Below are 57671 nucleotides of genomic sequence, written 5' to 3'. Positions count from 1 at the left end.
GCCGACCTGCGCAACGCGCTCGCGTCGCGCCTGCAGTCGCTCTCGATCGGCTTCCACTCGCGTGCGAACTCCGCGATCGTGCAGACGAAGGTCGTGCGCGACGTCGAGAACGTCGAGGTCATGCTGCAGCAGACGGCGCATCCGCTGCTCTCGGCGACCATGGTGCTGATCGGCGCGATCGTCATGACCGCGATCAACGTGCCAGCGTTCCTGCCCGTCTACGCACTCGCGATCCCGCTGGCGGTGCTGCTGCGCGCGATCCTCAACCGGCGCAGCGCCGCCCGCAACGAGACGTTTCGTCGCGAGGTCGAGCAGTTCTCGGCCCGAGTCGGCGAGATGGCCACGCTCATGCCGATCACCCGCGCGCACGGCCTCGAGCAGACCGCGGTGCGCCGGGTGGCGCACGGCGCCGAGGGGGTGCGCACGGCCGGCTTCGCGCTCGACCTGCTGAACGGGCGCTTCGCCTCGCTGTCGTGGGTGAGCCTGCAGCTGCTGGGCGTCGGATGCCTCGTGCTCGCCGCCTGGATCTCGATCACCGGGTTCATCCCCATCACGGCCGGCCAGGTGGTGCTGCTGAGCTCCTACTTCGCGCTGCTCACCGGGGCGGCCACGAACCTGCTCATGCTGCTGCCCGTGATCGCGCGCGGCACCGAGTCGATCCGCTCGATCGCCGAGGTCGTGCAGGAGCCCGACCTCGAGTTCAACGAGGGCAAGCGCGCCGTCGAGGCGGTGCGCGGCGGCATCCGGCTCGAGCGCGTGGAGTACCGCTACGACCTCGGCATCCCGCCGGCGCTCGACGACGTGTCGCTCGACGTCCGGCCCGGCGAGACGGTCGCGTTCGTCGGGTCGTCGGGTTCGGGCAAGTCGACGCTGCTCAACCTCGTGCTCGGGTTCCTCCGGCCGACCCGCGGGCAGGTGCGCCTCGACGGCGTCGACATGGAGGAGCTCGACCTGCGCACGTTCCGCCGGTTCGTGTCGGTCGTGCCGCAGGAGTCGGTGCTCTTCGAAGGTACGATCCGCGAGAACATCGTCTACGGGCTCGGCGAGGTGAGCGACGAGCGCGTGCTCGCCGCGCTCCGCGACGCCAACGCGCTCGAGATCGTCGAGGCGCAGCCCGAGGGCTGGGACACGGTCGTCGGCGAGCGGGGCGCCCGGCTGTCGGGCGGGCAGCGCCAGCGGCTCTCGATCGCGCGGGCGCTCGTGCGCGACCCGCGCGTGCTGCTGCTCGACGAGGCGACGAGTGCGCTCGACCCCGAGTCCGAGGCGAAGATCAGGGGCGCGCTCGAGCACCTCATGCGGGGGCGCACCACGCTCGTCGTCGCGCACCGGCTCTCGACGATCCGCAGCGCGGATCGCATCGTCGTGCTCGAGCGCGGACGCATCGTCGAGGTCGGCTCGCACGACGAGCTGCTCGCGGCGGGCGGGCGCTATGCGGAGCTCGACCGGGTGCAGTCGGCGTAGCCGCCGGAGCGTCGATCGCACGGAATCCCGTTCGTGCGCTGGAATCCCGAACGTGCGGGACTCGAGCGCACGAACGGGATTCCGGCGCTGGCGCCAGAGCAAGCCGGGTGCTCAACCGCCGACGTGCGGCCCGAGGTGCTGGTGCACCGTGGAGATCACGACCGAGCCCTCGCCGACCGCCGAGGCGACGCGCTTGATCGAGCCGCGCCGCACGTCGCCCACCGCGAAGAAGCCGGGCACCGACGACTCGAGCGGGAACGGGTCGCGTCCGCTGCCGAGCCACGCGCGGCGGCCGCCCTCCTCGAGCACCTCGGCGCCCGTGATCACGGAGCCCCACTGGTCGCGCAGCACCTCGGGCGGCAGCCACTCGGTGTGCGGCCGGGCGCCGATGGTGATGAACACCGCGTCGGCCGGCACCGAGACCTGCTCGCCGCTGTCCGAGCGCTGGAGCACGACGTGGTCGAGGCGGTCGGGGTCGCGGGTGGCGCCGGCATCCACGACGTGGGAACCGGTGATGAGCCCGACGCCCGCGGCATCGAGCTGGTCGATGAGGTACTGCGACATGCTCGCGGCGAGGGACGGACCCCGCACGACGAGCGACACCGACCGGGCGTACCGCGCGAGGTGCAGCGCCGCCTGCCCGGCGGAGTTGCCGCCGCCGACGACGAGCACGTCGCGGCCCGTCTGGGCCCGCGCCTCGACCGAGGACGCGCCGTAGAACACCGACGAGCCCACGAACCGCGCCAGGCCCGGGGCCGCGAGCCGGCGGTACGTCACGCCCGACGCGAGCACCACGGCCCGTGCCCGCACCACGTCGCCCGCGGCGCCGTTCGCGCCGGCGGCGGACACGACGACCTCGAACCCGTCGTCGACCATTCGCACGCCCGTGACCCGGCGCGTGTGGGCGAACTGCGCGCCGAACACCCATGCCTGCTGGTAGGCGCGCTGCGCGAGCTCGGCGCCCGAGACGCCGCGCGAGAATCCGAGGTAGTTGCGGATGAGCGAGCTCGACCCCGCCTGCCCGCCGATCGACTCGCCCTCGAGCACGAGGGTGTCGAGGCCCTCCGACGAGGCGTAGACCGCCGCGGCGAGCCCCGAGGGCCCGGCGCCGATCACGACCACGTCGACGACGTGATCGGGCAGGGAGGTCGAGAGCCCGTAGGCGCGGGCGAGCTCCGCGTCGTCGGGATCGACGAGCACGCGACCGTCGGCCGTGCGCACGAGCGGCACGCCGGTGTACGCGACGCCCGCGGCATCCAGCATCGACTGCGCGTCGGCGGCGGTGGGATCGAGGTGATCGGCCGGCACGCCCGCACGGGCGAGGCGGTTGCGCAGCTCGTGCGTACGGGGCTGCGAGACGTCGCCGATGACCGTGTAGGCCCGATGGCGCTTGCCCGCCGCGGCCTCGTGCTCGCGGAGGAAGTCGGTGATCGCCCGGTGGAACGACTCGTCGGGCGAGTGCGTCGGCCGCACCACGTAGTAGTCGATCTGCACGTGCGTCATGAGCTGCAGCACCGCATCCGACGTGACCCGGTCGGCCCAGGAGCCCCACTCGATGACGAGCCCGCGGCGCACGTCGGGGAACCGGCGACGGGCCGCCGCGAAGACGCTCTCGTGGTCGTCGACGGGCGACGCGTCATCCGACAGCACGAGCGCCATGCTGCCGCCCTCGATCGCGGCGAGCTCCTCGACGGCCGCGACGGCCCTCGCCGGACCGTCGGCCTCGACCACGCGATAGTCGTCGGCGTAGCGCCGTCGCAGCGGCTCGAGCAGGGACGCGCGCACGTCCTCGTCGGCCGAGACCACGAGGATCACCGGCTGGCCGGCGGAGTGCTGCTGGGCAACCATTCGACTCCCCCCGGAGCGGCGCGGCGAGCGGCGGAAGGCCGCCACGGCGCCACTGTACCGCCGGGCTGCGGCGGGCCGCCAGCACGCGCGCCCGGCGAGCCCCGTGATGGGTATTTACAGCCGGATGCCGCGGGGAACAGACTCGAAGGCATGATCCCCGCCGATCCGGCGATCCGCACGCCAGACCAGCGCCTGCGCGTGTTCGTGAGCTCCACGCTCCGGGAGCTCGCGCCCGAGCGCCGCGCGGTGCGCGCCGCGATCGAGCAGCTCAACCTGGCACCCGTGATGTTCGAGCTCGGGGCGCGACCGCATCCGCCGCGCGACCTCTACCGCGCCTACCTCGCGCAGAGCGACATCTTCATCGGGCTCTACGGCGAGCAGTACGGCTGGGTGGCGCCGGGGGAGGACGTCTCTGGCCTCGAGGACGAGTACCGGCTGGCGCCGCCGGCCATGCCGAAGCTCGTGTACGTGAAGGACGACGGCGACCGCGAACCGCGCCTCGTCGACCTCCTCGCCCGCATCAAGGCCGACGACCGCGCCTCCTACGTGCACTTCACCGACCCGCAGCAGCTCGCGGAGCTCGTACGCGGCGACCTCGCGACGCTCCTCGCCGAGCGGTTCACGCGCGCGGCCGAGCCCGACGAGGCGCCCTTCACGTCGATGGGCGGCACGGTCGAGCTCCCGACCTCGCTCACCTCGCTCATCGGCCGCGAACAGGAGGTCGCCGCCGTCGCCGAGCTGCTCGCCGACGAGGCGGTGCGGCTCGTCACGCTCACGGGTCCCGGCGGCATCGGCAAGAGCCGGCTCTCGATCGAGGCCGCGAACCGCGTGCGCGACCGGTTCCCCGGCGGCATCGCGTTCGTCGACCTCGCGCCCGTCACGGATCCGGCGCTCGTGCCCGCCGCCATCGCGAGCGCGCTCGGCATCATCGACAACGGCGACGGCACGCTGCACGAGAAGCTGCGCATGGCCGTGCGCGACCGCCGCCTGCTGCTCCTCCTGGACAACGTGGAGCAGGTCGTCGACGCGGCGCCCGCCATCCGCGCCCTGCTGACGGATGCCCCGCACCTCACGGTGCTCGCGACGAGCCGCATCCTCCTGCGGGTGACCGGCGAGCACGGCGTCGAGCTGGGCCCGCTCGCCCTTCCCGACATGCGACGCGGCGCGACCGTCGCACGGGCGCTCGGCACGCCGTCGGTCGCGCTCTTCGTCGAGCGGGTGCGCGCGACCAAGCCCGACTTCGAGCTCACGGCCGAGAACGTCGAGGACGTCGAGCGCATCGTGGTCGCGCTCGACGGCGTGCCGCTCGCACTCGAGCTCGCCGCCGCGCGGGGGCGCGTGCTCACGCCGGCGGAGCTCCTCGACCGGCTCGACCAGCGCCTGCTCGTGCTCCGCGGCGGCGCCCGCGACCTCCCCGAGCGGCAGCGCACGATCCGCTCCACGATCGAGTGGAGCACGCAGCTGCTCACGCCGACCCAGCGGGAGCTGCTCGCCCGGCTCGGCCTGTTCTCCGGCGTGTTCACGTTCGACGCCGCCGACTGGATCGCCGAGGGCATCGCGGGCGCCGACACCCTCGACGACCTCGCCGCCCTCGTCGACGGCAGCCTCGTGCGCCAGCAGGACCGCGGGGACCGCGCGGTGTTCACCATGCTCTCGACCGTGCGCGAGTACGCACGCGACCGCCTCGACGGCCGGGACGACCTGCGCGCGCTGCGCGACCGGCACGCGCAGTACTACGTGCGGCTCGGCGAGCAGGCCGAGCACGAGCTCGAGGGCGCCACGCAGCTCGCATGGATCGCCCGGCTCCACGAGGAGGGCGACAACCTGCGGTCCGCCGTGCGTCACCTGCTCGACACCCGGCAGTGGACCGTCGCCGCGCAGTTCGCGTGGACGCTCTACGTGTACTGGTGGGTCGACGGCCACCTCGGCGAGGTGCACGCCTGGATGCAGGAGGTGCTCGACTCGGGCGACGAGCTCGACGCCGCCACGCGAGCGCGTGCCCTCTACTTCACCCGTGCGATCGGGTTCTGGCAGGATCCCGACGAGCTCCTCGTGCCCGGGCTCGGCGAGAGCGCCGCCTTGTTCCGCACCGAGGGCGAGCGGTCGGGGGAGGCGCTCGCCCTCATCTCGCTCGCGCTCGCGCTGCTCGCCTCACGCGAGCCCGACGTCGCGCGTGCGGGCGAGGCGCTCGAGGGCAGCCTCGGCCTGTTCCGCGAGGCCGACGACACGTGGGGCGAGGCGATGGCGCTCGTCACGACCGGGCGCGTGGCGCTCCTCAGCCGGGACGTGCGCGCGGCCGTCGAGCGGTTCGAGGCGAGCCTCGCGGTGGCGCGGCGGCAGCACGACTCGCTCGGCGAGGCGATCGCGCTGCACCACCTGGGCTGGGCCGAGGTGCTGGTCGGCGACTTCTCCGTCGCTCGCGACTGCTTCGAGGAGAGCCTCAGCGAGTCGATCCGGCTGCACCACGACGACGGCGTCGCGTACGGGCTCGAGGGGCTCACGGCCGTGGCCGCGGCCGCCGGTGACCTCCCCCGCGCGGGCACGCTGCTCGGGGCCGCGCAGATCGTGCGGGAGCGGACGGGGCTGTACAACGCGCCCTCGTTCTCGTTCCACCAGCAGTTCGTCGATCCGATCCTCGCCGGACCGGGCCGCGACGTGTTCGAGGCGGCCCGCGCGCGCGGGCGCCGGATGCACGTCGACGACGCGGTCGCGTTCGCGCTGCAGCGCGAGACGGCGGATGCCGCGGCATCCGCCACCTGACCACCGAGCCCCGCGGCATCCGCCCCATCGAGGAGGCACCCATGAGCGAGACCGCACCCGGAACCGACGCCGCCGAGCGCCACCGCGCCGGCCCCGAGGACCGCGTGCTCCCGTACACGCGCGTGCTCGCGTTCGTCATCATCCCGTTCCTCGTCGCGGCCGCGTTCCTGCTGCTCGTGCTTCCGGGCGGCACCGAGCAGCACTTCGCCTGGACCATCCAGCCGCCGGTGACCGCGATGCTGCTCGGCTCGGCGTACGCCGGCGGGATCTGGTTCTTCGTGCAGGTCGCCGTGCAGCGGCGCTGGCACCGGGTGCGGCACGGGTTCCCCGCCGTGCTCGTGTTCGCGACGCTGCTCGGCATCGCCACCTTCCTGCACTGGGACCGGTTCCACTTCGGGCACGTCTCGTTCATCACGTGGGTGGCGCTCTACGTCTCGACCCCGGTGCTCGTGCTCGTGGCGCTCATCCTCAACGTCCGCGAGGACGACGGGATGCCCGAGGGAGACGACGTCGAGATCCCCGCGCCGTGGCGCTACGTGCTCGCGCTCGTCGGCGCGGCATCCACCGTGACCGGCCTCGTGCTCTTCACCGTGCCGTCGCTGCTGATCGGCGCATGGGCGTGGGAGGTCACGCCGCTCACCGCCCGGGTCGTCGGTGCGGTGCTCACCCTGCCCGGCCTGGTGAACATCTGGATGCTCTGGGACGACCGCTGGTCGGCGTTCCGCCGCGTGTTCCAGGCGCAGCTCGTGAGCCTCGCGTGCATCCTGCTCGCGATCGTCGTGCGGCTCGCCGACTTCGAGTGGGAGCGGCCGAGCGCCTGGCTCTTCGCGATCGGGATCGTCGTGTCCGCAGCCGTGTACACGCTGTTCTACTTCTCGCTCGAACGGCGCGCCACGCGTAGCGTGTGAGGCGGGAGTCGCGCCGCGTGGCGCGCAGGAGGGGGATCGATGGGCTGGACCGAGGAGTTCCTCGTCGACGCGTACGTCTTCGGGTACCCGATGGTGTACAACGTGTCGTCGATGCAGGCGATCGCGACGCACGGGCTCGGCTCGCTGCCACCGTCTGGGATCAATCGGTTCGCGCATGCGACGAAGCTCGGGTCGCCGTCGGACACGTTCGTGAGCATCAACAACGACACCGTGTACGCCCTCGCGGTGCTCGACCTCTCGGGCGGCCCGCTGCTCCTGCACGTGCCCGACACCGACGGCCGGTACTACGTGCTGCAGTTCGTCGACGCGTGGACGAACAACTTCGCCTACGTCGGCCGGCGCGCCACCGGAACCGCCGAGGGGACCTCCCTCATCGCACCGCCCGGCTGGTCGGGGGAGGCGCCCGACGGCGTGCCGGTCATCCCGTCGCCCACCGACCTGGCGGCGATCGTCGGGCGCATCGCGGTGGACGGCCCCGAGGACATGCCCGCGGTCGCCGCGCTGCAGCCGCAGTTCACGCTCTCGCCGCTCGAGGGCAACGGCCCCCTTCGGGGCATCCCGCAGCCGCACGGGGAGATCCCCGAGCACCTGCGCTTCTGGGAGCTGCTGCGCGCGTGGAGCCTCGCCTTCCCGCCGGCGAAGCCCGACGTCGACTACCTGCACCGCTTCGCGGACTACGGGGTCACGACCCGCGGCAATCCGTACGGGGTGGTCGCGCGCGACCAGGAGGAGCACCTCGCCAACGCGTTCGTCGAGGGCCGCAACCGCGTCGAGGACCTCTCGAAGCCCGACCCGGCCGCCGCGGTGAACGGGTGGCAGGCGTGGCCGCACGGCTTCGACTACAACGTCGACTTCCTGGGGCCGGGCACGGTCGACGCACCCGAGTGGCGGATCGCCGACCGGGCGACGTCGTATGCGACCCGGGCGCGGGCCGCCCGCAACGGGCTCTGGGGCAACCACGGCTACGAGGCCGTCTACGCCGAGGTCTTCGTCGACTCCGAAGGACGCCGCCTCGACGGGTCGCACGCGTACGAGCTGCACCTCACGGAGCTGCCGCCCGCCGACGCGTTCTGGTCGATCACGATGTACTCGGTGCCCGACTTCTACCTCGTCGACAACCCGATCGACCGGTACTCGATCGGCGATCGCACGCCCGGGCTCGTGACGGGCGAGGACGGGTCGCTCGTCATCCGCATGCAGCGCGAGCGCCCCGACGACGAGACCGCCGCGGCGAACTGGCTGCCGACGCCCGAGGGCAGGTTCCGCCCGATGCTGCGGGTCTACCAGCCGCGCGCCGAGATGATCGACGGAACCTTCACGATGCCGCCGATCACGCGACTCGACTGAGCCCGGTCCGTCCCGGTCGTCGAGTAGCGCCGCCGCAGGCGACGCGTATCGAGACGCAGCGTGGGTCTCGATACGCGTCCGGCTGCGCCGGGCGCTACTCGACCACCGGAGCGGGGGCTACTCGACCACCGAGAGCGGCACGGATGCCGCGAGGTGCGGCACGACCGCGGCCTCGAACGCCGCGGCGGTGCGGGCGACGACGTCGGCGAACGGCGCGTCCCAGAGCTCCTGATTGAAGATCTCGACCTCGATGTCGCCCGTGTAGCCGGTGGCCCCGACTGCGCCGGTGAGCGAGGCGAAGTCGATCACGCCGTCGCCCGGCTCGTGGCGGCTGAGCAGCACGTCGGCGGGCAGCGGGGTATTCCAGTCGCACACCTGGTAGGTCGCGATGCGACCCTCGGCGCCGGCGCGCGCGATCTGGGGGAGCACCTCGGGGTCCCACCAGATGTGGAACGTGTCGACCGTCGCGCCGACCACGGCGGGGTCGAACGGCGCGGCCAGGTCGAGCGCCTGCTTGAGCGTCGACACGACTGCGCGGTCGGAGGCGTACATCGGGTGCAGCGGCTCGATGGCGAGCGTGACACCGGCGGCCTGCGCCTCGGGGGCGAGCTCGGCGAGCGCGTCGGCCACCTGTGCACGGGCGCCGACGAGGTCGGTCGACCCCGCGGGGATGCCGCCCGCGACGAGCACGAACACGGCGCGCGAGCCGGGTGCTCCGGCGGCCGCGAGCGTCGCGGTCTCCTCGATGCCGCGGCGGTTGTCGTCGATCGCGGCCCGGCGCGCGGGGCCCTCGGGCACCGTGAAGAACCCGCCGCGGCAGTACGTCGAGAGTCGCAGGCCCGAGTCCGCGAGCCGGCGGGCCGACTCCTCGATGCCGACCGCCTGCACGGGCTCGCGCCAGAGGCCGATCGCCTCGTACCCGCCGTCGGCCACTGCGCGCAGCGCCTGGTCGAGGTCGGCGTACTTGATCGTGGCCTGGTTGAGCGACAGCCGCGGGTGCGCGGCCGAGCTCGTCGACGGAGCGCTCACGCGAGCACCTCCACGTCGTCGGCCGCCGGCGCGGCTGCAGCATCCTGTGCGTCAGCGTCAGCGTCAGCGTCAGTGTCAGTGTCAGCGTCGACGGATGCCGCGGGCGTGGCCGCCGTGACGTCGACGCCGTTCAGCGTGAGCAGCGAGTGCCAGCGAGCGGCGGCGAGCTCGGGGCGCTCGAGCGCGCCCGACGCGTTCGCCAGCTCGACGATGCTGGAGAGGTGCGGGATGCTGCGCGCGGCGTGCAGGCCGCCGACCATCTGGAACGCGGCCTGGTGGCCGTTGAGCCACGACAGGAACGCGACGCCCGTCTTGTAGTAGTACGTCGGCGCGGCGAAGACCTGCTGCGACAGCGGCTCGGTGGGCGCGAGGATCTCTCGGTACGCCGCGACGTCGCCGCGGTCCAGTGCCTGGATCGCCGCCGAGGCGTTCGGCGCGAGGGCGGCGAACGCGCCGAGCAGCGCGTCGGAGTGCCCGCGCTCGTCACCCTCGATGAGGCCGACGTAGTGGTAGTCGTCGCCCGTGAACATGCGGGCGGTCTCGGGGAGCCGCTCGCGCACCGAGACCTCCGCGTCGGCGTCGAGCAAGCTCATCTTCACGCCCTGCACCTTGTCGCGGTTGTACTCGATGACCTGCAGCAGGGTCGCCGCCGCGGCATCCGTGTCGTCGGAGCCGAAGTAGCCCGCGAGCGCGGGATCGAACGCCGTGCCGAGCCAGTGCAGCACGACCGGGGCGCCCGCCGCGGCGAGCACCTCGCGGTACACGCGGCGGTAGTCGTCGGGCGTGCGCGCCGCCCGGGCCAGGTGGCGGCTCGCCATGAGCACGACGCCCGCACCCGCGTCCTCGGCGTGGTGGAGCTGCTCCTTGTAGGCGTCGATGACCTGCTCGAGCGAGATGGACTCGTCGCCGACATGGTCGGTGTTCACGCCGACGACGAGGTTCGCGCCCACGGTCGCCGCCTCGGCGGCGCTGCGGGAGATCAGTTCGCGCGTGGCGAGGGCGTCGAGGCCCATGTTGCGCTGCGCGGTGTCCATGGCGTCCGCGACGCCGAGCCCCCACGACCAGACATGGTGGCGGAAGGCGAGCGTGGCGTCCCAATCGATCTCGGCCGGCTCGCCGGGCGTGTTGTCGGCGAACGGCTTCGGCACGACGTGCGCCGCCGCGTACGCGACCCGGCTCGCGAGCGGATGCCGCGGCTTCTGGAACGCGGGCGCCTCCGCCAGCGGCACCGAGCGCAGCGCGCCCTCGCCGTCGATGAGGGTGATCGCGGTCATGGTCAGCGGGCTCCGGTCAGCTCGGGGGCGGCGTCGGCCGCCTGCGCCTCGACGGGGGTCGCGGCATCCGTCGCCGTCGCGGCATCCGTCGTCTCGATCGTGACCTCGGGGATGGCGATGCGGCGGCCCTCGGCGGAGGAGCGCAGGCCCTCCTCGGCGAGGAGCACGCCGCGGGCGCCGGCGAGGAAGTCGTAGTGGTTCGGTGCGTCCTCGACGACGTGGCGGATGAACTCCTCCCACTGCGTCTTGAAGCCGTTCTCGAACTCCCGGTTGCCGGGGGACTCGATCCAGTCGGCGGCGTAGTCGTGCGCGTCGGCGAGGTCGGGGTTCCACACGGGCTTCGGGGTGGCGTTGCGCGGCTGGATCTTGCAGCCGAACAGGCCCACGACGGCCGAGCCGAGCGTGCCGTCGACCTGGAACTCGACGAGCTCGTCGCGGTTGACGCGCGTGGTCCAGCTGGAGTTGAGCTGGGCGATCACGCCGCCCTCGAGCTCGAAGATCGCGTACGCGGCGTCGTCGGCGGTGGCCGGGTAGGTGTCACCCTTCTCGTCGACGCGCTCGGGGATCTCGGTGACGGCCTTCGCGTAGACCGACTCGACACGGCCGAAGAGGTTCTCGAGCACGTAGTTCCAGTGCGGGAACATGTCGACGATGATGCCGCCGCCGTCCTCGGCGCGGTAGTTCCAGCTCGGGCGCTGCGCGGGCTGCCAGTCGCCCTCGAAGACCCAGTAGCCGAACTCGCCGCGGACGCTGAGGATGCGGCCGAAGAAGCCCGAGTCGATGAGGCGCTTCAGCTTCTGGAGGCCGGGGAGGTAGAGCTTGTCGTGCACGACGCCGTTCTTGATGCCGGCGGCCGTGGCGAGCTTCGCGAGCTCGAGCGCCTCCTCGAAGCTCTCGGCGGTCGGCTTCTCGGTGTAGATCGCCTTGCCGGCGGCGATGGCCTTGCGGAGCGCGGCGGCGCGGGCCTTCGTCACGAGGAAGTCGGCGTAGATCTGCCAGCGGTCGTCGGCGAGCGCCTCGTCGAGGTTCGTCGTCCAGTGCTCGATGCCGTGCTTCTCGGCGAGCTCGGCGAGCTTCTGCTCGGAGCGGCCGACGAGGATGGGCTCCACCTGCACGCGCGTGCCGTCGGAGAGCTCGACCCCGCCCTGCTCGCGGATCGCCAGGATCGACCGCACGAGGTGCTGCCGGTATCCCATGCGCCCGGAGACGCCGTTCATGATGATGCCGATGGACTGGGCCTGCGGGCTGGCCTGCTGGGTGGTCTGCTCTGCCACGGTGATTCCTGTTCGGTCCGGGAGCGGGTGGCGGAGGCCGCCGCACCGCTGCGGGAAAGCGTTTACCCGAGTGTAGGACACGATCGCGCGATCGCGCAACACCCAGGTCGCGGGGGTGTCGTCACGCGGTGTCGCGAGGCGGGCGTCGTGGGCACGACGGCGGCGGAGGGCGACGCGATGCCGACCGGATGCGGTCGTCTGCCGTGGCGGGAATGTGCACACTCCCGAATCGAAGGACGAATCGCGTGGCTCGCCGGCCCGCCGCCGGCGCGTCGGTCGAATCGTCCTGCGACTCGGGCTTCGCCATCGAGCGGATGACGCGGGCGCGCGGCATCCGTGGACAGACGCGCTCGCTCGGCGCGTCTGCAGGAAGAACCGGGCGACACCCCGAGCGGATGACGCGGGCGCGCGGCGTGTCCGTGGGAAGTTCCTGCATCCGGTCGGAGCGGGTGCCGCGGGCCGGGCGGCCCGCCACCCGGTCGCGGGGCGAGAGGGGTCCGGCGGATGCCGCGGTGAACATCCGGGTGTGCAGGAACTTCCGAAGACGCGCCGCGTCCGGATGCCACGCGCCCGCGGCGTGTCGTCTGTAAGTTCCTGCATTCGATCGGAGCCGATGCGGCGGGCGTCGTCGGCTTGCGTCGGGCGTGCCGGGCGCAGGGCGAGCGGATGCCGCGGGCGCGCGGCATCCGTGCACCGCCGTGCCGTGGCGGGCGCGGCGGGCTACTTGCGCGGCGGCGTGGACTCGCGGATGACGACCTCGGTGCGAACGGCGCCCTCGGCCCGGGCGGCCGCGTCGCCGAGCGCGAGGCGGAGGGCGCGGCGTCCGATCTCCTCGAGGGGGACCCGCACGGTGGTCAGGGCGGGCGTCACATCGCGCACCGTGGGGATGTCGTCGAAGCCGGCGACCGCGACATCCGCGCCGGGAACGAGGCCCGCGTCGCGGATGGCCGACAGGGCGCCGACGGCCATGACGTCGTTGGCGGCGAACACGCACTCGACGTCGCCGAGGCCGCGTTCGAGCAGGCGGCGCATGCCGTCGTAACCGCCATCACGGGTGAACGCGTCGCGGATGACGTCGTCGTCCTCGAGCGTGCCGCCGGTGGCGGCGAGCCCGGCGCGGAAGCCCTCGACGCGGTCGGCCGCGGTGCGCAGTCCCTCGCCGCCGGTGATGACGGCGAAGCGGCGGTAGCCGATGCCGACGAGGGCGCGGGCGAGCGCCTCGGCGCCGGCGAGGTTGTCGACGAGCACCGTGCGGAGGTCGAGCTCGTTGCGGCTGATCAGCACGACGAGGCCGCCCGAGCGCTCGTAGGCGCGGAGCTCCTCGCCCAGGGCGCCCTCGGTCGGGTCGGTCGTCGGTCGCGAACCCGCGAGGATCATGACCCGGGGACGCTGTCCGCGCAGGGTGCGCACGAGCTCCAGCTCGCGCTCGGGGTCGCGCTCGGTCGCCGCCATCGTGACGATGAGCCGCTCGCGGTCGGCCTCGGCGACCACGCCGGCGGCGATCGACGAGAAGTACGGGTCGGCGATGTCGGCCACGAGCAGCGCGACCGTCGTGGTCGTGCCGCGGGCGACGGCCTGCGCCGAGAGGTTGGGGGAGTAGTCGAGCCGGGCGGCGGCCTCGAGCACGCGCTTGCGGTACTCCTCGTTGACCTTGCGCGTGCTGCCGTTCAGCGAGCGCGACGCGGTCGCGCGCGAGACGCCCGCCTCGCGCGCGACGTCGTGCAGCGTCGCCGGTGCGCTCCGCCCGGTTCCGGTGCCGCCCTCGGTCATCCGTCCTCCCGCATGTGCCCGCCCCCTCGGGGCGCCTCGATGCTACCGCGCGAGCGGCTCCGTGACGCCGAGGTTTGGACACGCGCCGTCGTGCTGGTAGAAATGTCCTGGATCCGAGATAGCGCTTTCCCGCCTGATTCCCTCCTGATCCGCCAGTGCGCGGGCGTGACCGAGGAAGCGCTTTCTCGTACGATGACCCCGAGTGGAGCACGCGATGGCGCAGGAACGGTACGGACTCATCGGCACGGGAAGCCGCGCGGGCATGTACGTGCGCGCGCTGAGCGGCACCCAGCTCGGCGCCGAACGCGTGCCCGAGGTCGCCGAGCTGGTCGCCTGGAGCGACGTGAATCCCGGGCGTCTCGACGTGCACGAGCGCGACGTCGTGGCGGCGGGGCATCCGGCACCGGCTCGCTACGCGCCCGACGACCTCGAGCGGATGATCCGCGACGAGCGCATCGACCGCGTCATCGTCACGACCCCCGACTTCACACACGCCGACTTCGTGGTGCGTGCCCTGCACGCCGGCGCCGACGTCGTGGTCGAGAAGCCGCTCACGATCGACGCCGAGAGCGTGCGGCGCATCGGCGCGGCGATCGCCGAGACCGGCCGCGAGGTCATCACGACCTTCAACTACCGCTACAGCCCGCGCAACTCGACGCTGCGACGGGTCATCGCCGAGGGCGAGATCGGGGCGGTCACGTCGGTGCACTTCGAGTGGGCGCTCGACACCGTGCACGGTGCGGACTACTTCCGTCGCTGGCACCGGCAGAAGGCGAACTCGGGCGGCCTGTTCATCCACAAGGCGTCGCACCACTTCGACCTCGTGAACTGGTGGATCGCCGCGACGCCCGTGCGCGTGTTCGCGAGCGGCGGCCTGCGGTTCTACGGCGCCGAGAACGCCGCCGCCCGCGGTCTCGGCGCGCGCCCGGCACGCGGCACCGGCGCGACGGGCGACCCCTTCGCGCTGGACCTCGCGGGCGACCCGCACCTCAAGGAGCTCTACCTCGACCAGGAGCACCACGACGGCTACCTGCGCGACCGCGACGTGTTCGACGAGGGCATCACGATCGAGGACAACCTCGCCGCCCTCGTCGACTACGACTCGGGCGCGACCATGAGCTACTCGCTCAACGCCCACGCACCGTGGGAGGGCTACCGCGTCACGGTCAACGGCACCGAGGGGCGCGCCGAGCTCGAGGTCGTCGAGCGCGGCGCCGTGCTCGTCGGCGAGGACGGCCGCGTCGTCGTCGACCCGAGCATGCACCCCGGCTACTCGCCCGAGGACGAGGTGCGCCCCGACTCCGAGCGCCTCGTCGTGCAGCGGCACTGGGAGGGCGCGCGCGTCGTGCCGATCCCCGAGGGCATCGGCAGCCACGGCGGCGGCGACGCGTACCTGCTGCAGCACGTCTTCGGACGGGTGACCGACGACCAGCCGCTCGGCCGCGTCGCGGGCTACGCCGACGGCGTCAAGGCGGTGTCGGTCGGCATCGCGGGCAACCTGTCGCTCGCCACGGGCGAGCCCGTGCGCATCGCCGACCTCGAGCTCGGCATCTGACGGCGTCGGCGGGGTGCCGCGGCCGACCCGATCCGCGATTCGTCGTGAGGTGACGCGATCTGCCCTTCCGAGGCACGCTGAGCGGGCGGATCGCGTCACTTCGCGGTCCGTGCGCGCCGCGAGCGGGCGCATGTCACGGGGGGCGGGCGGATGCCGCGGGCGCGGCGTGCGGGGCGGGTGAGCGGATGCCGCGGGCGCGGCGTGCGGGGCGGGTGAGCGGATGCCGCGGCATCCGTCGCTCGCCGGCTTGCGAATTTCTACGCACGGTAGAAGACTGACTTCTACCAACCGTAGAAAACGGGTATCCACCCGCTCGAGACTGAGGAGCCCCATGCTCTCGGACACCGCCCGCCCCGTCATCGAAGCGACCCTGCCGATCGTCGGCGCGCGCATCGGCGAGATCACGCCGATCTTCTACCAGAAGATGTTCGCGGCCCACCCCGAGCTGCTGAACGGGACCTTCAGCCGGGCGAACCAGGCCAACGGCGAGCAGCGCAAGGCCCTGGCCGGCGCGATCGCGGCCTTCGCGACGCACCTGGTGCAGCACCCGGGCACGCTGCCCGAGGCGGTGCTCAGCCGGATCGCGCACAAGCACGCCTCGCTCGGCATCACCGAGGACCAGTACCCGATCGTCTACCGCTACCTGTTCGAGGCGATCGCCGAGGACCTCGGCGACGCCGTGACGCCCGAGGTCGCCTCGGCCTGGAGCGAGGTCTACTGGCTCATGGCCGACGCGCTCATCAAGCTCGAGAAGGGCCTCTACGCGAGGCAGGCGAACGACGTGATGTGGGCCTCGTGGCGGGTCGTCGAGAAGGCGCCCGCGAGCCCGACGACCATGACCTTCGTGTTCGAGCCGGCGGACGCGACGCCCGTGACGCCGGGCGCGCCCGGCCAGTACGTGAGCGTCCGCATCCCGGTCGCCGACGGTGTGCTCCAGGCCCGCCAGTACACGCTGTCGGCCGACGCGGAGTCCACCGAGCGCCGCACCATCACGACGAAGCTCAACGACGGCGGCGAGGTCTCGCCGATCATGCACGAGCGCATCGAGGTCGGCGACGTCGTCGAGCTCTCGAACCCGTACGGCGACGTCACGCTCGACGACGGCGACGGCCCGCTCGTCCTGGCATCGGCCGGCATCGGCTGCACGCCGAGCGCGTCGATCCTGCGTTCGCTCGCCGACGCGGGCTCCGACCGCGAGGTGCTCGTGCTGCACGCCGACCGCAGCGTCGACACGTGGGCGCTGAGCGGCCAGATGCTCGGCGACGTCGAGCGGATCGACGACGCCGAGCTGCACCTCTGGCTCGAGGATCCCGCCGGCGCACCCGTCGAGGGCGCCGCGGCCGCGAAGGCGGGCTTCATGCGGCTCTCCGACGTGGCCCTCCCCGAGGACGCCACGCTGCACCTCTGCGGCCCGCTCCCGTTCATGCAGAAGATCCGCTCGGAGGCGATCGCGATGGGCGTGCCGGCGCAGCGGATCCGCTACGAGGTCTTCGGCCCCGACCTCTGGCTCGCCTCGAGCAACTGACCGAGCGAGGGGCGCGGATGCCGCGGCATCCGTCGCCCGTCAGGCGCCGTCGATCGGCGGCGCGTGCTTCGGGTAGGCGACGAGCATCGCGCCCGAGAGGATCCACACGACGCCGATCGCGGCGAGGAGTGCCGGCCCGCCGACGCCCGCTGCGAGTCCCGCGACCGCCGCGCCCGCCGCCGCGGCCGCCGCACGGAGGCCCGCGCCGACCGTGAACACCTGGGAGCGGAGCGTCGGCGGGCTCTGCTGCTTGCGGATGAGCAGCATGGCCGAGGCGGCCGGCGCCGTGAACAGCCCAGACACGCCGATCGCGAGCACCGCCCAGAGCTGGCCGAGGTCGAGTGCGGCGACGACGGTGAACACGCCGGTCGCCGCGAAACCGAGTCCCATCTCGAGCTCGGGGCGGAGGCGGCTCGGGTGCGCGGAGTTCCAGAGGGCGCCGAGCAGCCCGCCGACGGCGAAGGCGGTGACGATGACCGCGCCGCCCGCGGCATCCCCGGTGCTGCCGATCGCGAGTGCGACGGCCGCGATCGCGAGGCCGCCGGCGCCGAACTGGCTCACCGTGCCGCTCGCGGTGATGAGCGCAAGCGGCCGGTGCGTCGCGATGTGGCGGAACCCGGCTGCGATGGTGCGGAGCATCGACGCGTGCGGCTCGCCCGCCAGCGGGCGGAGGCGGAGCGGGATCGTCCCGACCGCGCCGAGGAGTGCGGCGGCGGCCATGACGAGCGTCGCGATGCGGGCGTTCCCGAGCGCGGATGCCGCGGCGACGGCGGCCGGGCCCGCGACGGCGCCGAGGTTGTAGGCGAGCGCGTCCATCGCGTACGCGCGGCGCTCGTTCGGGATGCCCTCGGTGACGAAGCTCGACAGTCCGCCGAACACGAAGGGCGTGGCGAGTCCCGAGATCGCGAGGGCGACGGCGACCACCCAGGCCGGCACCGGCCCGAGGAAGGCCGAGATCGTGAAGGCCGCGGCCATGAGCAGGCCGGCGCCCGCGACGAACGCGCCCGGCCGCCGGGTCCGGTCGAGCACCGCTCCGACGACCGGGGCGGCCACGATGCTCGGCCCGAGGGCGGCGGCGGCGAGGAGTCCGCCGAGTGCGACGTCGCCGAGCTGCTCGACGGCGAGCACGGGGATCGCGACGGTGATGCCGCCCACGGCGAGGCGCGGCGGCGTCGCCGCGGTCAGGTAGGCGATCGCGCTCACGAGGGGTGGACATCCTCGAACTCGTCGAGCCGCCATTCGTCGCGCCAGTCGATGCGTGGGACGCCCGTGTCGAACCGGATCGGCAGCCAGGCGTAGTCGGCGACGGAGGTGTCGACGGTCGGAAGCACGAGGTCGCGCTCCGGATCGTCCGGGTCGAACATCCGCTCGAACTCGCGCTCGAAGTTCGACGCGTCGGCCGCCAGGCCGGGGACCCAGCGGTCGCCGAGCGCGATGTAGAGGTCGCGCTTCGCCGGGTGCCGGAAGACCGAGCTGACCTGCGTGCGGAAGGACGTGCGCGACGCGTCGTCGGGGTGCACGTCGCCGAGTGTGGTCCAGGGTCCGTGGTAGGTGTCGGCAACGGCAACCTCGGACGGATTGGGGAAGTACGACGTGGTGCCCGACGTGACGAGGTAGTGGCGTCCTCCGCGTGAGAAGTACGCCGGCGCTTCGCGAACGAACGGCGGCTGGCGCAGCGGGAAGTGCGTCGTGTAGTACCCGGTCACGTCGGTGTAGTCGTCGGTGAGGTCCGCCCAGACGAGCTCGCTGTGCACGCGCTCGAACACGTAGTAGCCCTTGCCGTCGGTCGGGTGCACGACCAGGTCGAAGTCGCCCGCGTTCATGCCGAGCGGCCGGAAGTCGCGGTGCACGATGCGGTACGGGCCGAGGAAGGAGTCGGCCACGAGCACCGTCGAGAGCTGCACGTCACCGCCCATCACCTTGATCCAGCACACGTACGTGCCGGTGGCGGCGTTGAAGGCGATGTGCGGACGATCGAGCTGCCGGGCGGGGTGCAGCGGGGAGGTCGGGTCGTCCTCGTCGGGCGGGATGATCAACCCGAGGTCCTCCCAGTTGTAGAGGTCCGTCGAGCGGTAGCAGCGCACGCCCCAGGTCCGGATGCCGTTCCCGGGGCGCGTGAACTCCTTGTTCTCGCCGTACCAGTAGTAGACGCCGGCCTCGTCGAAGATCGATCCGCCGTGCGCGTGGATGCGTTCCCCGTTCGTGTCCAGCCACACGCGACCCGGGTGGAACGCGTCGTGGGTGGTGACGGCGTCGTCCGTCATGACGGGTGACGGTCGGCCGTCGGCACGACGAGCACGCCGTCGACGCGGCGCGGGATGCCGAGCGCGTTCTCATCGCGGAGCTCGAGCGGCAGCGCCGACTCGGGTGCGTCCTGGTAGGCGACCGGTCGCAGGAAGCGGCGCAGCGCGGTGACCCCGACCGACGTGTGGATCGACGTGGTCGACGGCCACGGACCGCCGTGCTGCTGCGCCCAGCTGACCGCGACGCCCGTGGGCCATCCGGCGAAGAGCACGCGTCCGGCCACCTCGGTGAGCACCGCCAGGATGCCGGTGAGGTCCTCGCCGGGCTCGGCGTGCACGGTCGCCGTGAGGCTGCCGCCCACCGCTCGGATCGCCGCGAGCGCGTCGTCGACGTCGTCGTACTCGACCACGAGGGTCGACGGACCGAAGCACTCCGCCAGCAGGGCGCCGGGGTCGGCGCGCACGGCCGACGCCGTCGTCGAGAGCACGACCGCCGATGCGGTGCCGGGCTGCTGCGCGACGTCGCCCGCCACCACCGACACGTCGTCGCGGGCCGCGAGTGCCTCGAGTCCGCTCGCGAAGGCGGCGGCGATGCCGTCGGTGAGCATGGGCACGGATGCCGCGGCGCCCACCGCCGAAGCGACCCGAGCGGCGAAGTCCGACCCGGCGGGCGCGAACACGACGCCCGGGTTCGTGCAGAACTGGCCGGCGCCGAGCGTGAACGACGCGGCGAGGCCGGCGGCGAGCTCGTCGGCGCGCGCGTCGAGCGCCGACGCGGTGATGAGCACCGGGTTCACCGCGCTGAGCTCGCCGTAGAACGGGATCGGGTCGGGACGCGACGACGCGAGGTCGAAGAGCGCCCGTCCGCCGTGCAGCGAGCCGGTGAAGCCGACCGCGCGGATCTCGGGGTGTCGCACGAGCGCGACGCCCGTCTCGCGTCCCTCGACGTGTCCGAAGATCCCGTCGGGGGCGCCCGCCGCCGCGAGCGCGCCCGCCACGACCTCGGCGGTGCGCCGGGACAGCCGCGGGTGGGCGGAGTGGCCCTTCACGATGACGGGGCATCCGGCGGCGAGTGCCGACGCGGTGTCGCCGCCCGCGACCGAGAACGCGAACGGGAAGTTGGAGGCGCTGAACACGGCGACCGGGCCGAGCGGGCGCAGGATGCGGCGCAGGTCGGGCCGCGGCGGCGTGGTCGTCGGGTCGGGGTGGTCGATCGTCGCCTCGAGGTAGGACCCCTCGACGATCGCCGTCGCGAACAGGCGCAGCTGGGCGGTCGTGCGCGCGAGCTCGCCCGTCAGCCGCGCCGTGCCGAGGTGCGACTCCTCGTCGGCCAGAGGGACGAGCTCGTCGGCCGCGGCGTCGAGCGCGTCGGCGACGGCGGTGAGCCAGGTCGCGCGGTCGGCGGCGGTCGAGGCGACGGTGGTCGCGAAGGCGGCGCGTGCGCCCGCGGCGACGTCGTCGAGCCCGTCGACGCGGTCGGTCGAGGCGGATGCCGCGGTGGTGGTGGTGGTCGCGGTGCTGGTCATGGTTCCTCCAGAGTCAACGGATGCCGCGGCATCCGTGCATGTCAATTGAATCGGATGCCGAGCCCGGGCTGCCCCGTCGTGCGCACCTCGGCGCCCGTCACGGCGACGGGGGAGGGCGACGCGAGCGCGCCGAGCGCCTCGAAGGAGGCGTCCTCGACGGACTCGACGAGGTGGTCGCCGGGCAGCGTCAGGGCGAGCTGCGCCGAGAGCTCGAGCAGCAGGTGCGGCGCGAGCTCGACGCCGCGGTCGTCAACGAGTGTCGCGATCTCGCGGAAGGGCGTGATGCCGCCGACGCGCACGATGTTCGGCTGCACGATCGAGACGGCGCCCGCGTCGATGAACTCGGCGAACCGGTAGCGGGTGTGCAGGTTCTCGCCGAGGGCGATGGGCACCTCGATGCGCTCGCGCAGCGCGACGTGCGCGGCGAGGTCGTCGGCGCGCAGCGGCTCCTCGACCCAGGAGAGGTCGAACGCGGCGAGCTCGCCGATCGCGCGCTCGGCCTGTTCGAGGGTCCAGCGCTGGTTCGCGTCGACCATGAGCCGGCGCTCGGGGCCGATGACGTCGCGCACGGCCGCGATCCGCTCGAGGTCGCGCGCGAGGCCGGGGCTGCCGACCTTCACCTTGACGGCGTCGAAGCCGGAGGCGACCCAGCGCTCGGCCTGCGCAGCGAGCTCGTCGAGCGGGTAGTGCAGGTTGACGCCGCTGCCGTAGACCTCGGCGGTCTCGTGCCGGCGGCCGAGGTGGTCGGTGATGCCGACGCCGGCGCGACGTGCGGCGAGGTCCCAGAGCGCGAGGTCGAGTCCGGCCATCGCGATGGTCGTGATGCCTCCTCCGCCGCCCTCGTGCAGGTGCGCCCAGAGCGGATGCCACAGCGACTCGGCGTCGGCGTCGCGTCCGACCGCGTACGCCGCGATGTCGTGGTCGAGGTGCGCCTGCACCGCGGCGGCGCCGATCGACGGGGTCCACGAGAAGCCGGAACCGACATCTCCCGCGGAGTCCTCCACGACGACCTCGACGAGCGAGAGGTCGCGCACGTCGGGTCCCCACGGCCGCGTGAGCGGCACGCGGATCGCGCGCGTGCGCAGGCTCCGGATGACCTCGGTCACCGCGGCGCCGTCGCCGCGGTGCCGAGGCGCTCGGCGAGGGCGAGCCCGGCGTCGAGGACGGCGCCGAGGCGCGCCTCCTGGTCGGGCGTGGGGTCGACGAGCGGCGGGCGCACCGATCCGACATCGAGTCCGCGCAGCCGCAGGCCCGCCTTGATGAGCGAGACGCCGAAGCCCGGGGCCTCGTCGCGGAGCCGCACGAGGGGCGTGTAGAACTCGCGCAGCAGCGTCATCCGCGTGGCCTCGTCGCCCTCGGTGTAGGCGCGATGGTGCAGGGCGGCGACCTCGGGGATCATCGCGAACGCGGCCGACGAGTACAGCGGGATGCCGATGCCCCGGTACGCGCCCTGGCTGAGCTCGGCCGTGAGCAGGCCGTTGAAGAACTGCAGGTCGCGTCCGGTCGCCTCGGCGGCGAGCACGATCTCCTGCGCGAGGCCGATGTCGCCCGTGCCGTCCTTGAAGCCGACGACCTTCGGGTTCGCGGCCAAGCGCGTGATGGCGTCGGCGGTGTAGCGCGCGGTGCCGCGGTGGTACACGATGACGGGCAGGTCGGATGCCGCGGCGACCGCCTCGACCCAGGCCACGAGTCCGTCGGTGGTGCCCGCGACGAGGTACGGCGGCAGCAGGAGCAGCCCGTCGGCGCCGGCCTCGGCCGCACCGCGTGCGAGCTCGATCGCGTGGCCCAGCGGTCCGCCGGCTCCCGCGATCACCGGCACTCGACCGCCGACCACGTCGACCGTGGCGCGCACGACGTCGATCGCCTCGCGCCCCGCGAGGGCGTGGAACTCGCCGGTGCCGCACGCGGGGAAGACGCCGCCGGGTCCCCACCGGAGCCGCGAGTCGACGTGGTCGGCCAGCACGTCGAGGTCGACGGCGCCCGATGCGTCGAACGGCGTCACGGGGAAGAACAGCACCCCGTCGAAGGCGGGTGCGGGTGTGGTCATGATGCCCTCGATTCGGTGGGGGTGGTGGCGGCCGCGGCCGCCGTGAGCTCGCTGCGCCAGTCGCGTTCGGGGCGCCAGCCCAGCCGCTCGGCGGCCTTGTCGACGGAGAAGACGGGCCGCGTTCCCATGAGCGCGTCGGCGCCGACGCCGAGCGCAGGGGCGAACTCGCGCCACAGCTCGGCGACCGGCCGGGCGGCGAGCGCGTCGGCGGCGCCGACGAAGAACCCCTCGCCGTCGACGACGTCGGCGGGCGCGGCGAGCCACGCGTCGACGAACGCCGCGGCGTCGCGGGCGTCGAGGTAGTTGAAGAGGCTGACGGCCGCGAGCGACGGGTCGGCGAGGCGTTCGGCGATCGTGTGGCCCTGCTGGGTGGGCGCGCCGCGCCACTCCGCGGGCGAGATCACGTAGCACGGCCGGAAGAACCCGTAGGCGCCCGACGACGTGCGCGCGAACATGCGCACGGCCTCCTCGATCACGGCCTTCGACAGCGCGTAGGCGTTCGCGGGCTGCGTCGGATGGGTCTCGTCGATGGGCACGGCGGTGGCCCGCCACGTCGGCGCGCTGTAGCCGACGACCGTGGGGCTCGACGCGGCGAGCACGCGTCGCACGCCGGCCCGGGCGGCGGCGGCGAAGACCGTGTGCACGAGGGTCGTGTTCGTGACGAGGATCTCGCGCTCGGGCGCGCTGAACGGCACCGCGATGCCCGCGAGGTGCACGACCGCGTCGGGCCGGAGCGCGTCGACGAGCTCGCCCGTCGCGTGCTCGTCGCGCAGGTCGAGCACGCGCTCGTCCACGCCGTCGAGTCCGGCCGGCGCGCGATCGACGCCGACGACCGAGTGCCCGGATGCCGCGAGCCCGGCGCTCAGGCTCCGTCCGAGCCGGCCCGACGAGCCGGTGACGACGACGAGCATGCGCCCTCCAATGCGTGTTCGAGAAACCGCTTTCTCGAGGAGAGCCTAGGTGACTTCGGCGGTCCCGGGCAACTTCGCGGGTACACTGAGGAACCGGTTTCCCGGAAGGCGGCGTACGGTGCGCCCCGGCGTCCGACCGGCGTTGCCGCCGACGAGGGGGCGCGGCAGGAGAGGAGGGCCATGGGCGAGCGGAGTCGCGCCACGACGATCGCCGACGTCGCGGCGCACGCGGGCGTGTCGCAGGCCTCGGTGTCCCGCGTGCTGAACGGCAAGCAGACCGTCGACCCAGCCATCGTGCAGCGCGTGCAGGCGTCCATCGCGACGCTCGGCTACTCGCCCAGCGTCGCCGCGCGGAGCCTCGTCCACGGACGCAACGACACGATCGCGATGGTCGTGCCCGACCTCGAGAACCCGCTGTTCCAGGGCATCCTCAAGGGCCTGAGCCTCGCCGCGGCATCCGACGGCTACCGCGTGCTCGTCGCCGACACCGCCGAGCGGGTCGACGACGAGGAGGCGACCGCCATCGAGGCGCGGCACCGATGCGACGCGATCGTGCTCTGCGCGCCCCGCATGCCCGAGCAGCGGCTCCGCCGGCTCGTCGAGCAGGTCGCGCCCGTCGTGGTCGTGAACCGCCCGCTGCCCGACGCCGACGTGCCGATCATCGGCGTGGACTACGTGCGCGGCATCCGCGACCTCGTCGAGCACCTGCTCGGGCTCGGCCACCGCCACCTCGCGTACGTGAGCGGTCCGGCCACGAGCGCCTCGAACGCCGAGCGCCTGCGCGGCGTGGAGGAGGCGGAGCAGGTGCATCCCGACCTCCGCATCGACGTCGTGCCCGGTGGCTCCCGGCTCGAGGACGGCTACGCGCTCGCCGAGGCCGTGCTCGGCGCGCGCGACGACGGCGCGACGGCGGTCATCGCGTTCAACGACCTCGTCGCCCTCGGCCTCATGACGCGGCTCCGGCAACTCGGCGTCGACGTGCCGGGCGACCTCTCGATCGCCGGCTTCGACGACGTGCCGATGGCGGGGTTCGCCACCCCGAGCCTCACGAGCATGTCGGTGCCGCGCGGCGAGATCGGCGCCCAGGTGTGGGCGCGCCTGCGCACCCTCATCGCGGGCGGGCCGATCGAGCACTCGGTGCTGTACCGGCCGCGGCTCGAGGCGCGCGAGAGCACGGGTCCCGTCGGGTGACGGGCGTCGCGGCATCGGTCGCCGCCTCCGACGCGGTCTCCGACGCGGCATCCGCCGTGATGCCCCCATCGGTCGCCGATCGCGCGGCGAAGCACGCGCGCCTCGTCGAGCTGCTCGACCGACGCGGCGCCGACTCGCTCGTGCTGCGCTCGCACACGGCCCTCGCCTGGGTGCTCGACGGCGCGCGCACGCACGTCTCGCTCGCGGGCGATGCGGTCGTCGCGGGGGTCGTGACGCGCGACGGTGTCGAGCTGCGCGTGTTCGACAACGAGGCCGACCGGATGCTCGACGAGGAGCTCGGCGACGCCGGCGACCTCGACGTCACTCGGGTGCCCTGGCACGAGCCGCTCGTGCCCGCCGGCATCGCCGACCTCGAGGAGGCCGACGTCGCCGCCGAGCTGCGGGCCGCGCGGGCGTGCCTGCTGCCGGCCGAGCTCGCCCGGTACCGCGCGCTCGGCCGCGAGGTGGCCGAGGTGCTGACGGATGCCGCGCTCGCCGCGGTCCCGCCCGACCCCGAGCGCGCCGTGGCGTCACGGCTCGCGGGCGACCTCGTGGCACGCGGCATCGACCCCCTCGTGACGCTCGTCGCCGGACGGTCACGGCTCGCCCACCGGCATCCGCTGCCCACCGACGCGGCGCTCGGCGACCGGGCCATGCTCGTCGTCTGCGGACGCCGGCACGGGCTCATCGCGAACGCGACGCGCTGGGTGCGGTTCGGGCCGGTCGATCCGGGCGAGGCGGATGCCGCGCGCCGCATCCTCGAGGTCGAGTCGGCGTTCCTCGACGCCACCGTGCCGGGCGCCACGCTCGGCGACGTGTTCGCGTCCGGCACCGCCGCCTACGCGGCCAACGGCTTCGACCCCGAGGAGTGGCGGCGCCACCATCAGGGCGGCGCCGCCGGCTACTCCGGCCGCGACCCCCGTGCGGTGCCGGGCATCGCCGACGTGGTGCACGCGGGCCAGGCGTTCGCGTGGAACCCCACCGCGCCGGGCGCGAAGGTGGAGGACACCGTGCTGCACGGGGCGTCCGGCTTCGAGGTGCTCACGATCGATCCGCGCTGGCCGACCACGCGGGTCGCCGGACGCGAACGCCCGCTCGAGCTCGAACGCGGTTCGAGCGACGTCGCCTGACCCCCCGGACCGGGGCCATGAGGTTCCTTCAGCACCGCGATCGCGGCGCGGTAGCATCCACCATGAGCCAGCCGACGGCACCCGATGGCCACGGCGCCGGGCGCGACGTTCCGCCGCCCGACGGGGATTCCGAAGGAGGCCGGCCGCCCGGCGCGAGACCGAGGCGCCGGGCGCTGCTGTGGACCGGAATCGTCATCGCGGTCGTCGCGATCGTCGTCATCGCGGTGACGATCTGGTCGGGGTCGCAGGGCTCCGTGTCGGATGCCGCGCAGCCGTCCCCGTCCGCCACCGAATCGCCCGCCGCGGAGTCCGGCTCGCTCGACCCCGAGCTGGTCGCGGAACTCGAAGCGGCGGTCGACGAGGGGTTCGCGGCATCCGGGATGCCGGGCGTCATCGTCGGGGTGTGGATCCCCGGCGAGGGCGAGTGGGTGACGGACCGCGGGGAGGCCGAGGTCGGCACGGGGGAGCCGATCGGCCCCGACCACCAGCAGAAGATCGGCAGCATCACCAAGACCATTGTCAGTACCGTCATGATGCAGGTGATCGGCGAGGCCGGGTTCGACGTGGGCCTCGACGACACGCTCGACCGGTGGTACCCCGACTTCCCCGAGGCGTCGAGCATCACGGTGCGGATGCTGCTGAACCAGTCGAGCGGCATCGGCGAGTCCGGGCGGGCGCAGGTCGATCGCATCTGCGCCGACCCGCATGGGATTCCGACCCCCGACGAGCTCATCGCGATCGGCGCGGCGACGCCGCGAGCCGACTTCGCGCCAGGCGAGGGATTCGAGTACTCCAACACGAACTACTACCTGCTCGGCGGCATCCTCGAGCAGGTGACCGGCACCGACCTCGCCACGCTCATCCACGACCGCATCACCGAGCCGTTCGGCATGGACCGCAGCCGGTTCGCGCCCGACGGCCAGGTCACGGCGCCGCTCACCCACGGGTACTCCGTCTTCTGCCCGGCGCTCGGATCGCCCGTCGACACCGTCGACTGGTCGAACGGCCAGAGCTGGGCCGGTGGCGGCATGGTGTCGACGCTCGACGACCTGCACGCGTGGGGCGAGGCCCTCGGCGAGGGCGCGGGGGTGACGCCCGAGCTGCAGGCCCAGCGGTGGTCCGACCTCGCGCCGAACTTCGGCCGGAGCGGGGCGAGCTACGGCCTCGGCGCCGGCGTCGAGTTCGACGAGGCCACCGGCTGCGTCCTCAGCGTCTCCCATGCCGGCGCCGAGCCGGGGTACGGCACGAACCTCGCGTACTACCCGCAGACGGGGGCGGTCCTGGTGCTGCTGGGGAACGCCGACGGCCCGACGGGCGAGGCCGTGCTGGAGGTCGGGAAGGCGTTGGCGCCGATCCTCCGTCCGATCCTCAACGGGTCGCCGACCGGTCCGTGCGAGTCGCCTTGGGCGGTGACGCCCTAACTTCGGCACTTCGGTACCGTCGATCGAGGACGCATCGACGTCGCGCGCGCTCGCGCGGGTGACCGTGTACGCTTGGATAACGCTTTCCCAACGGAGCTCGGGAGCGCACGGATCGAGGACGAACCCGAAGGAGACCGATGACCGACATCCGCTTCGACGAGGCCGGCGATCGATTCCTCCTGCGCGCGGGCGACGCGGTGCTCGCCGAGTACGTGTTCCGCCCCGACCACCCGACCTCCGAGTCGCCGCGGCCGTACCTCAGCCCGATCCGCACGCTCGGCGGCGAGCTCGTCTCGCTCTACCGTCCGCACGACCACGTCTGGCACAAGGGCATCGCCTGGTCGCTGCCGGTCGTCGGCGACGAGAACTTCTGGGGCGGTCCCACCTTCGTACGCGGCGAGGGCTACGTGCAGCTGCCGAACAACGGCGAGCAGCGGCACGTCGCGTTCGCGTCCGACGAGGCGACGGATGCCGCGGGGCGCGTCGCCCCCGAGGCCGACACCGCGCGCGTCGTCGAGCGCCTCGAGTGGATGACGCAGGCGGGCGAGGCGATCTTCGACGAGCAACGGATGCTCGCGGCATCCGTGCTCGACGACGACGCGTGGCTGCTCGGCTTCGCGACGCGCCTCACGAACACGACCGAGCGCCCGATCCCGATCGGATCGCCCACGACCCGCGGACGCGAGAATGCGGGCTACGGCGGCCTGTTCTGGCGCGGCCCGCGCTCGTTCACCGGCGGGCAGCTCATCGCGCCGGGCGTCGTCGGCGGCGACGAGCTGCGCGGCACGCGCGCGCCCTGGATGGGCTTCAGCGGCCGCCATGACGAGACGGATGCCGCGTCCACGATCGTGATGGTCGACGACCCCGCCAACCTGCAGCACCCGCCGCAGTGGTTCGCGCGCAGCGAGGAGTTCGCGTGCCTGTGCCCCGCGCCGTTCTTCAGCGAGGAACACGTCGTCGAGCCCAGGGCGACGCTGGCGCTCCGCTACGGGGTCGTGATCGCCGATGGGGCGAGCGATCCCGATCGCGCCGCCCGGCTCGCCGACGCCGCCGCGGCACGACTGCCTGAGCTGCTGGGGGCGCCGTGAACCAGCCCGCGTTCCCCGGGGCCACGTCGGTCAGCGCGCTCGACGTGTACGACGCAGTGGCGCCCGACGGGCTCGCGGGCGGCACGCCGCACCTGCACACCGTCTCGACCGAGGCCTACCTCGTCGTCGGCGGCCGCGGACGGCTGCACACGGTCGACGGTTCGGGAGCCTTCGCGGAGCGGCGACTCGGGTCCGGCGACCTCGTCTGGTTCGCCCCGGGCGTCATCCATCGGGCGGTGAACGACGGCGGGCTCGCCGTGCGCGTCATCATGCAGAACGCCGGCCTGCCCGAGGCGGGCGACGCGGTGATGACGTTCCCCGACGAGGTGCTCGCCGACCCCCAGCGATACGCGGAGGCCGCGGCGCTGTCCGGCCCCGCGGCATCCGACGCCGATCGACTCGCCGCCGCCGTCGCGCGACGCGACCTGGCCGTCGCGGGCTACCGCGCGCTGTTCGACGGTGACGGTCGCGTCGACCCCGTCCGCCTGTCGCGCCTGCACGAGCGCGCCGTCGCGCTCGTGCGTCCGCGCGTGCCCGAGTGGCGCGAGCGCTGGGAGTCCGGCGCGCTCTCCGTCGCCCGCGAGACCGGCGATCGGCTCGATGCGCTCGAGACGGGCGCCGACCCTGGCCTCACCGCAGCACGCGTGGCCGTGGCATCCGACGCGCCCGCCTTCGGCATGTGCGGCCGGCTGCGCCGCTACGAGACCTGGCCGGCGGCAGCCGGCCCCACCCGAGGAGACCGATGACCGAGTCCACCCCCCTCCGCGCCGCGATCGTCGGCACCGGGGCGATCGCCAACGCCCACGCCGAGGTCCTGCTGGCGACGCCCGGCGCCGAGCTCGTCGCCGTCGTCGATCGCGACCGCTCCCACGCCGACGCGTTCGCCGAGCGCTGGGGCGTGCCGACCGTGTTCGACACCCTCGCCGAGCTGCTCGCGTCGGGCGTCGCCGACGTCCTGCACGTGTGCACCCCGCCCGGCGTGCACGCCGAGCAGTCCATCGCCGCGCTCGACGCCGGCCTCCACGTGGTCTGCGAGAAGCCCGCCGCGCTGTCGCTCGACGAGCTCGATGCGATGACGGATGCCGCGTCCCGCAACGACCGGCGCCTCGCCGTCGTGTTCCAGCAGCGCACCGGCTCGGCGGCGGCGCACGTGCGTTCCCTCCTCGACTCGGGTGCGATCGGTCGACCGCTCGTAGCGACGTGCGAGACCCTCTGGTACCGCGACCCGGCGTACTTCGCGGTGCCGTGGCGCGGCAAGTGGGCGACCGAGGGCGGCGGCCCGACCCTGGGGCTCGGCATCCACCAGATCGACCTGCTCGCCTGGCTCCTCGGCGACTGGGCCAGTGTGCAGGGGCAGCTCTGGCGCCTCGACCGCGAGACGCAGATGGAGGACGTCTCGACCGCGGTCATCGCGTTCGCCGGCGGCACGATCGCGTCCGTGATCACGAGCGCGCTCTCGCCGCGCGAGGTGAGCACCATCCGCATCGACACCGAGCTCGCGACCGTCACGGTCGACCACCTCTACGGGCACTGCCACGAGCACTGGCGCATCACGCCCGCGAAGCACGTCGATCCCGAGGTCGCGGCCGCGTGGGCGCTGCCCGACGTCGAGGAGGCGAGCGGCCACGCCCCGCTGCTGCGCGACATCTACTCGGCGCTCGCGTCGGGCGAGCCGCTTCCGTCGACGGCGTCGGATGCCGCGCGCTCGTTCGAGCTCGTCACGGCGATCTACTCGTCGGCGTCGAACGGCGGCTCCTTGGTGACGCCCGAGACCCTGCGGGCCGACGCGGATCGCCGCCGGAGCCTGGAGAGCCCCATCACCGACCTCCGTCGTGCCTGACGACGACGCGCTGTTCCACGACCCCGTGCACGACGGGGCGACGGATCCCGCGGTCATCCGCCACCGCGACACCGGCGAGTGGTGGATGTTCTACACCCAGCGGCGGGCGACGGTCGACGAGCCCGGGGTGTCGTGGGTGCACGGCACGCGCATCGGCGTCGCCCGATCGCAGGACGCGGTGGAGTGGCGGTTCGCGGGCACGGCGGCCGGGCTCGAGCTCGGCTCCGGCGGCGCGAGCGAGACGCACTGGGCGCCCGAGGTGATCGACGACGGCGAGCGGTACCGCATGTACCTCACGGTCATCGACGGGATCTTCGCCGACTGGGACCACCCGCGCCGCATCGTCGAGTACGCGAGCGACGACCTCGAGCAGTGGACGGTCGTCGGCGAGGTGCCGTTGAGCTCCGACCGCGTGATCGACGCGTGCGTCGCCCGCTGCCCCGACGGGCGGTGGCGGCTCTGGTACAAGGACGAGGCCGACGACTCGGCCACCTGGGCCGCGGTGAGCGACGACCTGTCGAGCTGGCGGGTCGAGGGCCGCGCGATCGGAGGCCGGCCGCACGAGGGCCCCAACGTGTTCGAGCTCGGCGGCTGGTGGTGGATGCTCGTCGACGAGTGGCGGGGGATGGGCGTGCACCGCTCGACGGACGCCGTCACGTGGACGCGGCAGGGCGGTCTCGACGACGTGATCCTCGGCGCGCCCGGACGGCGGCGGGGCGACGAGACGTTCGGGCGCCACGGCGACGTGGTCGTCGACGGCGATCGGGCCGTGCTCTACTACTTCACGCACCCGCACTGGGACGGCTCCGAGCTCGGCTCGAGCGACGCCGCAGCCGCCCGCCTGAGCGCGGTGTTCGCCGCTCCGGTGGAGGTTGTGGACGATCGGCTCGTCTGCGACCGCGACGCGGGCATCGACGGAAACCGCCCATGACCAGCCGGTTCGATCCTGCGATGAGCGGATGCCGCGGCATCCGGATAACGAATTGAAACGATTTTCCCTCCGCAGTTGACGCCATGGGGTCGAGGGGCTACATTTGGGGAAGCGCTTTCCCACAGCGTGAACCCGCACCAGGGCAGACAGAGACGTTTCCGGGAGGACAACGATGTTCAACATTCGCAAGCGCCGCATGGCGGCGGCCGCAGCAGCGCTCACCGCGAGCGCAGCGCTCGTGCTCACGGGCTGCTCGGGCGGCGGCGGCGGCGAGGCGGCAGCCACGTACGACCCCGACGAGGAGGTCACCCTCAACTTCGCGTTCTGGGGCAACGACGTGCGCGCCGCGATGTACGAGGAGGCCATCGCGGCCTTCAACGAGGAGTACCCGAACATCACGGTGAACACCTCGTTCCTCGGCTTCCCCGAGTTCTGGGAGAAGCGCCAGACCGAGGCGGCCGGCGGCGGCCTGCCCGACGTCATGCAGTTCGACTACTCCTACCTCCGCCAGTACTCCGAGAACGGGCTCCTGCTCGACCTGAGCCCCTACCTCGGCAACATCATCGACACCGAGCCGCTGTCGCAGCAGATCCTCGACATCGGCGTCGTCGGCGACGAGACCACCGGCATCCCGACCTCCACCAACGCGTGGGGCATGTACACGAACCCCGCGCTGCTCGAGTCGGTCGGCGTCGAGGACTACGAGGGCGGCGGCAGCTGGGAGGACTACGACGCCTGGATGGAGGAGGTCACCACCGCGGGTGCGGGCAGCGTCTTCGGCGGCACCGACTACACCGGCCGCATCCAGAACTTCGAGATCCAGCAGCGCGCGCAGGGCCAGGACCTCTTCACCGAGGACGGCGAGCCGAACTTCACCGAGGAGGACCTCACCGCGTTCTGGGAGCAGGCCGACGGCATCCGCAACGGCGTCGTGGTCCCGCAGCAGAAGCTCGAGGAGGTCTACCCGCTCTCCGGCTTCGACACGGCCCTCACCACGAGCGAGCTGACCTGGGACAACTTCGGCGCCGGCTACCTCGGCAACCTCGGCGAGAACTACACCGAGCTCGGCCTCGTCGCCCCGCCGGTGACGGAGGAGGGCGCGAAGGACCTGTACCTCAAGCCCTCGATGCTCCACTCGATCGCCTCGACGACCGAGCACCCCGAGGCCGCGGCCACGCTGCTCAACTACCTCGTGAACGCGCCCGAGGTCGGCGCCGCCTTCGGCACCAACCGCGGCATCCCCGCGTCGGAGACGCAGCTCGAGGGCGCTGAGCTCGACCCGCTGGGCCAGCAGATCGCCGACTACGAGGAGTCCATCGCGGACCGCCTCGGCGACGCCCCGCCCGTGCCGATCGTCGGCTACGGCAGCCTGGAGGAGAAGTTCCGCCAGCTCGGCCAGGAGCTCGGCTTCGGCACCATCACCCCCGCCGACGCTGCGAAGCAGTTCTTCGACGAGATGGACGTCGTCCTCAACCAGTAGCACCTGGAGCAGTCGACACCGGGCCCGGTGGGGCACCACCCCCGCCGGGCCCGGGTACTGTTTCTCGCAGGAACCGGAGAACCACAGTGAGCACGGAAACGGAATCGATCGTCACGGCTGAGGCCGGGTCGAGAAGCGTGCGGAAGGCCATGCGCCAGGTCCGCCGCGCCGAGGCGAAGGTCCCCACGACCGCCGGCCGCCGGGCGCACAACCGCAAGGAGACGGTCGCCGGATACGGGTTCCTCGTGCCGTGGCTGATCGGATTCCTCGGCCTCACGGTCGGGCCGATGATCTTCTCGCTGTACCTCGCCTTCACGAAGTACAACCTCTTCACCGAGCCCGAGTGGATCGGCCTCGACAACTTCGTGCGCATGTTTACGGAGGACCCGAACTACATCCAGTCGGTGCAGATCACCCTGGTGTACGTCCTCGTCGGCACCCCGATCAAGCTCGCCGCCGCCCTGGGCGTGGCGATGCTCCTCAACTACCGCGACAGGGGCTCGGGCTTCTTCCGCTCCTCGTTCTACGCTCCCTCGCTCATCGGCGCGTCGGTCTCGGTCGCCATCGTGTGGCGCGCGATGTTCTCCACCGATGGGCCCGTCGACGACACGCTCAGCTTCTTCGGCATCGACATCGGCGGCTGGGTGGGCAACGTCGCCCTCGTCATCCCGATGATGATCCTGCTCGCGGTGTGGCAGTTCGGTGCGCCGATGGTGATCTTCCTCGCCGGGCTCAAGCAGATCCCGCAGGAGCTCTACGAGGCCGCCGAGGTCGACGGCGCCGGGCCGTGGCACAAGTTCCGCAACGTGACCATCCCCATGCTCTCGAGCGTGATCTTCTTCAACCTGCTGCTCGAGCTGATCAACGCGTTCCAGGTGTTCGCGTCGGCGTACATCATCTCGAACGGCTCGGGCGGCCCCGCCGGCATGACCAACTTCTACACGCTGTACCTGTACAAGCGCGGCTTCGCCGACCTGCAGATGGGCTACGCGTCGGCCATGGCCTGGGTCCTGGTGATCGTCGTGGCGATCATCGCCTTCATCCTGTTCAAGACCCAGAAGTCCTGGGTGCACTACGCCGGAGAGAACCGATGACCACCTTCGAAGCCCCTCGCGTCGAGGTCGTCGAGAACGCCCTCGAACCCACCGCCCCGGCCCGTCGGCGCCGGGTCAAGCGCAAGACGATCAACACCGTGATCTGGTTCGTCGTGCTGCTCGTGCTGACCGCGATCGTGCTCTACCCGCTGGTGTGGCTGTTCTTCGCCACGTTCAAGCCGTCGAGCGAGTTCGGCCAGAACCAGGGGCTGATCCCCAACAACCCGACCTTCGACAACTACACGAAGGTCGTCGAGGGGATCGCCGGCACCCCGCTGTACCAGTTCTTCGCCAACTCGTTCTTCATCGCGATCATGGCCGTGATCGGCACCCTGATCTCATCGGCACTCGCTGCGTATGCATTCGCCCGGATCCGGTTCCGTGGCGTCGGGATCCTGTTCGCCGCGATGATCGGCACGCTGCTGCTGCCGTTCCACGTGATCATCATCCCGCAGTACATCATGTTCCAGAAGCTCGAGCTGGTGGACACGTACTGGCCGCTCATCATTCCGAAGTTCCTCGCGACCGAGGCGTTCTTCGTGTTCCTGATCGTCCAGTTCATCCGCAACATCCCGCGCGACATGGACGAGGCCGCCCGCATCGACGGCGCCGGGCACATCCGGATCTTCTTCTCGATCATCGTGCCCCTGATCAAGCCCGCCCTGATCACCTCCGCGATCTTCACGTTCATCTGGACCTGGAACGACTTCCTCGGCCCGCTGCTGTATATCAACAGCCCCGAGAAGTACCCGCTGCCGATCGCACTGCGGCTCTACAACGACGCCACGTCCACCAGCGACTACGGCGCCACCGTCGCCGTGTCCTTCCTCGCGCTCGTGCCGATCCTGATCTTCTTCATCGTGTTCCAGCGCTTCCTCGTCGCCGGCGTCGCCACGCAGGGACTCAAGGGCTAGGGGCCGAGCGGATGTCACGAGTCGACCGCGCCGCACGTCGCGCCGCCCTCTCGGGGAGCGGCCCGACTCGGGGCGAGACCGCGCACGAAGCCCGGTTCCCGGGTGCCCGCGGAGCGTTCTCGCTGCTCGGCGAGGTGCTCTACGTCGGCATCCTCGTGGCGGTCGTGTCGATCCCAGTGGTCACGCTCCCGGCCGCGCTCGCGGCGGGCGTCCGCCACCTGCGCCGCTACCTGAAGGCCGACGACTCCGGCCTCAGCTGGTTCTGGCGCGATGTGCGCGCGGGGCTCGTCGGCGGCATCGGCGTCGGCGCGGCATCCCTCGTGCTCGCCCTCGTGCTGGCGCTCGACATCGACCTCGCCGGCTCGGGCGTGCTGCCCGGCGGCCCGGTCGTGGCCGCCGTCGGCTGGGCCGGGCTCGCAGTGCTCGCGCTCGTGCTGTTCACCGCCGCCGGACGATGGACGCCCGGCGGCGGCTGGCTCGGCGCGCTCCGGGAGGTGCCCGGCGCGGTCCGCGCAGACCCCGCGGGCGCCGCGTACCTCGTGGCGACCGCGGTGTTCGCCGGCGTCGTCACGTGGCAGCTGCTGCCGCTCGTCATCCCGGCGCTCGGCTGCGTCGCGCTGGCGATCGTGGCGGTGCCCGAGCGTCCGCGCCGCCACGACGTCGACGCGTGAGCGCGTCCCGGCGGCCGCTCCCGGCCTGGGCCCGGGACGCGAGCCTCGGCATCTTCGTGCACTGGGGCCCGTACTCGGTGCCCGCGTGGGCGGAGCCCTCCGGCGCGCTCGGCGCGGTGCCCGACGACGAGTGGTTCGCGCACAATGCCTACGCGGAGTGGTACGCGAACACGATCCGCATCGAGGGCTCGCCGGCCGCCGAGCACCACGCCCGCGTGCACGGCGGCGCGCCGTACGAGGCGTTCCTCGACGCCTGGCGGGCCGAGTCCTACGACCCCGCCGACTGGGCGCGCCTCTTCCGCGAGGTCGGCGCCGACTACGTCGTGCCGACCACGAAGCACCATGACGGCGTCGCGCTGTGGGACGCGCCGGGCTCGGGCGAGCTCACGACGGTCGCGCGCGGGCCGCGCCGCGACCTCATCGCGCCGCTCGCCGACGCGGTGCGGGCCGAGGGCCTGCGCTTCGGCGTCTACTACTCTGGCGGACTCGACTGGGCCGTGACCGACCTGCCGCCGCACCGGTCGACGGCCGACGTGACCGACCTGCGGCCGACGGATGCCGCGTACAACGCCTACGCGTGGGGCCACGTCGCCGACCTCGTCGACCGGTTCGAGCCCGACGTGCTCTGGAACGACATCGACTGGCCCGACGCGGGCAAGGACCCGGGGCCGCACTCGATCGCGGCACTCCTCGAGCGCTACCGCGCGGCGGTGCCCGACGGCATCGTGAACGACCGCTGGGGCGTCGACGTCTGGGACTACCGCACGAGCGAGTACGACGCGCACACCCAGCACGAGACCGAACCCGGGTGGGAGCACTGCCGGGGCCTCGGATTCTCGTTCGGCTACAACCGCGCCGAGGACGAGGCGCTGACGCTCACGCCGCGCGAGCTCGCGCGCCTCTACGCCGACGTCGTCTCGCGTGGCGGGCGCCTGCTGCTCAACGTCGGGCCGACCGCGGCCGGCGACATCCCGGCCGTGCAGCGTCGCGCACTCGAGGGCGTCGCGTCGTGGATGACCGCGATCAAGCCGACTACGCTCGGCCGCCGCGTGCTCGAGCCCGGCGAGGTCGAGGCGACGGATGCCGCGTGGTGGCGCGCGTGGGCCGTGCCCGACGGGATCGTGGCGGTCGTCGACGGGCACGCGGCATCCGTGCGCGCCCGTGACGGCCGACCGGTCACGACGTTCGTGCTGCCCGGCTGAGTCGTCGGGGTCCCGGCGGCCCCTTCGGGTGCCTTGCAGGGGTGCGTTCACGGGCGTAGCCTCGGCCCGACTCGCTCCGCCACTGGGGGCCGATGCCGCAGTCGTCCTGCTGGGCGGGCAGCACCCCGGTCGCCGCGGCGAGGGACTGGGGATCACGATGGCCACGCACTTCGACGGGATCGTCAACGTCGACATCCGCGACTCGGAACCCGACTGGACGCCGTTCGAGCCGCCGAAGGCGCCCGACGGCGCGCCGAACGTCGTGTACATCGTGCTCGACGACGTTGGCTTCTCGGCGATGTCGGCCTACGGGGGACCCATCGAGACGCCCAACATCGAGCGGGTCGCCGGCGAGGGCGTGCGGTACACGCAGTGGCACACGACGGCGCTCTGCTCGCCGACCCGGTCGTGCCTGCTCACGGGCCGCAACCACACGCGCAACAGCATGGCATGCATCACCGAAGCCGCGATCGGCTTCCCGAACGCGAGCGGCACCATCCCACCGGCGAACGGCATGCTCTCCGAGATCCTCGGGGAGCGCGGCTGGAACACGTACGCCGTGGGGAAGTGGCACCTGTGTCCCGACGACGAGATGAACGTCGCGTCGACCCGCCGCAACTGGCCGACCGGGCGCGGCTTCGAGCGCTTCTACGGATTCCTCGGCGCGGAGACGAACCAGTGGTACCCCGAGATCACCTACGACAACCACCCGGTCGACCAGCCGCGCTCGCCCGAGGAGGGCTACCACTTCGGGGAGGACATCACCGACAAGGCGATCGAGTTCATCCGCGATGCGAAGGCGATCGCGCCCGAGAAGCCGTTCTTCCTCTACTACGCGCCGGGCGCCGCGCACGCCCCGCACCATGCCCCGAAGGAGTGGGCCGATCGGTACGCCGGCCGGTTCGACGGCGGCTACGAGGCGCTCCGCGGCGAGACCCTCGCACGGCAGAAGGACCTCGGCCTCGTGCCGGCCGACACCGAGCTGCCGCCCGTGAACCCGATCGGCACGCCCGCGACCAGGACGGGCCCCGACGGTGCGCCGTTCCCGATCATGGACGAGACTCGCCGTTGGGACGACCTCTCCGACGACGAGCGGCGGCTCTTCGCGCGCATGGCCGAGGTGTACGCCGGATTCCTCTCGCACGCCGACCACCAGATCGGACGCCTCCTCGACTACCTCGACGACATCGGGGAGCGCGAGAACACCGTCGTCGTGGTCGTGTCCGACAACGGCGCGAGCGGCGAGGGCGGGCCGAACGGCTCGGTCAACGAGATGAAGTTCGCCAACGGCCTGGCCGACGACATCGAGCAGAACCTGTCGATGCTCGACGAGCTCGGCGGCGTGAACACCTACAACCACTACCCGAACGGGTGGGCGATGGCGTTCAACACCCCGTTCAAGATGTGGAAGCGCTACGAGTTCAACGGCGGCACGTGCGATCCGTGCATCATCTCGTGGCCGGCCGGGTCGACCGCGCGCGGCGAGATCCGCAACCAGTACCACCACGCCGTGGATATCGTGCCGACCATCCTCGACCTGCTCGGCGTCGAGGCGCCCGACCGGCTGAAGGGCCACGAGCAGAGCACCTTCGACGGGGTCAGCATGCGGTACTCGATCGACGATGGGGCGGCGCCCACGGCGCGACGCACCCAGTTCTACTCGATGCTCGGCTCGCGCGCGATCTGGCACGACGGCTGGAAGGCCATCACGAACCATCCGACGCTGAGCGGCTGGAGCCGGTTCAACGACGACGAGTGGGAGCTGTACCACACCGACGTCGACCGGGCCGAGCTGCACGACCTGGCCGCAGAGCACCCCGAGAAGGTGCGCGAGCTCGTGAACCTGTGGTTCGCCGAGGCCGGGCGCAACCAGGCCTTCCCGCTCGACGACCGGTCGGCGCTCGAGATCCTGCTGACGCCCAGGCCCCTGCTCTCGCCGCCTCGGGACCGCTACGTCTACTTCCCCGACATGGGGGAGGTGCCCGAGTCGCAGGCCGTCAACATCCGCAACCGCTCGTTCGTCATCGGCGCGCTCGTCGATCTCCCCGAATCGGGTGCGGCCGGCGTGATCTTCGCGCAGGGGTCGAAGTTCGGCGGGCACGCGCTGTACGTCAGGGACGGCCGGCTCCACTACGTCAACAACTTCGTCGGCGTGATGGAGCAGCGCGTCGACGCGACCGAGGACCTGCCGGTCGGCGAGCAGCTGATCATCGCCGCCGCGTTCGACAAGGACGGGGAGGAGGGGCATGTCGCCACGGGCACGCTGACGCTGTATCACGGCGAACGGGCTGTGGGCAGTGCCCGTATCACGACCCAGCCCGGCAAGTTCTCGATCGCCGGCGAGGGCCTCACGGTCGGACGCGACAGCGGCGCGCCCGTGGCCGACGACTATCCCGGCACCGCGCCCTGGCCGTTCACGGGCGGCACGCTGCACCGGGTGCGGGTCGACGTCAGCGGCGAGCCGTTCGTCGACCTCGAGCGCGAGGCGCAGGCGATGCTGATGCGCGAGTAGGCGGCTTCACGTCCGCTCGCGCCACCTGACCGATTGCTCGACCGAGACGGCGTCGAGCGAGCAGAGCGGTCCGGGCGTCGCGGCCCGGCGAGCCGCCGCGTCCTCGTCGAGCCGCACGGGCGCCTCGGGATGCAGCGGCAGGATACGCAGGGTCGCGGTGCGCGGCGAGGCGGCGTCGATCGCGTCGAGGTCGACGTGCCAGGGCGTGCCGTCCCAGAAGCGGTCGGCGACGACCTCGTCGTCGACCTCGAGGGTCGCGACGTCGCCCGCCCAGTCCACGGTGAGCACCCTGCGCACGCCCGGGCGCGGCTCGGGCAGGCCGTCGAGTTCGTAGGCCGCCGCCAACTCGGCCACCCGTGCGTGATCCGGCGCGGCCGTGCGCTGCGGGGTGCCGCCGTATCGGACCGGCACGTCCGCGGCGGGGCGCAGCAGGGTCGCGGTCGGGGCGGCTGCCTCGGGTCGCCGCACCTCCGCCTCGAACGGCACTGGCCGAAAGTCGCCGGCCGCGGCATCCCATTCGTCGACGGCCGGCTCGGATGCCGCTCGCACGACGAGCGAGCCGTCCTCGATCCACGGCGGATACTCGCAGCGCAGCAGTCGGCGCGTCTCGTCGTCGGTGAGCACCCAGAGCCGATGCGCGTCCGAGGCCGGCAACACGAGGATGTCGAGCGCTCCGAAGCGATGGAGCGTCGGCTCCTCAGCTGGCTCGTGGCTCACCAGGTCGTCGCCGACCGACAGCTCGACGCGCACCCCATCGTCGGCGAGGAGCACGAGGGTCGGCAGGTCGCCGTCGAGGACGGTGACGGCGGAGGCGGTGGCCCAGCGCACCAGAAGCCCGCCGAGCTCGAGCCCGATGGGCCATCGTGCCATCGTGCCGCTCGGGAGGTCGATCGGTTCCGCCGGGAGCACGACCTCGCGGTCGGCGAGGCGGAGCTCGAATCTGGCGTCCGCCACCGGCTCGAGGGGCTCGTGCGGCCGATGCACGTTGACGAAGAGGAACCCGGTGCTCCCGTCCGACCGCAGCGCCCAGCGCGGCGTCGCGACGTCGTCCTCGTCGACGGGCAGCGCGTCAGGCAGGCTCGACGTCATGCGCGCCAGGCGATCGCCGAACGCCTCGAGGAACGCGTGCTGCATTCGCAGCGCCGCGTGGCTCGGCGCGAGCTCGCCCGCGGCGCCGATCGGCGCGTGGAAGTCGTAGTCGAACCGCGGCAGGTCGTTCGGGTACCCGGTCGCCAGCGACTCCTGGAGGCCGTCGCCGGGGTTCAGGCCTCCGGCGGCCAGGTAGTACCCCTGCCAGGCCGAGCCGCTGCCGAGCTTGACGTGCGCGACTGCGGCCACGTCGTCGGCGCCCGGAACCGGCCGACGGTGGTAGGCGGTGGCCATGCCGCCGCCGAGTTCGCACGTCGCCGCGGGGAATCGCGGGTCGCGCGGTCGCGGCGGCCGTGGACCGGCGGTCGCACCCCGGACGTCGGCCCCGATGCCGGGGTCGTCCCACTCGTGCGAGAACCGGAACTGAGCGCGGAACCCGGGCGCCCACGGCGCATCCGCGTCCGACCAGAAGCCGTCGCCGTAGCCGCCGTAGACGGGCAGCACCTCGTCCGCCGGGAGCTCGGCGCCGTCCCAGGCGGTGGCCGTCCAGAGCGGCGCCGACAGGCCTGCCCCGCGGGCGAGTCGCTTCAGGGTGACCAGGTGCTCGGGCTGGTCGATGAGCTCGTTCTCGAGCTGGATCCCGACGATGGGCGCATCGGGGCCGCATCGCGAGGCCAGCTCCGCTCCGACCGCGGCGTACCAGCCCGCGGCCAGCTCGAGGTAGCCGGGGTCATCGGTGCGATGCCGGACCGGGGCGGCCTGCACCCAGTCGGGGAAGCCGCCGTTGCGGACCTCACCATGGCACCAGGGGCCGATCCGCACGACAACGTCGAGTCCGCATGCGGCGGCGAGGTCCACGAACGCGCCGACGTCGAGGCCGTCGTCGAATCGCGGCGGCGCGTCGGGCGACGGCTGGTGGTGGATCCAGAACAGGTACGTCGAGACGATCGTGATGCCGCCCGACCGGAGCAGCCGCAGGCGTTCGGCCCAGTCCCGCCGCGGCACGCGCGAGAAATGCAGCTCGCCCGAGACCGGCACGGCCGGACGGCCGTCGACCTCGATCCATCGGTCGGTCAACGAGATACGTCGGTGAAGGTCCACCTCGTTCGACATCGCCGGACGGGCCATCGGCGAGGGCCACGGCCGGTGGATCACCCGCATCGGCTCGGAGGCGCTCATCCGCCGGCCGCCTCCGTGATGGTGCGGTTCACCCGGCGCATCCAGTCGGCCTCGCGCCACATCGGATGGTGCGGCGCGGCGTTCGAGCCGGGGACGACCCCCCAGACGCCGTGCTCGAGCGCCGTGCGGATGCCGTGCTCCGCGAGTGCGAGGCCGGCCGTACCCTCCTCGAACCATCCGTCGCGCGGCGTGTAGCCCACCCATCCCTCGCCCACCACGGCCGGGATGCCGCGCCAGCGCGCCCACTCCGCGGTCGCGATGACGCGCGACTCGATCTCGCGCAGCATGACCTCGCGGTACTCGTCGTAGTGGTCGTCGAGCCAGGCGTCCCACCTGCCGGCGTCGATCCAGTCGTAGCCGTAGACCATCTGGTCGGTGATGACCGTCGCGTCGAGCTTCCACGGCTCCGGACGGCCGTACTCGCCGAAGGCGGGTGCATCCGCTCGCAGGAGTGCCCGGAGCTCGTGGTTCGGGAAGCCCTCGGTGCCCTCCGAGCGGATGTCGATGCGGCGCTGGAGAGCGTCGAGCACGCCGTAGCTGTACACGTGGAACTGCGCGACGTCGAGGCCGGCGGGGAGTCGGTGCATCGCGAGGTGGGGCGGCTTCCCGTAGCTGGCGGTGACGAGCTGGTCGGGGTGACGCGTTCGCAGCCGCTCGATGGCGGCCACGCCGCCCCCTTCGAGCGGCGGGAGGATCGAGAAGTCGACCTCGTTGTGCACCTCGGTGAAGGCGATCACGTCGACGAGCCCGGCCACGCGGATCTCGTCGAGCAGGCGCCCGAACGCGTCGGCGAGCACGTCGTAGCGCCGTTGGAGCGGCACCGCGTCGATCGTCTCGAACCACCGCGGGTCGGCCGCGAACGACGTCGACTGCTGATACTCCCAGCTCGCGAGGATCACGACGACGCCGTGCCGGCGGGCCGACGCGAGCAGCTCGAAGAGCCGTGCCCGCACGTCGAGCCGGTAGCCCCCGGGCGCGTCGTACCAGCGGGTGCGCTGCCCGTAGAAGCCGCCGGTCGGCGCCGCCCCGAGGCCCTCGACGGGAAGACCTGATGCGAGGTCGTCGAGGCCCAGCCCGCCCGCGACGAGCAGGGGCGCCGCGCAGATGCGCACGGCGTTGAAGCCTCGGTCGACGGACTCGGCCATCGCCCGGTCGACGTCCTCGAACGGCTCGCCCGAGCCCGCCCTCGTGTACCAGGAGAAGTCCCAGAGGCAGACCGCGAGGCGGGAGGGCAGGTGCTCGGGCACGGGCCCGGTGAGCGAGCCGTCGGGCGCGGAGGGCATCGCCGGGGTTCCGAGGTAGCGCTCGGTCATGCGCGGGCCTCCTCGACGTTCGCAGTCGACAGCAGCCGGCCCCGCGCGGCCGCCTCGCGCAGCCGTCGCGCATCGTCGGCCCTGCGCTCCGCGGTGTCGATCGAGAACAGCAGGAGCTCGGGCAGCGACGTCGCGAAGTAGTCCACGCGATCGGCGGATGCCTCGAGCTCCGCCGCGCGCGCATCGAGGCTCGCCCAGACGCGTTCGGCGTCGTCGTGCTCGCCGAGTCGGACGTGGGCGACGCCGACCCATGCGTCCCGATCGTCGACGACCCTCGTGCCCGCCGCGAGCGGCCCGTGCACGTCGCGTGCCCGTCGCCAGGCCGCCTCCGCCGCGTCGCGTTCGCCGCAGGCGAGCTCGGCGTCGCCGAGCAGCACGAACCGCTCGGCGACGGGGTCGGCGGGGTGGCGACCCTCGCCGAGGTGCTCGGGCACGCGGATGCCGCTGGTGAGCAGGTCGCGCGCGGCGGCCGGATCCGCTGCCATCAGCCGCCGGGCCAGCGCTGCGGAGGCCCGATCGAATGCGGCGATCACCCTGCCCTCCCCACCCTCGAACGGCTGGAACTCACGATCGCCGAGGAAGGCCAGCGCGTCGTCGGGGCGGTCGACGTCGACGAGGAGCCCGGCGTACTCGATCGCGAGGTCGTCGCGCACCAGGGCGCCCGCGCCCGACCGCTCGATCGCCGGGAGCCGGTCCTCGGGCCGGGCGCCGCGGACCGCGCTCAGCTGGTCGCGCTCGTAGACCAGGCGCGCGTCGTCGGGGGCGAGCTCGATGGCCCGCGCGTACCGCGCGTCGGCCGCGACCGGGTCGCCGCCGGTGTTGACGAGCGCGACGGCGGCATTGCGCCACACGACCGGATCCCCGACGCCCCCGGTGATCGAGGCTTCGAGCGCCACGATGGCGTCATGGACGCGGCCCGCATCGAGCAGCCAGCAGCCGAGGTAGCCGTTCGCGCGGGCGTCGGACGGGTCGGCCGCCAGGGCCGCGTCGAGCACGCCGAGGTCGTCGAGTCCCGAGGGGAAGGCGAGACGTGGATCCGCGCGGCGGGCGTCGGCGCGTGCGGCTCGCGCGCCCTCCCCGTCGCCGGCGTCGTCGAGGAACGCCGCGAGCGCGTAGCCGGCGAGCGGCCCCGGATTGCCGAACGGGCCGGGCGCGGACTCGGCGGCCCGGCGGGAGAGGCCGATCGCGCGCTCGGCGTCCCCGAGCCGGTGCAGCTCGTGCGCCATCGTGAGCAGCGTGCGCGGGTCCGCCGGTGCGAGCGCGTCGTCGAGCGCGGCGAGCAGGGGGTCGAGCGGGTCTGCCGCACGGGCGGCTGCCAGCGCGTCGGATGCCGCGGCGTCGCGTCCCAGGGCGCGAAGCGCGATCACTCGGGCTGCGATAGCCTGGCCGCTCGCCGGGTCCGCGCGCACCGCCGCCCCGGCGAACGACAGCGCACCGGCCGTGTCGCCGGTCCGCATCGCGAGCCGCGCGCGCCCCAGCGCGGCCGGCAGGGCGAGGGCGCCGTCCCATGCGGCCTTGCCGAAGGCCGCGGCCGCGTCGCCGAGCCGCCCGAGGCGCTCGAACGCGAGGCCCCGGAGCAGGTGCATGTCGCCCCGCTCGGGATTGAGGTTCCGGCGCGTGAGGCGCTCCACGGCGCGGTCGAGGTGGTCCAGCACGACCTCGAGCTCGCCGCGATCCCAGGCGAGGCGGGCGAGGGCGAGTCGTGCGCGGGAGTCGCCGGGGTCGCGCGCCACCGCCTCGGCGAAGTACGGCTCGGCCGCGCGCGTGGGGTGACGGTACTGCACGAGGTGGAGGCCGGTGAGGACGAGCTCGTCCGCGCTCTCGATCTCGCCCGGTGCGGGCGGCTCCGTCGCGACCCACGGCTCGCCCGCCGGCGCGGGGTGCGCGCGCCACGCGACGAGCTCGCGGTCGCCGAGCGAGACGACGACGGTGAGGTCGTCGCGCGAGGCGGGCGACTCCAGCTCGAGCTCCGCCACGAACGGGCCGCCGGGGCCGATGGCGGGCGTCCACTCGCGCACCGGTGCGTCGCCGCGCTGGAGCACGACATGGACCGCCGTGTGCTCGGCCGTGGTCGCGACGCCGAGCCGCACGCGGCATCCGTCGACCTCGAGCCCGATCGCGGCGTCGAGCGTCGCCTGCACCGCGGGGCCGATGTCCTGGATCGGGTACCAGTACTGGCGGAACGTGCGCGTCTCGCCGGGCAGCAGCCAGCTGAAGTCGGGCTGGTTGTCGGTGAAGACGCCGGCCATGAGCTCCACGTACGGTCCGTCGCCGTCGGTGAGATGCCGGTCCCAGGCGTGGCCGACGTCGCCGTCGCCCCAGGTCCACTGCTTCTTGCCGGGCGCGATCGCGCGATCGGCCCAGTGCACGAAGCCGGCACCGGCCCGGTGATCGTAGCCGCCGAAGAAGTCATCGGCCGTGTCCGTGATCATGTACGACGTGGGGACGGGGATGTTCGCGTACACGTCGATGCGGTCGGCGCCGGGGCGCTCGGCGGCGAGGGCAGGGTAGTCGACTCCGTAGTAGGGGCGGTCCGCCGCGGGGAACGCGGTGATCGCGCGCCGGGCGTGGTCGGCGACGTACCGGACGTCGGTCGGGAAGAACGACTGGTAGCGGTCGTGCGCGTGCGCCGCGACGTTCGCCCACCAGAGGAACGTCTGCGACACGTCGGTCCGGTTGACGAGCCGCGCCTCCAGCTCGATGAGCGCCGAGTCGCCCCGCAGCCGGATGCCGTGCGTGCCGCGCATCCGCTGGAGCGGATCGAGGTCGCTGTGCCACACGGTGACCGAGCCGTCCTCGTCGCGCTCGATGCGGGTGTCCACGGGGAGGTACGTCGCGGGCCGGTGGTGCTGCGGCCAGTTGAACTCGACGCCGCCCGAGATCCACGGGCCGGCGAGGCCGACCAGGGCGGGCTTGATGACGTTGTTGCGGTAGAAGAAGTCGAAGTCGCGGGTCTTGTCGTAGCCGATGTGGATCCGCCCGCCGAGCTCGGGCAGCAGCACGAGCCGGATCCAGCGATTCTCGAGGTGGATCGCCCGCCAGGCCCTCGGTGTCCGGCCGGGAAGGATCCGGTCGGTGAACGGGATGGGGTAGACCTTCCCGCTCGACCCCTGGTAGACGCGCCGCTCGAGGAACAGCGGGTAGCGATCGGGCTCGGCGGGCTCGTAGGTGTCGATCGTGAGCGGGGCCTCCCAGCAGGCAACGCCGCCGGCCTCGATGGCCGCGCGTTCGGCGGCGGGGGCTTCGGGCAGCACGATCGGGTGGTTCAGGTCGGTCACGCCGTCCACGGTACGCCGCGCATGGGCGCCGGCACATGGTCGATCGAGGGTCCTGCATGGACGTTTCGACGCCCGTGCCATCATGATGGCATGGAACGCCGAGAAGGGTTCGCGAACCAGCGGCTGACCGTCGTCCCGCGTCCGGCGGTCGCCGAGGCCCTGACTCGCCCGGTGACCCGTCGGCTCGTGGTCACGGATGCCGGATGGTTCCCGCGCGCCTACCGGCATCTCCGCATCCGACCCGGTGGTGCCGAGGAGGCCATCGTCATCGTGTGCGTCGCCGGCGGTGGCTGGGTCGACGTCGCCGGGACCCGGGTCCGGGTCACCCCGTCGACCGCCGTGCTCATCCCGCCGCGCGTGCCGCACTCCTACGGTGCCGATGACGACGAGCCATGGACGATCTGGTGGTGCCACGTGCGTGGCAGCGACCTCGCCGACCTCTGGAGTGCGATCGGCGTCGACGCCGACCGGCCGCTCGTCTCGCTACGCGCCGTCGACCGGGTGACCGTGCTCCTCGACGAGATCGTGTCGGCGCTCGAGCGCGACCAGTCCCCGGCGCGACTCCTCGCCACGGCGGGCATCGCGTGGCGACTGATGACGCAGCTCGCCGTCGATCGCCGGCTCCCCGAGCAGGGGGAGCCGCTCGAACGGGCGATGCGCTACCTCGAGGAGCGCGTCGACGGCGCCATCCGGGTGTCCGACCTCGCACGGCTCGTCGGCGTCTCGACCTCGCACCTCGGCGCCCTCTTCCGGGAGGCCACGGGCGGGGGCGTGCTCGCATACCACACGGGGCTCAAGATGGCGCGGGCGCGACGGCTCCTCGACACCACCGACCTGCACGTCTCCGAGGTCGGCCGCGAGGTCGGCTACGCCGATCCGTTCTACTTCTCGCGGCAGTTCAGCCGGGTGCACGGCATGAGTCCCAGCGACTACCGCGTGCAGCGCAAGGGCTGATCCGGCGCGCGGACTGGGGTCACGCCCATCGTTGACCCCGCCACCCGCCGCGGATACGTTCACAGGGTGCGAACCGCGGATGCCTCGACGAGCCACCTCTCCACCGGCGGGCGCGCATGATCACCGTCGACGAGCTCCGCGGCATCCGCATCTTCGCACCGCTGCCGCAGGAGGTGCTCGAGTACCTCGCGGCCTCGGTCGAGGACATCCACCTCGTGCCGGGGGAGTACTTCGCGCACGAGGGCGACGAGCGCGCGCTGTTCGTCGTGGTCGAGGGCGGCGCCGAGATCACGAAGGTGGTGAACGGCGAGGAGCGCGTGATCGGCGTGCGGATGCCCGGTCGCTTCTTCGGCGAGGTGCCGATGACGCTCAGCACTCCGTTCCCGGCGTCGGGGCGCGCGGCCGGGGCATCCCGCATCCTGAAGCTCGACGTGACGGCGTTCTACACGCTGGCGGCGATGGCGCCGTCCATCCCGGCGCGCGTCGCGGAGCTCGCGCGCCGCTACCTCGACTCGCTGCAGGAGCTCGCCGCCGAACAGCCCGAGACCGACCTGCGGCTCATCGGCCCTCGGCTCGACGCGGGGACGCACCAGGTCGCCACGTTCCTGACGCGCAACCAGGTGGCGTTCGAGCGGGTGACCCTCGACGCTCCCGTCCCGGGTCAGGCGTACCCGATCCTGGAGCGCGCCGACGGCTCGCGGTTCGTCGCGCCGTCGATGCGCGACGTGGCGGTCGCTGCGGGGCTCGACGTCGAGCCGGCGGCGAGGGAGTACGACGTCGTCATCCTCGGCGCCGGCCCGGCCGGGCTCACCGCGGCGGTCAACGGCGCGGCCGAGGGCCTGCGCACCGTGGTCATCGAGTCGCTCGCGCCCGGCGGACAGGCCGGCACGTCGACGCGCATCGAGAATTACACCGGCTTCCCGTTCGGCATCTCGGGCGACGAGCTCGCCAGCCGCGCCCTGAAGCAGGCGAAGCGGCTCGGCGCCGAGATCGTCGTGACCCGCACCGTCGCGGCGATCCGCCCGCACGGCGACCTGCACGAGGTCGTGCTCGACGGCGGCGAGACCCTGCGCGCGCCCGTCGTCATCGCTGCGACCGGCGTCGAGTGGCGCACCCTGCCCGTGCCCGCGGTCGATCGATTCCTCGGCAACGGCGTCTACTACGGGGCGGCCCGCAGCGACTCGGCCATCGCCAAGGCCGTGGACGTCGCCATCATCGGGGCGGGCAACTCGGCCGGCCAGGCCGCGGTCTTCTTCTCGCGGCACGCCCGGTCGGTCACGATGCTCGTGCGCGGGCCGTCGCTCGAGGCGAGCATGTCGCGGTACCTCATCGACCAGATCGCCGGCAACGCGGGCATCCGCGTCGAGACCCGCAGCGAGGTCGTCGACCTGCACGGCGAACGCACCCTCGATGGGGTCGACGTCATCGATCGGACCACCGGCACCGTCTCGCGGCGGGACTTCACCGTGGTGTTCGTGATGATCGGCGCCGACGCCGTCACGAACTGGCTGCCGCACGACATCGCCCGCGACCAGCACGGCTTCATCCTCACCGGCGCGGATGCCGCGGCCACCGCGGAGTGGACCGCCGACCGTCGTCCGTTCGCACTCGAGACGAGCACGCCCGGGATCTTCGCGGTGGGCGACGTGCGCTCGGGCTCGGTGAAGCGAGTCGCCGCCGGCGTCGGCGAGGGCGGCATGGCGATCGCGTTCGTGCACCAGTACCTCGCGCTGCGCACCGAGGCAACCGCATGACCGTCGAACCCGCCCGCACCGGAGGATCGAGATGACCGCATCCGCCCGCCCGTGGTTCGATCCCGAGCTCGAGCCCGCGCTCGCCGGGCTGCCGCCCTTCTTCACGACGCTCGAGCCCGACGGGATCGCCGAGTTCCGCGCGGCGCTCGCGTCGCCGCCGCCGATCGCGGATGTGATCGCGGGGCGGCCGGTGGAGGTGAGCGACCACGTCGTGGCGAGCGCCGACGGCACGGAGGTCACGGTCTCGGTGCTGCGCCGGACGGACCACGAGGGCGCGGGGCATCCGGGCGCGTACCTCGTGCACGGCGGCGGCATGGTCGCCGGCACGCGGTGGTCGCTCGGCGCCATGCTCGTCGACCTCGTGCTCGAGGTCGACGCCGTCGTGGCGGCCGTGGAGTACCGCCTCGCCCCCGACGCGCCCGACCCGGCTCCGCTCGAGGACGCCTACGCCGGGTGGGCCTGGTTCACCGACCACGCCGACGAGCTCGGCTTCGATCCGGCGCGTGTGATCATCGGCGGGCCGAGCGCGGGCGGCGGGCTCAGCGCGGGCACGACGCTGCTCGCGCGCGACCGGGGCGGGCGGATGCCGCTGGCGCAGCTGCTCATGTGGCCCATGCTCGACGACCGCGTCGCGACGGTCTCGGCGCAGCAGGTCGACGGCGTCGGCATCTGGGATCGCACGAGCGACGTCACCGGCTGGACCGCCCTCCTCGGCGATCGCCGTGGCACCGACGACGTCTCGTCCTACTCGGCTCCTGCGCGAATGGCCGACCTCTCGGGCCTCCCGCCGGCGTACCTCGAGGTGGGCGGCGCCGAGGTGTTCCGCGACGAGGTCGTCGCCTATGCGAGCGGCATCTGGGCCGCGGGCGGCAGCGCGGAGCTGCACGTGTGGCCAGGCGGCTTCCACGGGTTCCAGAACGTGGTGCCCGACGCCGCCGTCTCGCGCACCGCGGTCGCGACGCGCGAGGCGTGGGTGCGTCGGGTCCTCGGCTGAGCCGGGCGGATGCCGCGGCGGCGCGGCATCCGGTCAGCCCTTGGTGGCCCCCGCCGTGAGGTCGGCCTTCCAGAAGCGCTGGAGCGACACCATGAGCACGACGAGCAGGATCACCGAGACGGCCGAGCCGGTCACCACCAGCGTCGTGAACGCCGGATCGCGCTGCGTCTGCGAGTTCCAGAGCGTCAGGCCGAGCGTGATCGGGAACCGCTTCGGGTCGTTGAGCATGACGAGCGGCAGCAGGTAGTTGTTCCAGATCGTCACGAACTGGAACAGGAAGATCGTCACGATCGCGGGTGTCATCATGCGGGTCGCGATCGAGCCGAAGATGCGCAGGTCGCCGGCTCCGTCGATGCGCGCCGCCTCGATCACCTCGTCGGGCACCGACGCGTTCGCGTGGATGCGCGCGAGGTACACGCCGAACGGACTGACCATGCAGGGCAGCAGCACGCTCCAGTACGAGCCCGTGAGGCCGACCGCGTTCAGCAGGAAGTAGAGCGGCAGCGCGATCACGGTGGCGGGCACGAGCACCCCGCCGAGGATCGTCCAGAACAGGGCCTCCTTGGCCGGGAAGTCGTACTTGGCGAACGCGTACCCCGCACCCGCGGAGATGACCGTCGCGACGAGCGCTCCCACTCCGGAGTACAGGATGCTGTTCAGGATCCAGATCGAGAACGCGCCGCCGTCCTGCGTGAACAGGGCGACCAGGTTCTCCCACGCCTGCGGACTGTCGGAGAACCAGAGGCCGAACGTCGAGTACAGGTCGCCGGGCGACTTGGTCGCTGCAATGAGCACCCAGGCGATGGGCAGCAGGAAGTAGACCGAGGCCACGACGAGGGCCGCGTTGACGAGCACGGCGCCGGCGACGCCGCCCGGACGGGGCGTGCGCGGGGCGCGCGCGCCCGGTGCGGAGACGCTCGCGCGAGGGGGTCGCGTCCCGGGCCGGGCGGGCGCTTCGGTCGTCACCATGCGCGGTTCCCCTTCCGGTTGACGATGCGCAGGAACAGGGCCGAGAACGCGAACGCGAGCAGCGCCACGATGACCGCCATCGCGGCCGCGAGGTTCGGGTTCCCCTGCGTGAACGCCTGGTTGTAGGCGGCGAGGTTCGGCGTGTAATCGGAGCTGATCGCGGTCGTGAGCGGGCGCAGCACCAGCGGCTCGACGAACAGCTGGAGGGTGCCGATGATCGTGAACAGCGTGATGAGCACGATCGACGGTCGGATGAGCGGCAGCTTGATGTGCCAGATCACGCGCCATTCCCCGGCGCCGTCGAGGCGGGCCGCTTCGTAGAGGTCGGACGGGATCGCGTCGAGCGCCGCGATGAGGATGAGCATGTTGTAGCCCGCGAATCCCCAGAGCGCGATGTTCGCGATGGCGAACAGCACGGCGTCGCTCGACAGCGGGTTCGCGTGGATCCCCACCGCTCCGAGGAGCTGGAGCACCGGGCTCGTCGCGGGGATGTAGAGGAAGCCCCAGAGCAGCGCCGCGATCACGCCGGGAACGCCGTAGGGCATGAAGTAGGTGACCCGGAAGAGGCGGGGGAATCGGGCGGCGGCGGCTCCGAGCAGGAGTGCGAGGGCGAGGGCGGTGACCACCATCAACGGCACCTCGATGGCCGAGAACGCGACGAGCCGGCCGAGGCTCGCGAGGAACGCGGGGCTCGAGAGCGCCGCGACGTAGTTGTCCATGAACACGAACTCGCGGGTGGGAGCGGTGAGCCCGAGTCCGCTCGACTTCTGCGCGAAGAGGCTGTCCACGACGGCGAAGACGATCGGGGCGACGAAGAACAGCGCGAACATGACGAGGAACGGCACGAGCAGCACCCACAGCGCGGCAGGCGGGCGCGATCTGCTGCGTCGAACGGGGGTGAGCGTGCTGGCGGTCACGGTGGGACTCCTCGGAGATGGACGATCGGATGCCGGACGCGGGTGAGGCGCGGCGTGGTGGTCGGGTGACGGCGACGGGCGGCCCGGCGTGAGCCGGGCCGCCCGCGGGCTCACTCGGCGACCGAGATGCCCTTGTCCTCGAGTGCGGCGACGAAGTCCGCCTGCGTCGCGACGTACGCCTCGGTGAGCGGCGTGCCGGCCTCGACGGCCGCCTTCACGTTGTCGGTGAGCGAGGCGAACAGCGTCTGCGAGAGCGGGGGCCACTTCCAGGTCGCGGCGACCGCGGCATCCGACTCGGCGAACACGTCCCAGATGTCCTGGCCCCCATAGAAGGCGAAGACCTCGGGGTCGTCCTGCAGGCTGGGGATGGACTCGAGGTCGGTGATCGCGGGCCATCCGGCGCCGACGCTCGTGAGGATGCTCACGCTCTCTGGCTCGCTGTTCAGCCAGAGCGCGAACTCGGCCGCCTCCTCCGGGTGCTTCGAGCCCTTGAGCACGACGTTCGCCGAGCCGCCGGCCCAGGTGGCGGACACGGTCTCGCCGTCGGACCACTGCGGCATCGGGGCGACGGCCCAGCTGCCCGCGGTGTCGGGAGCCGTGCCGCGCACGATCGCGTCGGCCCACGAGCCCGAGATCCACGAGGCGACGTTGCCGTTCTGGATGTCGGCGTTCCACTCGCTCGAGAAATCGGCCTCGATCTTCACGAGGTCCTCGTCGATGAGTCGCTGCCAGAACTCGGCGACCTCGAGCGTCGCCTCGTCGTCGATGGCGACGTTCCACGCGTCACCCTCGGTCGAGAACCACTCGCCGCCGCCCTGCTGGGAGAGGCCGATGAGCCACGGGGCCTGGTTGAACGCGAACGCCGCGATGTAGCGGTTGGGATCGGAGGCGCGGATGGCCTTCGCCGCCGCGTAGTACTCCTCCCACGTGGTGGGCGCGGCGAGGCCGAGCGAGTCGAAGATGTCCTTGCGGTAGAACTGGCCGAGCGGTCCCGACGCCTGCGGGATCGAGTAGACCCGGTCGTCGAACACGCCCGTCTCCCACTGCCACTCGGTGAAGCGGTCGGCGTCGTCGGCGACGTACTCGGTGATGTCCTCGAGTGCGTCGTTCACGAGGAAGTCGGGGACGGCGTCGTAGCCGACCTGCGCGACATCCGCGGGATCACCCGCCTGCACGGCCGAGAGCATCTTCGCGTAGCCGCCGTCGGGGCCCGCGGTGATCGTCTCGAGCGTGACGTGGATGTCGTCGTGGGCCTCGTTGAAGGCGTCGACGGCCTGGTCGATGTTCGGGACCCAGGACTGGAAGGTGAGCTCCACGGGTCCGTCCGCAGAGGGGGTCTCGCCGCTCGAGCACGAGGCGAGGGCGAGGGTGGCGACGACGGCACCCGCGAGGATCGCGGAGGTCCGGAGGCGCCGGTGGGCACGCTGTGGCATGGGGATGCTCCTTTGCACTTGGAGATGCGGTGCGGGAAGCGACGCTACGCCGCCGACGGGGCGCTCCCCATAGCGGATCGGTTCGGCGACATGGACATTTCGACGGTCGCGGTTGTCCCGTCGGTCCTCGGTTCGAGCGAGTCGGCTGCCGGGGCGTTGAATCGTCTCATCGGCAGGCCGGCGTCGACCGTGGCCACCGTCGGATGCTGCGGATACGATAGGAATACGCTTTCCAAGCGTCGCTCGACGCAGGTCGCGTCCGACGAAGGACCACCCGGCCGGGCGCCGCTCCCGGCACCCACCCGATGGAGGATCACCCGTGCACTACGGCGCCGACTACAACCCCGACCAGTGGCCAGAGGACATCTGGCCCGACGACGTCGCGCGCATGCGCGAGGCGGGCGTCACGATGGTGAGCCTCGGCATCTTCTCGTGGTCGCGCATCCAGCCGCGCGAGGGGGAGTTCGACTTCGACTGGCTCGACCGCGTGATCGACCTGCTGCACGAGGGCGGCATCGCGGTCGACCTTGCGACGGCCACCGCGTCGCCGCCGCCGTGGGCGACGGCCGCCTATCCCGAGATGCTGCCGCAGGACGAGAACGGCGCCACGTACTGGCCGGGCAGCCGGCAGCAGTTCGCGCCCTCGTCGCCCGTCTACCGGCGGCTCGCCGGCGAGCTCGTGGCCGCACTCGCGGGGCGGTACGCGCAGCATCCGGCCGTCGTCATGTGGCACGTGAACAACGAGTACGGCTGTCACCTGAACATGGACTTCTCGGATGCCGCGCGCGACGCGTTCCGGCGCTGGCTGGCCGCCCGCTACGGCACGATCGACGCGCTCAACGCGGCCTGGGGCACGAACTTCTGGTCGCAGCGCTACGCGTCGTTCGAGGAGGTGTTCCCGCCGCGCAAGGCGCCCTACAGCCCGAACCCGACGCAGATGCTCGACTACCGCCGGTTCACGAGCGACATGCTGCTCGAGTGCTACCTCATGGAGCGCGACCTCATCCGCGCGGCGGGCGCGACCCAGCCGATCACCACGAACTTCATGGGCCCGTTCAAGCCCGCCGACTACGCGAAGTGGGCCGAGCACGTCGACCTCGTGAGCGACGACGCCTACCCCGACCCCAACGACCCCGAGTCGTTCCGCGCCGCGGCGTTCCAGCGCGACCTCGTGCGCTCGCTGAAGCCCGAGGTGCCGTGGATCCTCATGGAGCAGGCGACCAATGCGGTGAACTGGCGCCCGTGGAACGCCCCGAAGGCGCCCGGCCAGATGGCGGCGCTCAGCGCGCAGGCGATCGGCCGCGGTGCCGACGGCATCCTGTTCTTCCAGTGGCGGCAGTCGCGCTCGGGCGCCGAGAAGTTCCACTCGGCGCTGCTGCCGCACGCCGGCACCGATACGCGCACGTGGCGCGAGGTGGTCGCGCTCGGCGAGCAGCTGGCTGCCCTGCCGGCCCTGCCCGCCGGACCCCGCGACGCCCGCGTGGCCCTCGTGTTCGACTGGGAGAACTGGTGGGCCGTGGAGGGCACCGACCACCCGCAGAACGCGCTCGACTACCTCGCCGTCGTGCAGCGCTGGTATCGCGCGCTGCACCGCCGCCACGTGCAGGTCGATCTCATCGCGCCCGAGCGGGTCGACCACCGGTACGCGCTCGCGATCGCTCCGCTCGCCTACCTGCTGCGCGACGAGGGCGCCGCGGCGCTTCGCACGTTCGTCGAGGGCGGCGGCCACCTGCTCGCCGGCCCGTTCACCGACGTGGTCGACGCCGACGACCGGTTCCGCGACGGCGGGTTCCTCACGCAGCTGGGGCCGCTCCTCGGCGTGCGCCTCGAGGACTTCGGTGCGCTCGTCCCGACGGATGCCGCGCCCGACGCCCCGGGCGAGCGGGAGGCGCGCTTCGCCGGCTCCGGGCTCGCGGGCGGCGCCGAGCTCGTCGGCACGCTCGTCGCCGAGGAGCTGCACCTGATCGAGGGAGCGGATGCGGCGGTCGAGGCCGCCTTCACGAGCGGACGCCTGGCGGGGCATCCGGCGCTCACCCGGCGCGCCGGCGGCCGCGGCATCGCGCGCTACCTCGGCACGGTCCCCGACGAGGACGGCGTGCAGTCCGTGGTCGACCACGTGCTCGCCGACGCCGGCGTGGCGCCGGTCGTCGCCGGACTGCCCGAGCACGTCGAGGGAGCGCGACGCGGCGACCTCGTCACGGTGATCAACCACGGCGGCGACCCGGTCGACGTGCCCGTCGCGGGCGTCGACGCGATCACGGGCGAGCGGGTCGACGGCGTGCGCCTCGACGCGTGGGACTGGGCGCTGGTGCTCGAACGATGACGGCGGACGCCCGGCGGGGCTACGATGCACGCGAGAGCGGAGGAGGTGACATGCGCGCCGTGATCCTCAGCGGCTCCGGCCGCTACGCCGACCGCTGGCACCGATTCGACGAGACCAGCGCCGCGCTCGCCGGCATCGTCGCGGGCGCGGGCTACCGCGTCGAGGTGGGCGACGACCTGCTCGCCGGACTCGCCGCGCTCGGCGACGCCGACCTGCTCGTCGTGAACGCCGGCGACCCCGAGTCGCCACTCCCAGAGGGTACGGGCGAGCCGGCCGAGCCTACCGGGGAGGAGCTCGACGCGGCCGCCGCCGGGCTCGACGCGGCACTCGACCGCGGGATCGGCATCCTCGCGATGCACGCGGCCGCCTCGACGCTCCCCGAGCTGCCCGACTTCGGCCACGCGCTCGGCGGGCGCTGGATCGAGGGGTTCTCGTGGCATCCCGAGATCGGCGAGGCCCGCGTGCACGTCGTCGGCACCCACGTGATCGCCGAGGGGATCGACGACTTCACCGTCTTGGACGAGCGCTACTCGGGCCTGCGGCTCGACGGCATCGTCGAGCGGATCGCCGAGCACGAGGAGGACGGCATGCGGCATCCGCTCGTGTGGGCCCGCGAGCTCGGCCGCTCGCGCATCGTCTACGACGCCCTCGGCCACGACGTCCGCTCGTACGAGTCCGCCGAGCATCGCGACCTGCTCGCGCGTGCCTTGCAATGGCTCTCGCACGTGCCCGCCCCGACCTTCGACGCGTCGTGACCCGCGTCGTCATCGCACCCGACTCGTTCAAGGGCACGGCGACGGCAGCGGATGCCGCGGCCGCCCTCGCGGCCGGATGGCGTTCGGTGCGCGCCGGCGACGACCTCGTCGAGCGGCCCATGGCCGACGGCGGGGAGGGCACGCTCGACGCCTTCGCGTCATCCGTGCCGGGCGCTCAGCGCATGCCGATCACCGTCCGCGGACCGGTGACCGACCCCGTGGAGTCCTCGTGGGTGCTGCTGCCCGACGGCACGGGCGTCGTCGAGCTCGCCGCGACCTCGGGCATCACGCTGCTCGATCCGCTCGAGCCGCTCGACGCGCACAGCGCCGGCTTCGGCGAGGCGATCGCGGCGGCGCTCGAGGGCGGCGCCGAACGGCTGCTGCTCGGGCTCGGCGGCAGCGCGTCGAGCGACGGCGGCACTGCCGCACTCACGGTGCTCGGCGCGTGGTTCCTCGACGCGTCGGGCGCACCCGTGCCGCTCGGGAATCGCGGCCTGGCGATGCTCGACCGCGTCGACCTCACGGGGCTACGACCGCTCCCGCCCGGCGGCGCCGTCATCCTCGGCGACGTCACCAACCCGCTGCTCGGACCGCTCGGCGCCGCTGCGATCTTCGGCCCGCAGAAGGGCGCGGATGCCGCGACCGTCGACGTGCTCGAGGCGAATCTCGCTCGACTGGCCGACCTGATGCCCGAGCAGCTGCAGCCGTACGCCGCGGCACCGGGCGCGGGTGCCGCCGGCGGCACGGGCTTCGGGCTGCTCGCCTGGGGCGCGTCGATGGGCGGCGGTGCGGCGCTCGTCGCGCAGGCCGTCGGCCTCCGGGAGGCGATCGACGGCGCGGACCTCGTGATCACCGGGGAGGGCCGCTTCGACGGGCAGTCCGAGGCGGGTAAGGCACCGACGGTCGTGGCCGCGCTCGCCCGGGACGCCGGGGCGCCGACGGCGCTCGTCGCCGGGGCGATCACGGCCGAGCCGCGCGGGTTCGCGGCATCCGTCGCCCTCGCCGACCTCGCCGGCGGCGGTGTCGCTGCGATGGCGGAGCCGCTGCGGTGGCTCGAGGCGGCGGGCGCGGAGCTCGCGCGGACGCGCGGCTGAGTCCGGCGGTCGGCGGCCCTTCGGCGGCTCGTCTGACGTTCGTCGGCGCTCGTCGCCCGTGACCGGGTGCGCGAGTTGCAGGAACTTCCGGACGACACGCCGTGGTTCACTCCCGCGGAGGCGGCGTGTCGCCCGGAAGTTCCTGCAACTCGCGGACGGGCGCACAGACTCCCGGCTGACGCGAAACGTGGACAAGTCCGCGGGCGTGGCACGAGACTGAAGCCCATGAGCCGGGACGCCGGCGTGATCAGGACGCCCGACCAGCGCCTGCGGGTGTTCGTCAGCTCGACGCTCAAGGAGCTGGCGCAAGAACGGCGTGCCGTGCGGGCGGCGATCGAGCGGCTCGCCATGGCGCCGGTGATGTTCGAGCTGGGCGCGCGGCCGCATCCGCCGAAGGAGCTGTACCGGGCGTACCTCGCGCAGAGCGACATCTTCGTCGCGATCTACTGGGAGCAGTACGGGTGGGTCGCGCCGGGCGAGCAGGTCTCGGGGCTCGAAGACGAGTGGAACCTCGCGCCCGACATCCCGAAGCTGATCTACGTGAAGCGCAGCGAGCACCGCCAGGAGCGGCTGGAGGGCCTGCTCGAGCGGATCCGCGACGACGACCACGCCTCGTACGTGCCGTTCACGGATGCCGCGGAGCTGG

Annotated in this window: 43 protein-coding genes (2 of these 43 cut by a window edge); 26 read left to right on the top strand and 17 right to left on the bottom strand. The window is 72.7% G+C overall.

Annotated features, from left to right (window positions below):
* Nucleotides 1-1461 carry the 3' portion of an ABC transporter ATP-binding protein gene (locus FYC51_RS03070; protein WP_148732204.1) on the top strand. It extends 309 nt beyond the left edge of the window, so the window shows 1461 of its 1770 coding nt (coding positions 310-1770); its start codon lies beyond the left edge, outside the window; its stop codon occupies nt 1459-1461.
* 111 nt (nt 1462-1572) lie between these two features.
* Here the strand turns inward: FYC51_RS03070 and FYC51_RS03065 are convergent, their stop codons facing one another.
* On the bottom strand, nt 1573-3309 hold the full coding sequence (locus FYC51_RS03065) for an NAD(P)/FAD-dependent oxidoreductase (RefSeq protein WP_148732203.1): 1737 nt from the start codon (nt 3307-3309) through the stop codon (nt 1573-1575).
* 150 nt (nt 3310-3459) lie between these two features.
* Here FYC51_RS03065 and FYC51_RS03060 point away from each other — a divergent pair, with 150 nt between their 5' ends.
* From FYC51_RS03060 to FYC51_RS03050, 3 genes are read left to right on the top strand one after another with little or no spacing between them, the layout of a single operon-like run.
* Nucleotides 3460-6069, top strand: coding sequence for an ATP-binding protein (locus tag FYC51_RS03060; RefSeq protein WP_187432464.1), 2610 nt, complete (start codon nt 3460-3462; stop codon nt 6067-6069).
* A 41-nt stretch (nt 6070-6110) separates the two neighbouring features.
* Nucleotides 6111-6977, top strand: a complete 867-nt coding sequence (locus tag FYC51_RS03055) for a hypothetical protein (RefSeq protein ID WP_148732201.1) — start codon at nt 6111-6113, stop codon at nt 6975-6977.
* 39 nt (nt 6978-7016) lie between these two features.
* Nucleotides 7017-8345: a DUF1254 domain-containing protein gene (locus FYC51_RS03050; RefSeq protein ID WP_148732200.1), complete on the top strand. Its 1329-nt coding sequence runs from the start codon at nt 7017-7019 to the stop codon at nt 8343-8345.
* A 117-nt stretch (nt 8346-8462) separates the two neighbouring features.
* Here FYC51_RS03050 and FYC51_RS03045 read toward each other — a convergent pair whose 3' ends face one another.
* From FYC51_RS03045 to FYC51_RS03030, 4 genes are all read right to left on the bottom strand, one after another.
* Nucleotides 8463-9374: a sugar phosphate isomerase/epimerase family protein gene (locus FYC51_RS03045; RefSeq protein ID WP_148732199.1), complete on the bottom strand. Its 912-nt coding sequence runs from the start codon at nt 9372-9374 to the stop codon at nt 8463-8465.
* Complete coding sequence (locus FYC51_RS03040) at nt 9371-10648, bottom strand: dihydrodipicolinate synthase family protein (RefSeq protein ID WP_148732198.1); 1278 nt, start codon at nt 10646-10648, stop codon at nt 9371-9373. Before FYC51_RS03040 ends, FYC51_RS03045 begins: the two co-directional genes overlap by 4 nt.
* A 2-nt stretch (nt 10649-10650) precedes the next feature.
* Complete coding sequence (locus tag FYC51_RS03035; RefSeq protein ID WP_148734090.1) at nt 10651-11865, bottom strand: Gfo/Idh/MocA family protein; 1215 nt, start codon at nt 11863-11865, stop codon at nt 10651-10653.
* Nucleotides 11866-12642: 777 nt separating this feature from the next.
* A complete protein-coding gene (locus tag FYC51_RS03030) occupies nt 12643-13692 on the bottom strand; it encodes a LacI family DNA-binding transcriptional regulator (protein ID WP_148732197.1) in 1050 nt (349 codons plus the stop codon).
* A gap of 214 nt (nt 13693-13906) precedes the next feature.
* On the opposite strand from FYC51_RS03030, the gene FYC51_RS03025 reads away from it, so the two are divergent.
* A complete protein-coding gene (locus FYC51_RS03025) occupies nt 13907-15247 on the top strand; it encodes a Gfo/Idh/MocA family protein (RefSeq protein ID WP_148732196.1) in 1341 nt (446 codons plus the stop codon).
* 331 nt (nt 15248-15578) lie between these two features.
* Nucleotides 15579-16772, top strand: a complete 1194-nt coding sequence (locus FYC51_RS03020) for a globin domain-containing protein (protein ID WP_148732195.1) — start codon at nt 15579-15581, stop codon at nt 16770-16772.
* 39 nt (nt 16773-16811) lie between these two features.
* Here FYC51_RS03020 and FYC51_RS03015 read toward each other — a convergent pair whose 3' ends face one another.
* From FYC51_RS03015 to FYC51_RS02990, 6 genes are read right to left on the bottom strand one after another with little or no spacing between them, the layout of a single operon-like run.
* Nucleotides 16812-17975 (bottom strand): MFS transporter, encoded by a 1164-nt coding sequence (locus tag FYC51_RS03015; RefSeq protein WP_187432463.1) that lies wholly within the window; start codon nt 17973-17975, stop codon nt 16812-16814.
* The gene (locus FYC51_RS03010; RefSeq protein WP_148732193.1) at nt 17972-19036 is read right to left on the bottom strand and encodes a family 43 glycosylhydrolase; all 1065 of its coding nucleotides are present in this window, start codon (nt 19034-19036) and stop codon (nt 17972-17974) included. Before FYC51_RS03010 ends, FYC51_RS03015 begins: the two co-directional genes overlap by 4 nt.
* The gene (locus FYC51_RS03005) at nt 19033-20541 is read right to left on the bottom strand and encodes an aldehyde dehydrogenase (NADP(+)) (RefSeq protein WP_148732192.1); all 1509 of its coding nucleotides are present in this window, start codon (nt 20539-20541) and stop codon (nt 19033-19035) included. The genes FYC51_RS03010 and FYC51_RS03005 overlap by 4 nt, the downstream gene beginning before the upstream one ends.
* Nucleotides 20542-20582: 41 nt before the next feature.
* Entirely contained in the window at nt 20583-21647 is a 1065-nt protein-coding gene (locus FYC51_RS03000; RefSeq protein ID WP_148732191.1) for a mandelate racemase/muconate lactonizing enzyme family protein, read from the bottom strand.
* Nucleotides 21644-22588: a 5-dehydro-4-deoxyglucarate dehydratase gene (locus FYC51_RS02995; protein ID WP_148732190.1), complete on the bottom strand. Its 945-nt coding sequence runs from the start codon at nt 22586-22588 to the stop codon at nt 21644-21646. The genes FYC51_RS03000 and FYC51_RS02995 overlap by 4 nt, the downstream gene beginning before the upstream one ends.
* Nucleotides 22585-23499 carry an NAD-dependent epimerase/dehydratase family protein gene (locus FYC51_RS02990; protein WP_148732189.1) on the bottom strand — a complete coding sequence of 305 codons (915 nt, stop codon included), beginning with the start codon at nt 23497-23499 and terminating at the stop codon, nt 22585-22587. Before FYC51_RS02990 ends, FYC51_RS02995 begins: the two co-directional genes overlap by 4 nt.
* Before the next feature lie 180 nt (nt 23500-23679).
* On the opposite strand from FYC51_RS02990, the gene FYC51_RS02985 reads away from it, so the two are divergent.
* From FYC51_RS02985 to FYC51_RS02925, 13 genes are all read left to right on the top strand, one after another.
* Nucleotides 23680-24690, top strand: a complete 1011-nt coding sequence (locus FYC51_RS02985) for a LacI family DNA-binding transcriptional regulator (protein ID WP_148732188.1) — start codon at nt 23680-23682, stop codon at nt 24688-24690.
* A 140-nt stretch (nt 24691-24830) separates the two neighbouring features.
* Complete coding sequence (locus FYC51_RS02980; RefSeq protein WP_148734089.1) at nt 24831-25820, top strand: M24 family metallopeptidase; 990 nt, start codon at nt 24831-24833, stop codon at nt 25818-25820.
* A gap of 62 nt (nt 25821-25882) precedes the next feature.
* Complete coding sequence (locus FYC51_RS02975) at nt 25883-27241, top strand: serine hydrolase domain-containing protein (RefSeq protein ID WP_187432462.1); 1359 nt, start codon at nt 25883-25885, stop codon at nt 27239-27241.
* 137 nt (nt 27242-27378) lie between these two features.
* Complete coding sequence (locus FYC51_RS02970; protein ID WP_148732186.1) at nt 27379-28329, top strand: DUF6807 domain-containing protein; 951 nt, start codon at nt 27379-27381, stop codon at nt 28327-28329.
* The gene (locus FYC51_RS02965; protein WP_148732185.1) at nt 28326-29075 is read left to right on the top strand and encodes a cupin domain-containing protein; all 750 of its coding nucleotides are present in this window, start codon (nt 28326-28328) and stop codon (nt 29073-29075) included. Before FYC51_RS02970 ends, FYC51_RS02965 begins: the two co-directional genes overlap by 4 nt.
* Nucleotides 29072-30169 carry a Gfo/Idh/MocA family protein gene (locus FYC51_RS02960; protein ID WP_148732184.1) on the top strand — a complete coding sequence of 366 codons (1098 nt, stop codon included), beginning with the start codon at nt 29072-29074 and terminating at the stop codon, nt 30167-30169. The genes FYC51_RS02965 and FYC51_RS02960 overlap by 4 nt, the downstream gene beginning before the upstream one ends.
* Nucleotides 30162-31100 (top strand): family 43 glycosylhydrolase, encoded by a 939-nt coding sequence (locus FYC51_RS02955; RefSeq protein ID WP_222863193.1) that lies wholly within the window; start codon nt 30162-30164, stop codon nt 31098-31100. Before FYC51_RS02960 ends, FYC51_RS02955 begins: the two co-directional genes overlap by 8 nt.
* Nucleotides 31101-31272: 172 nt before the next feature.
* Complete coding sequence (locus FYC51_RS02950) at nt 31273-32580, top strand: ABC transporter substrate-binding protein (protein ID WP_148732183.1); 1308 nt, start codon at nt 31273-31275, stop codon at nt 32578-32580.
* A gap of 149 nt (nt 32581-32729) precedes the next feature.
* Nucleotides 32730-33674: a carbohydrate ABC transporter permease gene (locus FYC51_RS02945; RefSeq protein WP_148732182.1), complete on the top strand. Its 945-nt coding sequence runs from the start codon at nt 32730-32732 to the stop codon at nt 33672-33674.
* Nucleotides 33671-34588 (top strand): carbohydrate ABC transporter permease, encoded by a 918-nt coding sequence (locus FYC51_RS02940; RefSeq protein ID WP_148732181.1) that lies wholly within the window; start codon nt 33671-33673, stop codon nt 34586-34588. Before FYC51_RS02945 ends, FYC51_RS02940 begins: the two co-directional genes overlap by 4 nt.
* An 11-nt stretch (nt 34589-34599) precedes the next feature.
* Complete coding sequence (locus tag FYC51_RS02935) at nt 34600-35259, top strand: hypothetical protein (protein ID WP_148732180.1); 660 nt, start codon at nt 34600-34602, stop codon at nt 35257-35259.
* On the top strand, nt 35256-36461 hold the full coding sequence (locus FYC51_RS02930; protein ID WP_148732179.1) for an alpha-L-fucosidase: 1206 nt from the start codon (nt 35256-35258) through the stop codon (nt 36459-36461). Before FYC51_RS02935 ends, FYC51_RS02930 begins: the two co-directional genes overlap by 4 nt.
* 157 nt (nt 36462-36618) lie before the next feature.
* Entirely contained in the window at nt 36619-38973 is a 2355-nt protein-coding gene (locus FYC51_RS02925; protein WP_148732178.1) for an arylsulfatase, read from the top strand.
* A 6-nt stretch (nt 38974-38979) separates the two neighbouring features.
* Here FYC51_RS02925 and FYC51_RS02920 read toward each other — a convergent pair whose 3' ends face one another.
* The 3 genes from FYC51_RS02920 to FYC51_RS02910 all read right to left on the bottom strand — a co-directional run bounded on the left by FYC51_RS02920 (nt 38980) and on the right by FYC51_RS02910 (nt 45832).
* Nucleotides 38980-41139: a beta-galactosidase gene (locus tag FYC51_RS02920; RefSeq protein ID WP_238476184.1), complete on the bottom strand. Its 2160-nt coding sequence runs from the start codon at nt 41137-41139 to the stop codon at nt 38980-38982.
* A gap of 98 nt (nt 41140-41237) precedes the next feature.
* A complete protein-coding gene (locus tag FYC51_RS02915) occupies nt 41238-42554 on the bottom strand; it encodes a cellulase-like family protein (RefSeq protein ID WP_148732177.1) in 1317 nt (438 codons plus the stop codon).
* Nucleotides 42551-45832, bottom strand: coding sequence for a DUF5107 domain-containing protein (locus FYC51_RS02910; RefSeq protein ID WP_238476183.1), 3282 nt, complete (start codon nt 45830-45832; stop codon nt 42551-42553). The genes FYC51_RS02915 and FYC51_RS02910 overlap by 4 nt, the downstream gene beginning before the upstream one ends.
* A gap of 90 nt (nt 45833-45922) precedes the next feature.
* On the opposite strand from FYC51_RS02910, the gene FYC51_RS02905 reads away from it, so the two are divergent.
* The 3 genes from FYC51_RS02905 (at nt 45923) to FYC51_RS02895 (ending at nt 49534) form a co-directional block, all read left to right on the top strand.
* On the top strand, nt 45923-46786 hold the full coding sequence (locus tag FYC51_RS02905; RefSeq protein WP_148732176.1) for an AraC family transcriptional regulator: 864 nt from the start codon (nt 45923-45925) through the stop codon (nt 46784-46786).
* A 116-nt stretch (nt 46787-46902) separates the two neighbouring features.
* Nucleotides 46903-48540 carry an FAD-dependent oxidoreductase gene (locus FYC51_RS02900; protein WP_148732175.1) on the top strand — a complete coding sequence of 546 codons (1638 nt, stop codon included), beginning with the start codon at nt 46903-46905 and terminating at the stop codon, nt 48538-48540.
* Nucleotides 48541-48571: 31 nt separating this feature from the next.
* Complete coding sequence (locus FYC51_RS02895) at nt 48572-49534, top strand: alpha/beta hydrolase (RefSeq protein WP_148732174.1); 963 nt, start codon at nt 48572-48574, stop codon at nt 49532-49534.
* 33 nt (nt 49535-49567) lie between these two features.
* Here FYC51_RS02895 and FYC51_RS02890 read toward each other — a convergent pair whose 3' ends face one another.
* The 3 genes from FYC51_RS02890 to FYC51_RS19525 all read right to left on the bottom strand — a co-directional run bounded on the left by FYC51_RS02890 (nt 49568) and on the right by FYC51_RS19525 (nt 52853).
* Complete coding sequence (locus tag FYC51_RS02890; RefSeq protein WP_148732173.1) at nt 49568-50503, bottom strand: carbohydrate ABC transporter permease; 936 nt, start codon at nt 50501-50503, stop codon at nt 49568-49570.
* Complete coding sequence (locus tag FYC51_RS19405) at nt 50497-51420, bottom strand: carbohydrate ABC transporter permease (protein WP_238476182.1); 924 nt, start codon at nt 51418-51420, stop codon at nt 50497-50499. Before FYC51_RS19405 ends, FYC51_RS02890 begins: the two co-directional genes overlap by 7 nt.
* A gap of 110 nt (nt 51421-51530) precedes the next feature.
* The gene (locus FYC51_RS19525) at nt 51531-52853 is read right to left on the bottom strand and encodes an ABC transporter substrate-binding protein (RefSeq protein WP_148732172.1); all 1323 of its coding nucleotides are present in this window, start codon (nt 52851-52853) and stop codon (nt 51531-51533) included.
* Nucleotides 52854-53172: 319 nt separating this feature from the next.
* On the opposite strand from FYC51_RS19525, the gene FYC51_RS02875 reads away from it, so the two are divergent.
* The 4 genes from FYC51_RS02875 to FYC51_RS02860 all read left to right on the top strand — a co-directional run.
* A complete protein-coding gene (locus FYC51_RS02875) occupies nt 53173-55176 on the top strand; it encodes a beta-galactosidase (RefSeq protein WP_148732171.1) in 2004 nt (667 codons plus the stop codon).
* Nucleotides 55177-55226: 50 nt separating this feature from the next.
* On the top strand, nt 55227-55931 hold the full coding sequence (locus FYC51_RS02870) for a ThuA domain-containing protein (RefSeq protein WP_187432461.1): 705 nt from the start codon (nt 55227-55229) through the stop codon (nt 55929-55931).
* Nucleotides 55889-57025, top strand: coding sequence for a glycerate kinase (locus FYC51_RS02865; protein WP_187432460.1), 1137 nt, complete (start codon nt 55889-55891; stop codon nt 57023-57025). The genes FYC51_RS02870 and FYC51_RS02865 overlap by 43 nt, the downstream gene beginning before the upstream one ends.
* A 225-nt stretch (nt 57026-57250) precedes the next feature.
* Nucleotides 57251-57671 carry the 5' portion of a DUF4062 domain-containing protein gene (locus FYC51_RS02860; protein WP_148732169.1) on the top strand. Its footprint extends 2162 nt past the window's final position, so 421 of the gene's 2583 nt are visible here — the first part of the coding sequence; its start codon is at nt 57251-57253; its stop codon lies off the right edge, out of view.

The organism is Agromyces mariniharenae (assembly GCF_008122505.1).
In the GTDB taxonomy this organism is placed as follows: domain Bacteria; phylum Actinomycetota; class Actinomycetes; order Actinomycetales; family Microbacteriaceae; genus Agromyces; species Agromyces mariniharenae.
The sequence above is the reverse complement of the archived record's forward strand: the minus strand, read 5'-3'. Positions and strand labels throughout refer to the sequence as shown.

What these genes read in the sequence shown, in the direction of transcription:
- FYC51_RS02940 (WP_148732181.1), top strand. Translation starts at nt 33,671, where the DNA reads ATGACCACCTTCGAAGCCCCTCGCGTCGAGGTCGTCGAGAACGCCCTC.
- FYC51_RS03010 (WP_148732193.1), bottom strand. Translation starts at nt 19,036, where the DNA reads ATGACGGACGACGCCGTCACCACCCACGACGCGTTCCACCCGGGTCGC.
- FYC51_RS03040 (WP_148732198.1), bottom strand. Translation starts at nt 10,648, where the DNA reads ATGACCGCGATCACCCTCATCGACGGCGAGGGCGCGCTGCGCTCGGTG.
- FYC51_RS02870 (WP_187432461.1), top strand. Translation starts at nt 55,227, where the DNA reads ATGCGCGCCGTGATCCTCAGCGGCTCCGGCCGCTACGCCGACCGCTGG.
- FYC51_RS02990 (WP_148732189.1), bottom strand. Translation starts at nt 23,499, where the DNA reads ATGCTCGTCGTCGTCACCGGCTCGTCGGGCCGGCTCGGACGGAGCCTG.
- FYC51_RS03025 (WP_148732196.1), top strand. Translation starts at nt 13,907, where the DNA reads ATGGCGCAGGAACGGTACGGACTCATCGGCACGGGAAGCCGCGCGGGC.
- FYC51_RS02945 (WP_148732182.1), top strand. Translation starts at nt 32,730, where the DNA reads ATGCGCCAGGTCCGCCGCGCCGAGGCGAAGGTCCCCACGACCGCCGGC.
- FYC51_RS02985 (WP_148732188.1), top strand. Translation starts at nt 23,680, where the DNA reads ATGGGCGAGCGGAGTCGCGCCACGACGATCGCCGACGTCGCGGCGCAC.
- FYC51_RS03035 (WP_148734090.1), bottom strand. Translation starts at nt 11,865, where the DNA reads ATGAACGGCGTCTCCGGGCGCATGGGATACCGGCAGCACCTCGTGCGG.
- FYC51_RS03005 (WP_148732192.1), bottom strand. Translation starts at nt 20,541, where the DNA reads ATGACCAGCACCGCGACCACCACCACCACCGCGGCATCCGCCTCGACC.
- FYC51_RS03020 (WP_148732195.1), top strand. Translation starts at nt 15,579, where the DNA reads ATGCTCTCGGACACCGCCCGCCCCGTCATCGAAGCGACCCTGCCGATC.
- FYC51_RS03060 (WP_187432464.1), top strand. Translation starts at nt 3,460, where the DNA reads ATGATCCCCGCCGATCCGGCGATCCGCACGCCAGACCAGCGCCTGCGC.
- FYC51_RS19525 (WP_148732172.1), bottom strand. Translation starts at nt 52,853, where the DNA reads ATGCCACAGCGTGCCCACCGGCGCCTCCGGACCTCCGCGATCCTCGCG.
- FYC51_RS02995 (WP_148732190.1), bottom strand. Translation starts at nt 22,588, where the DNA reads ATGACCACACCCGCACCCGCCTTCGACGGGGTGCTGTTCTTCCCCGTG.
- FYC51_RS02890 (WP_148732173.1), bottom strand. Translation starts at nt 50,503, where the DNA reads ATGGTGACGACCGAAGCGCCCGCCCGGCCCGGGACGCGACCCCCTCGC.
- FYC51_RS03065 (WP_148732203.1), bottom strand. Translation starts at nt 3,309, where the DNA reads ATGGTTGCCCAGCAGCACTCCGCCGGCCAGCCGGTGATCCTCGTGGTC.
- FYC51_RS02970 (WP_148732186.1), top strand. Translation starts at nt 27,379, where the DNA reads ATGACCGACATCCGCTTCGACGAGGCCGGCGATCGATTCCTCCTGCGC.
- FYC51_RS02960 (WP_148732184.1), top strand. Translation starts at nt 29,072, where the DNA reads ATGACCGAGTCCACCCCCCTCCGCGCCGCGATCGTCGGCACCGGGGCG.
- FYC51_RS03055 (WP_148732201.1), top strand. Translation starts at nt 6,111, where the DNA reads ATGAGCGAGACCGCACCCGGAACCGACGCCGCCGAGCGCCACCGCGCC.
- FYC51_RS02865 (WP_187432460.1), top strand. Translation starts at nt 55,889, where the DNA reads ATGGCTCTCGCACGTGCCCGCCCCGACCTTCGACGCGTCGTGACCCGC.
- FYC51_RS02895 (WP_148732174.1), top strand. Translation starts at nt 48,572, where the DNA reads ATGACCGCATCCGCCCGCCCGTGGTTCGATCCCGAGCTCGAGCCCGCG.
- FYC51_RS02900 (WP_148732175.1), top strand. Translation starts at nt 46,903, where the DNA reads ATGATCACCGTCGACGAGCTCCGCGGCATCCGCATCTTCGCACCGCTG.
- FYC51_RS02935 (WP_148732180.1), top strand. Translation starts at nt 34,600, where the DNA reads ATGTCACGAGTCGACCGCGCCGCACGTCGCGCCGCCCTCTCGGGGAGC.
- FYC51_RS03030 (WP_148732197.1), bottom strand. Translation starts at nt 13,692, where the DNA reads ATGACCGAGGGCGGCACCGGAACCGGGCGGAGCGCACCGGCGACGCTG.
- FYC51_RS02950 (WP_148732183.1), top strand. Translation starts at nt 31,273, where the DNA reads ATGTTCAACATTCGCAAGCGCCGCATGGCGGCGGCCGCAGCAGCGCTC.
- FYC51_RS02915 (WP_148732177.1), bottom strand. Translation starts at nt 42,554, where the DNA reads ATGACCGAGCGCTACCTCGGAACCCCGGCGATGCCCTCCGCGCCCGAC.
- FYC51_RS02975 (WP_187432462.1), top strand. Translation starts at nt 25,883, where the DNA reads ATGAGCCAGCCGACGGCACCCGATGGCCACGGCGCCGGGCGCGACGTT.
- FYC51_RS02905 (WP_148732176.1), top strand. Translation starts at nt 45,923, where the DNA reads ATGGAACGCCGAGAAGGGTTCGCGAACCAGCGGCTGACCGTCGTCCCG.
- FYC51_RS02925 (WP_148732178.1), top strand. Translation starts at nt 36,619, where the DNA reads ATGGCCACGCACTTCGACGGGATCGTCAACGTCGACATCCGCGACTCG.
- FYC51_RS03050 (WP_148732200.1), top strand. Translation starts at nt 7,017, where the DNA reads ATGGGCTGGACCGAGGAGTTCCTCGTCGACGCGTACGTCTTCGGGTAC.